The organism is Bradyrhizobium liaoningense (assembly GCF_018130825.1).
Lineage (GTDB): Bacteria > Pseudomonadota > Alphaproteobacteria > Rhizobiales > Xanthobacteraceae > Bradyrhizobium > Bradyrhizobium liaoningense_B.
Genome location: NZ_JAFCJS010000011.1, coordinates 1 through 57,671, shown reverse-complemented (window position 1 = coordinate 57,671; position 57,671 = coordinate 1). Strand labels below are relative to the sequence as shown.

General features: G+C 62.9%; 51 protein-coding genes (1 of these 51 running past the window's edge). 28 read left to right on the top strand and 23 right to left on the bottom strand.

The window, feature by feature from the left end; all coding sequences use genetic code 11:
• Window positions 1-857, top strand: partial view of a 4-hydroxybenzoate 3-monooxygenase gene (pobA, locus tag JQ603_RS34060; RefSeq protein ID WP_212346777.1) — the 3' portion only. Its footprint begins 316 nt before the window's first position; only the last 857 of its 1,173 coding nucleotides appear in the window; its start codon lies off the left edge, out of view; its stop codon occupies window positions 855-857.
• 190 nt (window positions 858-1,047) lie between these two features.
• Here pobA and JQ603_RS34055 read toward each other — a convergent pair whose 3' ends face one another.
• The 3 genes from JQ603_RS34055 to JQ603_RS34045 all read right to left on the bottom strand — a co-directional run bounded on the left by JQ603_RS34055 (window position 1,048) and on the right by JQ603_RS34045 (window position 5,213).
• A complete protein-coding gene (locus JQ603_RS34055; protein ID WP_212346774.1) occupies window positions 1,048-3,198 on the bottom strand; it encodes an adenylate/guanylate cyclase domain-containing protein in 2,151 nt (716 codons plus the stop codon).
• 19 nt (window positions 3,199-3,217) lie between these two features.
• Window positions 3,218-3,886 (bottom strand): hypothetical protein, encoded by a 669-nt coding sequence (locus JQ603_RS34050; RefSeq protein WP_212346771.1) that lies wholly within the window; start codon window positions 3,884-3,886, stop codon window positions 3,218-3,220.
• 187 nt (window positions 3,887-4,073) lie between these two features.
• Complete coding sequence (locus tag JQ603_RS34045; protein ID WP_212346768.1) at window positions 4,074-5,213, bottom strand: HD domain-containing phosphohydrolase; 1,140 nt, start codon at window positions 5,211-5,213, stop codon at window positions 4,074-4,076.
• Window positions 5,214-5,474: 261 nt separating this feature from the next.
• On the opposite strand from JQ603_RS34045, the gene JQ603_RS34040 reads away from it, so the two are divergent.
• The 12 genes from JQ603_RS34040 (at window position 5,475) to JQ603_RS33985 (ending at window position 17,703) form a co-directional block, all read left to right on the top strand.
• Window positions 5,475-5,798, top strand: a complete 324-nt coding sequence (locus JQ603_RS34040) for an STAS domain-containing protein (protein WP_212346766.1) — start codon at window positions 5,475-5,477, stop codon at window positions 5,796-5,798.
• Window positions 5,798-6,163, top strand: coding sequence for a response regulator (locus JQ603_RS34035; protein WP_212346764.1), 366 nt, complete (start codon window positions 5,798-5,800; stop codon window positions 6,161-6,163). The genes JQ603_RS34040 and JQ603_RS34035 overlap by 1 nt, the downstream gene beginning before the upstream one ends.
• Window positions 6,160-8,235: a chemotaxis protein CheA gene (locus JQ603_RS34030; protein WP_212346762.1), complete on the top strand. Its 2,076-nt coding sequence runs from the start codon at window positions 6,160-6,162 to the stop codon at window positions 8,233-8,235. The genes JQ603_RS34035 and JQ603_RS34030 overlap by 4 nt, the downstream gene beginning before the upstream one ends.
• Window positions 8,235-8,696, top strand: a complete 462-nt coding sequence (locus JQ603_RS34025) for a chemotaxis protein CheW (protein WP_212346760.1) — start codon at window positions 8,235-8,237, stop codon at window positions 8,694-8,696. The genes JQ603_RS34030 and JQ603_RS34025 overlap by 1 nt, the downstream gene beginning before the upstream one ends.
• Before the next feature lie 46 nt (window positions 8,697-8,742).
• Window positions 8,743-10,440: a methyl-accepting chemotaxis protein gene (locus JQ603_RS34020; RefSeq protein ID WP_212346758.1), complete on the top strand. Its 1,698-nt coding sequence runs from the start codon at window positions 8,743-8,745 to the stop codon at window positions 10,438-10,440.
• 67 nt (window positions 10,441-10,507) lie between these two features.
• A complete protein-coding gene (locus tag JQ603_RS34015) occupies window positions 10,508-10,996 on the top strand; it encodes a chemotaxis protein CheW (protein WP_212346756.1) in 489 nt (162 codons plus the stop codon).
• Between the two features lie 61 nt (window positions 10,997-11,057).
• Window positions 11,058-12,860: a methyl-accepting chemotaxis protein gene (locus JQ603_RS34010; RefSeq protein WP_212346754.1), complete on the top strand. Its 1,803-nt coding sequence runs from the start codon at window positions 11,058-11,060 to the stop codon at window positions 12,858-12,860.
• A 132-nt stretch (window positions 12,861-12,992) separates the two neighbouring features.
• The gene (locus JQ603_RS34005; protein ID WP_212346750.1) at window positions 12,993-13,847 is read left to right on the top strand and encodes a CheR family methyltransferase; all 855 of its coding nucleotides are present in this window, start codon (window positions 12,993-12,995) and stop codon (window positions 13,845-13,847) included.
• A 16-nt stretch (window positions 13,848-13,863) separates the two neighbouring features.
• A complete protein-coding gene (locus JQ603_RS34000) occupies window positions 13,864-14,955 on the top strand; it encodes a protein-glutamate methylesterase/protein-glutamine glutaminase (protein ID WP_212346747.1) in 1,092 nt (363 codons plus the stop codon).
• A 5-nt stretch (window positions 14,956-14,960) separates the two neighbouring features.
• Window positions 14,961-16,688, top strand: coding sequence for a chemotaxis protein (locus JQ603_RS33995; RefSeq protein ID WP_212346744.1), 1,728 nt, complete (start codon window positions 14,961-14,963; stop codon window positions 16,686-16,688).
• A gap of 155 nt (window positions 16,689-16,843) precedes the next feature.
• The gene (locus JQ603_RS33990) at window positions 16,844-17,293 is read left to right on the top strand and encodes a hypothetical protein (RefSeq protein WP_212346741.1); all 450 of its coding nucleotides are present in this window, start codon (window positions 16,844-16,846) and stop codon (window positions 17,291-17,293) included.
• Between the two features lie 125 nt (window positions 17,294-17,418).
• The gene (locus JQ603_RS33985; RefSeq protein ID WP_212346738.1) at window positions 17,419-17,703 is read left to right on the top strand and encodes a hypothetical protein; all 285 of its coding nucleotides are present in this window, start codon (window positions 17,419-17,421) and stop codon (window positions 17,701-17,703) included.
• A gap of 22 nt (window positions 17,704-17,725) precedes the next feature.
• Here the strand turns inward: JQ603_RS33985 and JQ603_RS33980 are convergent, their stop codons facing one another.
• The 4 genes from JQ603_RS33980 to JQ603_RS33965 form a co-directional block, all read right to left on the bottom strand.
• The gene (locus tag JQ603_RS33980) at window positions 17,726-18,091 is read right to left on the bottom strand and encodes a VanZ family protein (protein ID WP_212346734.1); all 366 of its coding nucleotides are present in this window, start codon (window positions 18,089-18,091) and stop codon (window positions 17,726-17,728) included.
• Window positions 18,092-18,239: 148 nt separating this feature from the next.
• Complete coding sequence (locus JQ603_RS33975; RefSeq protein WP_212346732.1) at window positions 18,240-18,398, bottom strand: hypothetical protein; 159 nt, start codon at window positions 18,396-18,398, stop codon at window positions 18,240-18,242.
• Window positions 18,399-18,571: 173 nt separating this feature from the next.
• Window positions 18,572-18,823 carry a hypothetical protein gene (locus JQ603_RS33970; protein WP_212346729.1) on the bottom strand — a complete coding sequence of 84 codons (252 nt, stop codon included), beginning with the start codon at window positions 18,821-18,823 and terminating at the stop codon, window positions 18,572-18,574.
• Between the two features lie 233 nt (window positions 18,824-19,056).
• Window positions 19,057-19,230 (bottom strand): hypothetical protein, encoded by a 174-nt coding sequence (locus JQ603_RS33965; protein WP_183246004.1) that lies wholly within the window; start codon window positions 19,228-19,230, stop codon window positions 19,057-19,059.
• A gap of 718 nt (window positions 19,231-19,948) precedes the next feature.
• On the opposite strand from JQ603_RS33965, the gene JQ603_RS33960 reads away from it, so the two are divergent.
• The 3 genes from JQ603_RS33960 (at window position 19,949) to JQ603_RS33950 (ending at window position 21,076) form a co-directional block, all read left to right on the top strand.
• Window positions 19,949-20,104, top strand: coding sequence for a hypothetical protein (locus tag JQ603_RS33960; protein WP_212346726.1), 156 nt, complete (start codon window positions 19,949-19,951; stop codon window positions 20,102-20,104).
• Between the two features lie 192 nt (window positions 20,105-20,296).
• Window positions 20,297-20,602, top strand: a complete 306-nt coding sequence (locus tag JQ603_RS33955) for a hypothetical protein (RefSeq protein WP_433996667.1) — start codon at window positions 20,297-20,299, stop codon at window positions 20,600-20,602.
• Between the two features lie 51 nt (window positions 20,603-20,653).
• On the top strand, window positions 20,654-21,076 hold the full coding sequence (locus JQ603_RS33950) for a hypothetical protein (RefSeq protein ID WP_212346723.1): 423 nt from the start codon (window positions 20,654-20,656) through the stop codon (window positions 21,074-21,076).
• An 18-nt stretch (window positions 21,077-21,094) separates the two neighbouring features.
• Here the strand turns inward: JQ603_RS33950 and JQ603_RS33945 are convergent, their stop codons facing one another.
• Window positions 21,095-21,829: a metallophosphoesterase family protein gene (locus JQ603_RS33945; RefSeq protein WP_212346719.1), complete on the bottom strand. Its 735-nt coding sequence runs from the start codon at window positions 21,827-21,829 to the stop codon at window positions 21,095-21,097.
• A gap of 170 nt (window positions 21,830-21,999) precedes the next feature.
• Window positions 22,000-22,278: a hypothetical protein gene (locus JQ603_RS33940; RefSeq protein WP_271582734.1), complete on the bottom strand. Its 279-nt coding sequence runs from the start codon at window positions 22,276-22,278 to the stop codon at window positions 22,000-22,002.
• 341 nt (window positions 22,279-22,619) lie between these two features.
• Here JQ603_RS33940 and JQ603_RS33935 point away from each other — a divergent pair, with 341 nt between their 5' ends.
• The gene (locus tag JQ603_RS33935; protein WP_245004034.1) at window positions 22,620-24,044 is read left to right on the top strand and encodes an undecaprenyl-phosphate glucose phosphotransferase; all 1,425 of its coding nucleotides are present in this window, start codon (window positions 22,620-22,622) and stop codon (window positions 24,042-24,044) included.
• A 133-nt stretch (window positions 24,045-24,177) separates the two neighbouring features.
• On the opposite strand, the gene JQ603_RS33930 is transcribed toward JQ603_RS33935, so the two are convergent.
• The 6 genes from JQ603_RS33930 to JQ603_RS33905 form a co-directional block, all read right to left on the bottom strand.
• The gene (locus JQ603_RS33930) at window positions 24,178-24,978 is read right to left on the bottom strand and encodes a hypothetical protein (RefSeq protein ID WP_212346715.1); all 801 of its coding nucleotides are present in this window, start codon (window positions 24,976-24,978) and stop codon (window positions 24,178-24,180) included.
• Entirely contained in the window at window positions 24,962-27,172 is a 2,211-nt protein-coding gene (locus JQ603_RS33925) for a GNVR domain-containing protein (RefSeq protein ID WP_212346713.1), read from the bottom strand. Before JQ603_RS33925 ends, JQ603_RS33930 begins: the two co-directional genes overlap by 17 nt.
• A 20-nt stretch (window positions 27,173-27,192) precedes the next feature.
• The gene (locus tag JQ603_RS33920; RefSeq protein WP_212346711.1) at window positions 27,193-27,780 is read right to left on the bottom strand and encodes a hypothetical protein; all 588 of its coding nucleotides are present in this window, start codon (window positions 27,778-27,780) and stop codon (window positions 27,193-27,195) included.
• A 322-nt stretch (window positions 27,781-28,102) separates the two neighbouring features.
• Complete coding sequence (locus JQ603_RS33915) at window positions 28,103-28,744, bottom strand: transglutaminase-like cysteine peptidase (protein WP_212346709.1); 642 nt, start codon at window positions 28,742-28,744, stop codon at window positions 28,103-28,105.
• A gap of 158 nt (window positions 28,745-28,902) precedes the next feature.
• Window positions 28,903-29,502 carry a hypothetical protein gene (locus JQ603_RS33910; protein WP_245004033.1) on the bottom strand — a complete coding sequence of 200 codons (600 nt, stop codon included), beginning with the start codon at window positions 29,500-29,502 and terminating at the stop codon, window positions 28,903-28,905.
• 74 nt (window positions 29,503-29,576) lie between these two features.
• Window positions 29,577-30,956, bottom strand: a complete 1,380-nt coding sequence (locus JQ603_RS33905) for an O-antigen ligase family protein (RefSeq protein ID WP_212346707.1) — start codon at window positions 30,954-30,956, stop codon at window positions 29,577-29,579.
• 266 nt (window positions 30,957-31,222) lie between these two features.
• On the opposite strand from JQ603_RS33905, the gene JQ603_RS33900 reads away from it, so the two are divergent.
• The 6 genes from JQ603_RS33900 (at window position 31,223) to JQ603_RS33875 (ending at window position 38,459) form a co-directional block, all read left to right on the top strand.
• The gene (locus tag JQ603_RS33900) at window positions 31,223-32,407 is read left to right on the top strand and encodes an acyltransferase family protein (protein ID WP_212346704.1); all 1,185 of its coding nucleotides are present in this window, start codon (window positions 31,223-31,225) and stop codon (window positions 32,405-32,407) included.
• 4 nt (window positions 32,408-32,411) lie between these two features.
• Complete coding sequence (locus JQ603_RS33895) at window positions 32,412-33,770, top strand: hypothetical protein (RefSeq protein ID WP_212346701.1); 1,359 nt, start codon at window positions 32,412-32,414, stop codon at window positions 33,768-33,770.
• A gap of 88 nt (window positions 33,771-33,858) precedes the next feature.
• Window positions 33,859-34,911 (top strand): acyltransferase family protein, encoded by a 1,053-nt coding sequence (locus JQ603_RS33890; RefSeq protein ID WP_212346698.1) that lies wholly within the window; start codon window positions 33,859-33,861, stop codon window positions 34,909-34,911.
• Between the two features lie 48 nt (window positions 34,912-34,959).
• Window positions 34,960-36,414 (top strand): lipopolysaccharide biosynthesis protein, encoded by a 1,455-nt coding sequence (locus JQ603_RS33885; RefSeq protein WP_212346695.1) that lies wholly within the window; start codon window positions 34,960-34,962, stop codon window positions 36,412-36,414.
• 31 nt (window positions 36,415-36,445) lie between these two features.
• Entirely contained in the window at window positions 36,446-36,997 is a 552-nt protein-coding gene (locus JQ603_RS33880) for a serine O-acetyltransferase (protein ID WP_212346692.1), read from the top strand.
• A 352-nt stretch (window positions 36,998-37,349) separates the two neighbouring features.
• Complete coding sequence (locus tag JQ603_RS33875; RefSeq protein ID WP_212346689.1) at window positions 37,350-38,459, top strand: acyltransferase family protein; 1,110 nt, start codon at window positions 37,350-37,352, stop codon at window positions 38,457-38,459.
• Between the two features lie 438 nt (window positions 38,460-38,897).
• Here JQ603_RS33875 and JQ603_RS33870 read toward each other — a convergent pair whose 3' ends face one another.
• Window positions 38,898-43,259: an RHS repeat protein gene (locus tag JQ603_RS33870; protein WP_212346686.1), complete on the bottom strand. Its 4,362-nt coding sequence runs from the start codon at window positions 43,257-43,259 to the stop codon at window positions 38,898-38,900.
• 490 nt (window positions 43,260-43,749) lie between these two features.
• On the opposite strand from JQ603_RS33870, the gene JQ603_RS33865 reads away from it, so the two are divergent.
• A complete protein-coding gene (locus tag JQ603_RS33865) occupies window positions 43,750-44,844 on the top strand; it encodes a glycosyl hydrolase 53 family protein (RefSeq protein WP_212346683.1) in 1,095 nt (364 codons plus the stop codon).
• Between the two features lie 156 nt (window positions 44,845-45,000).
• Entirely contained in the window at window positions 45,001-46,233 is a 1,233-nt protein-coding gene (locus JQ603_RS33860; RefSeq protein ID WP_212346680.1) for a glycosyltransferase family 4 protein, read from the top strand.
• A gap of 90 nt (window positions 46,234-46,323) precedes the next feature.
• Here JQ603_RS33860 and JQ603_RS33855 read toward each other — a convergent pair whose 3' ends face one another.
• The 5 genes from JQ603_RS33855 to JQ603_RS33835 all read right to left on the bottom strand — a co-directional run bounded on the left by JQ603_RS33855 (window position 46,324) and on the right by JQ603_RS33835 (window position 52,968).
• On the bottom strand, window positions 46,324-47,715 hold the full coding sequence (locus JQ603_RS33855) for a hypothetical protein (RefSeq protein WP_212346677.1): 1,392 nt from the start codon (window positions 47,713-47,715) through the stop codon (window positions 46,324-46,326).
• A gap of 71 nt (window positions 47,716-47,786) precedes the next feature.
• The gene (locus JQ603_RS33850) at window positions 47,787-48,998 is read right to left on the bottom strand and encodes a glycosyltransferase family 4 protein (RefSeq protein ID WP_212346674.1); all 1,212 of its coding nucleotides are present in this window, start codon (window positions 48,996-48,998) and stop codon (window positions 47,787-47,789) included.
• 57 nt (window positions 48,999-49,055) lie between these two features.
• On the bottom strand, window positions 49,056-50,252 hold the full coding sequence (locus tag JQ603_RS33845) for a glycosyltransferase family 4 protein (protein WP_212346672.1): 1,197 nt from the start codon (window positions 50,250-50,252) through the stop codon (window positions 49,056-49,058).
• 33 nt (window positions 50,253-50,285) lie between these two features.
• Window positions 50,286-51,626, bottom strand: a complete 1,341-nt coding sequence (locus tag JQ603_RS33840) for a hypothetical protein (RefSeq protein WP_212346670.1) — start codon at window positions 51,624-51,626, stop codon at window positions 50,286-50,288.
• 112 nt (window positions 51,627-51,738) lie between these two features.
• Window positions 51,739-52,968, bottom strand: coding sequence for a polysaccharide biosynthesis/export family protein (locus JQ603_RS33835; RefSeq protein ID WP_212346668.1), 1,230 nt, complete (start codon window positions 52,966-52,968; stop codon window positions 51,739-51,741).
• 515 nt (window positions 52,969-53,483) lie between these two features.
• Here JQ603_RS33835 and JQ603_RS33830 point away from each other — a divergent pair.
• The gene (locus JQ603_RS33830; RefSeq protein ID WP_212346666.1) at window positions 53,484-53,627 is read left to right on the top strand and encodes a hypothetical protein; all 144 of its coding nucleotides are present in this window, start codon (window positions 53,484-53,486) and stop codon (window positions 53,625-53,627) included.
• An 11-nt stretch (window positions 53,628-53,638) separates the two neighbouring features.
• On the opposite strand, the gene JQ603_RS33825 is transcribed toward JQ603_RS33830, so the two are convergent.
• Both JQ603_RS33825 and JQ603_RS33820 read right to left on the bottom strand, forming a co-directional pair.
• Window positions 53,639-54,799: a glycosyltransferase gene (locus JQ603_RS33825; protein ID WP_212346664.1), complete on the bottom strand. Its 1,161-nt coding sequence runs from the start codon at window positions 54,797-54,799 to the stop codon at window positions 53,639-53,641.
• Between the two features lie 82 nt (window positions 54,800-54,881).
• Complete coding sequence (locus JQ603_RS33820) at window positions 54,882-55,997, bottom strand: glycosyltransferase family 4 protein (protein WP_245004044.1); 1,116 nt, start codon at window positions 55,995-55,997, stop codon at window positions 54,882-54,884.
• 269 nt (window positions 55,998-56,266) lie between these two features.
• Here JQ603_RS33820 and JQ603_RS33815 point away from each other — a divergent pair, with 269 nt between their 5' ends.
• Both JQ603_RS33815 and JQ603_RS33810 read left to right on the top strand, forming a co-directional pair.
• A complete protein-coding gene (locus tag JQ603_RS33815; RefSeq protein ID WP_212346662.1) occupies window positions 56,267-57,295 on the top strand; it encodes an NAD-dependent epimerase/dehydratase family protein in 1,029 nt (342 codons plus the stop codon).
• A gap of 167 nt (window positions 57,296-57,462) precedes the next feature.
• The coding region (locus JQ603_RS33810; RefSeq protein ID WP_212346659.1) for a GDP-mannose 4,6-dehydratase at window positions 57,463-57,671 on the top strand (209 nt) is incomplete at its 3' end.

Here is a 57,671-nt window from a genome sequence, read left to right as displayed (position 1 = left end):
CGCGCGATCTCTACGAGGCGCGCGACCGCTTTGGCGGCAAGGTCGTGCACAATGCCGAGGATGTGACGCCGCACGACCTGACCTCGGACCGGCCCTACGTGACGTACCGCTCGAACGGCGAGACGATCCGCGTCGATTGCGACTACGTCGTCGGCGCCGACGGCTTCCACGGCGTCAGCCGCAAGTCGATCCCGAAGGATGTGCTGCGCGAATACGAGAAGGTTTATCCGTTCGGCTGGCTCGGGGTGCTGTCGCGCACGAAGCCGGTGTCGCCCGAGCTGATCTATGTGAAGCACGAGCGCGGCTTTGCGCTCTGCTCCCTGCGTTCGCAGGTGCTCAGCCGCTACTACATCCAGGTGCCGTTGACCGACAAGGTGGAGGACTGGAGCGACGATGCGTTCTGGGCCGAGCTGAAGCGCCGTCTGCCGGACGACGTCGCAGGCCGCCTGATCACGGGGCCGTCGATCGAGAAGAGCATCGCTCCACTACGCAGCTTCGTCGCCGAGCCGATGAGCTATGGCCGCCTGTTCCTCGCCGGAGATGCCGCGCACATCGTGCCGCCGACCGGCGCGCGCGGACTGAACAGTGCGGCCTCCGACATCTACTACCTCTACCACGCCATGCTCGCGCACTATCAGCGCGGTGACGATTCCGGCCTCAAAGGCTATTCCGCCAAGGCACTGGCGCGGATCTGGAAGGCGCAGCGCTTCTCCTGGTGGATGACGATGATGCTGCATCGTTTCCCCGACCGGATCGAATATGAGGACCGGCTGCAACAGACGGAGCTGGACTATTTGCTCTCGTCGGAGACGGCCCAGCGGTTGCTTGCGGAGAACTATGTGGGCCTGCCGTTTTAGGCAGTCGCACCTTCACCCTCCCCTGGAGGGGAAGGTCGATCGCGCGAAGCGCGAGCGGGGTGATCTCTCCACGCGGGCAGCGTTCGAGGTGGAGAGAGCGTCACCCCACCCCGTCTCACACTTCGCTGCGCTCAATGTGAGCCGACCCTCCCCCTCCAGGGTCCCTCCAGGGGAGGGTAAGAAGAGGGCGCTACTTTCCTTCCAGCGTATTGACCGGTGTCCAGTCCGGCGGCGGCGGATTCTCCGTTAGCACTTTCGCTCGTTTCGCGAACAGGGCCGACGCAGGATCGATCTTCGCTACGCCGTCGAACGCATCGGCCGCCTTCGCAAACTCCCTTGCCCGCCAGCATGTCAGCCCTTCGGCATATGCCGCGGCCACCTTCGCCTGTTCCGCGCTCTCCGCGCCCCTCTCGGCCAGCGGCTCGAACACCCTGATCGCCTCGCCGCGGCCCATCACCCTGATCGCATCCAGCTCGCGCCAGGCGAATATGTCGCCGGTCTGCGCGACCGTCGCTTCCGAGGCCATGATCGCGGTGCCGTAATATTTGTTGGCACCTTCGAGCCTTGAGGCGACGTTCACGGTGTCGCTCATCACGGTGTAGTTGAAACGGCGGCGGGAGCCGATATTGCCGACCACGGCTTCGCCGCTGTTGAGCCCGATGCGGTGCGACAGGCCGTGGCCGGCGAAGGCGGGATTGCCGGCATTGAGCTCCGCCAGCTTCTCATGGCATTTCAGCGCCGCGCGGACGGCGTTGCGGGCGTGGGCAGGATCGTTCGCGGGTGCGCCGAACATGGCGACGATGGAATCGCCGATATATTTGTCGACGTAGCCGCCATGGCCCTCGATGATGTCGGTCATGGCGGAGAGATATTCGTTCATCAGCGTGACCAGCTCGCCCGGCGTCATCGTCTCCGCGATCGAGGAGAAGCCGCTGAGGTCGGAGAAGAACATGGTGACGTTGCGCATCTCGCCGCCGAGCGCCGGCATCTTGCCGGAGGCGACCATGGTCTCGATCACCTCGGGCGCGAGATAGAGCGCAAAACTCTTGCGCAGGAAGCGCTCGTCGCGATCGGCCAGCACGAAGCGATAGCCGATCATCATGGCGAGCGCTGCGAGACCGGCGAGCACGGGTTCGGTCAAGGGAAGCGCGATGGCATGCGCGAATGTGCTGACGGCGACAACAGCGTAGGCGATGGTGAGCGAAAGCCAGGTGATCGCTGCGCCGGTCGGAGCAAGCAGACAGGCGGCAAGAGCAACGATGGCGGCGAACAGAATTGTGAGGATCGGTCGCCACGGAGAGCCGAGCTCGGTGACGGCATCATGCTCGAGCAGATTCCGCACGACTGTGGCGTGGACGAAGACGCCGGCGACCGCGCTGCGGGCTTGTTGCGCGCTGCTCGCAGGCGCGGGCAGGGCGCATCGCGGCCCGGGTGTTCCATCATGTCCGGCAGCCAGGCGCATTGAGGTGAGCTTGCGGTCGTCGAAGGTGAGGATGCTGCCGAGCAGCACGATCTTGCCGTCGAAGGCGCGGCGGAAGAAGTCGGTGTCTCCCTTCTCGACACAGGCGCGCAAATCCGCGAAGGAATAGGTAGGGACGTCGCGGCCCATGCCGCGGAAATTGAGCGTGAGCGTGTTGGGGACCGCGCTCGGGATCGCGTAGCCGGATAGGTTTGTCACCCCGGCCGGCCCGGTCTCAGGCTTGGCGCCGAGTGCGCGCGCGGCGAGTTCGACGGCCATTGCAGGTACCGGTTGGCCCTCGATGGAAAAGCTCAACGGCATCCGCCGGATCACGTCGTCACTGTCGGTGTGGACGTTGAGGGCGCGGATATTGGATTTCACTGCGACCTGCTGTGCGCGATCGGGCCTGTCGGGATGGTCGTTGCTCAGAATTTCGCCGAGCACGAGCTTGCCGCCGTCGGAGAGCCGCCTGAGCGCAATCAGATAGTCCCGGTCAAATCCCCTTACACGGCTGCCGAACGACGCATCGCCAAAGGGAATTTCCGATTGCTCGATCGAGCTCGGAAAGATGACGTCGAATCCGATCACCTTGGCGCCGCCCTCGGTGATGCTGCCGAGCACGCGGCCGATCTCGCGCGTCCAGGTTTGGGTCGGCGATCCCTTGAAGGGCGGGGTGTCGTAGGTCTCCCCGTCGATCGCCACCACCACGACCGGCGACGTCGCGGGATCACGGCGGTCGCCAAGGATCTTGCCGCGCAGCGCCGTGAGGATGTCGAGAGAGAGACCTTGCAGCGTCTGAAGCGGTGGTGACGTGAAGACCGCGCCCGCAAGGAGCGCGATCAGGATCGCCGCAACGATGTCCCGCCTGCCGATCCGCCGCATCGCGCCTTCGCTAGGCCGCCTATTCGAGCCGCAGCAGGCGGCCGACGATCGGCGTCGGCGACGACGTGGCGCTGGCATCGACCTGGAAGGCGTAGCGCTTGGCGCCGAGGATGGCGAGATAGCTGCCGCCGGGGGTCAGCGACTTCCCGGCCTTGGCGAAGTCATAGAACTTGCCGCCAACCATGACCTCATTCTTCAGCGGTACGCTGATCGTGGGTTCCTTGCCATCGGTGCGCTCGATCACCAGCGTGCTGCCGCTCTTGGCCTGCACCAGCGGGGCGGTGCCGTAGAGCGTCGGCAGCTTGGCCGGGGCGCCCTTGCCATCCGATCGCATCGTGCGGAAGGTGGTCGCGGCACTCTGGTTGGCCTCGCGCTCGGACAGTTTTGCCGCATTGGTATCGCAGGGGACCTTTTCCCGCTTGACCTCGCCGAGCTGCACCGTGCTCTGCTCGGCGCCGACCAGCACGACGCCTTCGCTGATGGTTTCGCGCTGGCACGACTTGAGATAGCTGAGCGTGATGCTCGCCTTGGGCCCGAGCTTGATGATCTTACCGGGCGCCACGTAGTCCATGAACGCGATGCCGTCGACTTTGCCCTGGACGTCCTCGACGATCGCGGCCGGGGTCTCCGCCAGCGCGGGGGTCGCAACACAGAACGCGCCGACAACGGCGCCGATCAGACTTCTCATGGGTATTCTCATCCAATTCGACCGATGCTGTGCCGGTCCTGCCCTGATCCGATGCTTAGCAGCGGCGCGCCCAGGCAAATGTGACCGGAATCACTCTTTATTGTTGGTGCCACTCTAGCAGGAACAGGTTCAACCCGGCGACCGGAGAAAGCAGAGCCGCGGCAAGCTGTTGCCGGGATGGATAACGTCAGCCGGCCGGGACGGCCTCGGCCGAACGGTCTTCAGTGTGACGGCTCTCCGCTGGGCTCTCTTTCATGGGAACGAGCGGGGCCTCGGTCTTCTGGAATGGCGTCGCGTGCTGCCCGGCGGCGATCTTCACGACCTCGTCCCAGCGCGACAGAAAGGCCTCGACGCAGGCGGGATCGAACTGCCGTCCCGCGTTCTCGATCAGGTAGTTGCGCGCCATCTCGAGCGGCATCGGCTCCTTATATGGCCGCCGCGTCGTCAGCGCGTCGAACACGTCGGCGACCGCGACCACGCGTGCGGGAACCGGGATCTCGTCCGTCTTGAGGCCGTTCGGATAGCCCGCGCCGTCCCAGCGCTCGTGATGGCCTGCGGCAATTTGTGCGCCGAGCTGGATCAGCTCGCAGCTGGAGTCCGCCAGGATCCGTTCGCCGATCCTGGCGTGGGTGCGGATCACCGCCATCTCCTCGTCGGTCAGCTTGCCGGCCTTGAGCAGGATCTTGTCGGGAATGGCGACCTTGCCGACGTCATGCAGGGGCGCGGCAAGATAGATGTCGCGGCAGAGCCGGGCCGGCAGGCCGAGCTGCTCGGCGATGATGCGGCTGTAGCGGGCGACCCGCAGCGTGTGCTCGCCGGTATCGTTGTCGCGATATTCGACCGCGAGCGCGAGCCGCAGAATGATCTCCTCCTCGCGCTCGCCGAGCTTTTGTGTCGCGGCTGCGACTTCGCTGGCCAGATGCGCGGCGCGGTCATTGAGCTTGCGCACGGCTGCACCAAGCTGAATCAAATTCCGCAGGCGAACCGTCATCTCGACGCTCTGCGGCGCCTTGGGCAGGAAATCGGTTGCACCCGCCTGCAGCGCTTCCATCTTCACGTCGTCGGTCTGCCGCGACGTGATCATCGCGATCGGAATGTCGGCGCAGCCGGGGAGAGTGCGGAGCGTGCGGATGAAGCTGATGCCGTCCATGTGCGGCATCTCGTAATCGACCAGCACGAGGTCGAACACGCGCTCCCGCGCGCAGACCAGCGCGTCCACGGGATCGAGGAAGGTGGTGGCCTCGACCAGACCTTCGGCCTCGATGTGCCGTTTCAGGAAGTTGAGGACGGAGCGACTGTCGTCAACCAGAAGCGCTTGGGTCAGCATCGGCGGCCGGGCTTGTTCGGATGGCGAGGCATGACCTCAACAACTAGCCTTTGCGATTTAACGCGAAGCAAACGTTTCGCCGGCGGCAAGCTGCCTCATGACTGCGCGCGGCGCATGAGATTTGAGCGGGCCATGCACGTCTGCATGCATGCGCGAAGTTCTTCGAATTGTGACCCGTAGTTGTACGGAGTCCTTCGTTAGGGGTTTGCTCATTCGATTCACGTCAAACGTGTATCGGAATTTTGCAAAGGCGGGGTAGCGATGGCGCTCAATCCGACGGAGCCGAAATGGTCGCTGCGGTTGCCCGCCGATTGCAGCATCGCGGCCATTCGTAACGTCTATGACCTCATTCGCGAGGCGTTCGGCCGCCAGGAGCGGCTCGAGATCGATTGTTCCAGCGTCGACAAGGCTGACGTGACCTCGATCCAGCTTCTGCTGTCCACCGCCAAGACAGGCGAGGCCCAGGGCCGCCCGGTGGTGCTCACCTCATTCTCCCAGTCTCTGCGCAATACCTTGCGCCGCGCCGGCTTCGCCAGCGAGGCGATGATCGATCAGCATTTCCCGCAAAAGAAAGATGGCGCCTGATGGCCACGATTCTCACGGTCGACGATTCCCCCAGCATTCGGCAGATGATCAAGGTCGTGCTCGAGCCGGCCGGTCACAGCGTCATCGAAGCCGGTGACGGCGCGCAAGGGCTCGCCAAGGCCCAGGCCAGCAAGCTCGATCTCGTCATCACCGACCTCAACATGCCCGTCATGAACGGGCTCGAGCTGATCCGGGCGCTGCGCAAGCTGCCGAGCGCCGTCGGCATGCCCATCGTGTTCCTGACCACCGAATCCAACGATGCGGTGAAGCAGGAAGCCAAGAGCGCCGGCGCCACCGGCTGGATCACCAAACCTTTCAAGCCGGAGCAGTTGCTCGCCGTCGTCGGCAAGCTGGTGCGCGCATGAGCGCGATGGACCCGACCGAGGTCTTCCGCCAGGAAGCCAGCGAGCTGTTCGAGGTCCTGGAAGGGGCCCTGCTCGATCTCGGTCAGCGTCCCGACGACCGCGAGTTGGTCGATTCCGCCTTCCGCGCCCTGCATACGATCAAGGGTTCGGGCGCCATGTTCGGCTTCGACAAGGTCGCCTCCTTCACCCACGAATTCGAGACCGCCTTCGATCGCGTCCGCAAGGGCGAGATCAAGCCGACGCAGGAGCTGATCTCGGTCGCGCTCGCCGCCAAGGATTACATCCGCGCGCTGATCGAGGATCCCCAGTCGACCGACGATATCATAGGCGAAGCCATCCTCGACGACCTCAGGCGCTTCGTGTCGGCGGATCAGCCCGCAGCTCCGGTTGCCGCGATCGCGGAAGCGCCACCGCTGGCGCCGGCCGAGAGCAAGCAGGCCGGCTGGCATCTTTATCTGGAATTCGAATCGCACATCCTGCGCAACGGCTCGAACCCGCTCGATCTGCTGGAAGATCTCTGCAAGCTCGGCCCCTGCTTCGTCGTGCCTGTTACCGACGGCATCCCGTTCCTCGACGAGATGGAGCCGGAAGACTGCTATCTGAAATGGGACGTCAAGCTGCACGCGGCCTGCGACAAGGACGCGATCGACGACGTCTTCATGTTCGTCCAGGACGAGATGAAGCTGACGCTTTCGCCGCTCGAGCAGGTCGAAGCGCTCGCGCCGTTACCGCTATTCCAGCTGCTCGACGAGGAGCCGGCCCCGGTGGCCGAGATGCCTGTGCCCGCGATCGAGGTTGTTGCGGCGCCGGTCGCCGAACAGCCGGTCGCGAAGGCGGAGCCGAAACCCGAAGCCAGGCCGGAGCCGAAGCCCGAGGCCAAGCGCGAAGAGCGCGGCATCGCCACCGTCCGCGTCCAGGCCGAGCGCCTCGACGAGCTGATGGACCGGGTCGGCGAGCTCGTCATTGCCCAGGCGCGGCTGAGCCAGCTCGCCGCCTCCGGCTCCGATCTCTCGATCAAGATGATCGCCGAGGAGATCGAGCGCCTCGCTTCTTCTTTGCGCGACACCACGATGGGCGCCCGCATGGTGCCGATCGGCTCGCTGTTCGGCCGCTTCCGTCGCCTCGTGCACGACCTGTCGCGCGATCTGTCGAAGCCGGTCGAGTTCGTCACCTCGGGCGAGGATACCGAGCTCGACAAGACCATGATCGAGTGCCTCGCCGATCCCCTGGTGCATTTGATCCGCAACGCCATCGACCACGGCATCGAGGACACCGCAACCCGCGCTGCCAACGGCAAGACCGAGCAGGGCCGGATCGAGCTCGCCGCCGTTCATTCCGGCGCGCAGGTGCTCGTCACCGTGAAGGACAATGGCGGCGGCCTCAACACTGCGCGCATCCGTGCCAAGGCGGAAGAGCAGGGCCTGATCGCCGCCGGTGCCGTGCTGAGCGATCACGAGATCCACCAGTTCCTGTTCCACCCGGGCTTCTCGACCGCGCAGACGATCTCGGCGCTGTCGGGCCGGGGCGTCGGCATGGACGTGGTCAAGCGCACCATCGAGAACATGCGCGGCTCGATCGACCTGTCGACCAGGCCGGGCCAGGGCACGACCGTGACGCTACGCCTGCCGTTGACGCTCGCGATCATCGAAGGCCTCCTGATCCGCGTCGGCGAGGGCCGCTACATCATTCCGCTGTCGGCGGTGGAGGAATGCGTCGAGCTGACGGCCGAGGACGAGCGCTCGCGCGGCCGCAACTTCCTCAATGTTCGCGGCAACCTCGTGCCGTTCCTGCGCCTGCGTGAGCTTCTGACGGCCTCCGGTTCGCCCGACAAGCACCAGAAGACGATCATCATCTCGACCGGCGAGACCCGCGTCGGTCTCGTCGCCGACCAGATCATCGGCAACCACCAGACCGTGATCAAGTCGCTCTCCAAGCTGCATTCCGACGTCACGATCTTCTCCGGCGCGACGATCCTCGGTGACGGCACGGCGGCCTTGATCCTCGACGTCGCCCAGCTCGTCACGCTGGCGCAGTCGAAGGTCGAGAAGCAGCACATCAGCGAGGCGGCGTGATGAACGATAGCTTGGCCGGAGAGCATCGGACGGGTGCGATGCAGGTCGTGATGATCGGGCTCGGCGAGGAGAAGTTCGCGCTCGACGCCGGCCTCGTGCGCGAGATCATCGATCCCGTCCCCGTGACCAAGGTCGCCGGCGCCCGGGCCTTCGTTCCCAGCGTGATCAACGTGCGTGGCAACGTCATTCCGCTGGCGGATTTGCGCATCCGCTTCGGCATGCCGCAGCTCGACGACTCCGCCGACACGCGCATTGTCGTCATCGAGCTCGAGCTCGACGGCGAGCCTGTTCTGGTCGGCGTCACCGCCGACAAGGTCTACGAGGTCACCGAGATTTCGCAGACCGACGTGCAGCAGACACCGCGCGTCGGCATGCACTGGAAGCCGGAGTTCATTCGCTGCATCGCCAAATGGCGTGAAGAGTTCGTCATCGTTCCGAACATGGAACGCATTCTGAATTGAAATGAGGTCCCGTGGGCGGGACTTGGACTGGGGTCAGGGGCTGGAAATGAGATTTACGGTCAAAGCAAAGCTTGCCAGTGCGTTCGGCCTGGTCATTGTTCTGTCCATGGTCGCCGGCGGCGTCGCCTACATGAAGCTCGGCGACATGATGGCGACCGCTGACAGCATGGTACTGCGCTCAACTCGGATGGAGAAGGCGACGCAGATCGAGAAGAACATTCTGCTTCAGCTCCGGGCGGAGAAGAACTCAATTCTCGGAACGGAAGCCCAAGCCGAACAGTTTGCCGCCGATGCCGCCAAGCTTCGCGAGGAAGCAACGAAGACCAAGGATGAGGTCTACGCGTTGGCGAGCGAAGCCGGCAGGAAGCTGCTCGACGGCTTCGCGGTGGCATACGCAAAGATGAATGCGTACCAGGAAGAGACGTTCAGGCTGGCAAAAACCGACAAGGCGAAGGCTGTTGAACGCTCGATGGGCGACGGCCGTAAGGTCGTTGCGGATGCGATGGAATCCATGGGCGCCTACGTCACCAACACCAAGAAACAGCTCGCAGAGCAGGCCGTCCAATCCAAGCAAGAGGGACACCAGGCGCAGTTCCTGCTGATGACGCTTCTCGGTGTGTCGCTGATGGTCGCGATCGGTGCCGCGTTATGGATTTCGATCTCGATCAGCCGTTCGCTCGGCCGCGCCGTCGGGCTTGCCGGCGCAGTGGCCACCGGCGATCTCAGCCAGACCATCCCCTCAGCGAGCAATGACGAGATCGGCGATCTCATCAAATCGCTGAACATGATGGTCGAAAGGCTCCAGCAGATCGTTCAGGAGGCCTTGACCGCGGCGCAGAACGTCTCCGCCGGCAGCCAGGAACTCTCCGCCAGCGCCGAGCAGCTCTCGCAGGGCGCGACCGAGCAGGCTTCGTCCGCCGAGGAAGCCTCCTCCTCGATGGAGGAGATGGCGTCGAACGTGAAGCAGAACGCCGACAACGCCAACCAGACCGAAAAGATCGCGGCGCAGTCGGCCAAGGATGCCGAGGCCAGCGGCCTCGCCGTCGGCCGCGCCGTCGAGGCGATGCAGACCATCGCGGAGAAGATCACCATCGTGCAGGAGATCGCGCGCCAGACCGATCTGCTCGCGCTCAACGCGGCGGTCGAGGCCGCGCGCGCCGGCGAGCACGGCAAGGGGTTTGCGGTGGTCGCTTCCGAAGTGCGCAAGCTCGCCGAGCGCAGCCAGGCCGCGGCTGCCGACATCGGCACGCTGTCGACGGAGAGCGTGAAGGTCGCGCAGGAAGCAGGCCACATGCTGTCCAAGCTGGTGCCCGACATCAAGAAGACCGCCGCACTGGTCCAGGAGATCACTGCGGCCTGCCGCGAGCAGGATGTCGGCTCGGCGCAGATCAACCAGGCGATCCAGCAGCTCGACAAGGTCGGCCAGCAGAACGCCAGCGCCTCCGAGCAGGTGTCGTCGACCTCGGAGGAGCTCGCTTCGCAGGCCGAGCAGCTCCAATCGACCATCTCGTTCTTCCGCATCGAGCATGCCGGGCGTAGCGAGAGCGCCGCACCCGCGCCGATCGATCGCGCCGTCACCCAGCTGCGCGCCAAGGCGGCGCACATGGCGGCAGCGGATCGCGGTGCGAAGAAGCCCGCGCCCGTCCGCAAACCGGCCCGTGCGATGAAAGTCGCGGGCGGCGGCGGTTTCGCCTTCGATATGCATGACGGCGAAGACGACCGCGACGCCGAGTTCCAACGCTGATCAACCGGTCCGGCTCGCGCCGGACCGTACTCGTTTTTAAAACCTTCGGACCCCTGGACTGCATCATATGGCCGCAACCTCGCAATATCTGACGCTCGGGCTCGCCGGCGAGACGTTCGGCATCAGCATCCGCAACGTCCGCGAAATCCTGGACATGCGGCCAATCTCGCGGCTTCCGCATGCGCCGAACTTCCTGCTCGGCATGATCGACGTGCGCGGCAGTGGCTATCCCATCGTCGACCTCCGGACCAAGCTCGGCCTGCCCAGTGTCGGGGCCACTGAAGCCACCCGCATCATCATCCTCGACGTGCCGATGAAGGACCGCCTGGTCGGCGTCGGCTTCGTCGCCGACTGCGTGTTCGAGGTGACCGATATCGACGAGCAGGCGATCGAGCCGATCCCCGAGGTCGGCGGGACGTGGCAGTCCGACTACGCCGCCGGCATTGGCCGCAAGGGCGAAAAATTCGTCGTCATCTTCGACCTCGCCAAGCTGATGGCGAATGACAGGATCCCGGATGGGCGCGATGCCGGCGCCGATGCGCCTCGCGCCGCCTGAGTTTGCAAGAGTGAAGCGTGGTCAAGCGTAAGCACCTCAATTCGAACCAACGAGCCTAACAATGAGATTCACCGTCAAAGCCAAGCTTGCCAGCGCCTTCGGCATCGTCATCCTGCTCTCCATGATCGCCGGTGCGGTCGGCTACCTGAAGCTGGCCGACATGGTCGGCACCACCGAGGTTCTGGTCGCCCGCGCGGGCCGCATGGAGAAGGCTGCCGAGCTGAAGGAAGGCATTCTCTTCCTGGTGCGCGCCGAGAAGAACTCGATCCTCGCGGTGTCCGACGCAGAGCACGAGCAGTTCCGGCTCGACCTGATCAAGAACCGCGAAGCGGTCGCCAAGTCGAAGGACGAGATCTACGCCGCGGCCAGCGAAGGCGGAAAGAAGCTGATGGAGGCCTTCAACGTCGCGTTCGCCAAGCTGAACGCCTATCAGGACGAGACGGTCCAGCTTGCGAAGACCGACAAGCCGAAGGCGCTTGACCGGTCCATGCATGACGGCCGCAAGGTCGTTGCGGACACGCTGGAAGCGGCCGACGCCTATATCAAGAACGTCAAGAAGAACATGGCCGAGCAGGCCGAACAGGCCAAGCAGGACGGCGCCCGCGCCGAACTGATACTGATGAGCCTGGTCATCGCCTCGCTGCTGATTGCTGCCGTCGCCGCGACCTGGATTGCGATGAACATCAGCCGGGCGCTGGCGCAAGCCGTTGGACTTGCCGACGCGGTCGCGATCGGCGATCTCAGCCACAAGATCGAGTCCTCCAGTAACGACGAGATCGGCGACCTCATCAAGTCGCTGAACGCGATGACGGTGAACCTGAATGCGACGGCCGCGCTCGCCAACGAGATCGCGCAGGGCAACCTCATGGTCGAAGCGAAGCCCCTGTCGGACAAGGACACGCTCGGCCTCGCGCTCGAGCGCATGGTGGAGAAGCTCCGGCAGATCGTGTCGGAAGCCCTCACCGCGGCGCAGAACGTCTCCGCCGGCAGCCAGGAGCTCTCCGCCAGCGCCGAGCAGCTCTCGCAGGGTGCGACCGAGCAGGCCTCGTCCGCGGAGGAGGCCTCGTCCTCGATGGAGGAGATGGCCTCGAACGTGAAGCAGAACGCCGACAACGCCAACCAGACCGAGAAGATCGCCGCACAGTCCGCCAAGGACGCCGAGGCCAGCGGCGCAGCCGTCGGCCGCGCCGTGAATGCGATGCAGACCATTGCCGAGAAGATCACGATCGTTCAGGAGATCGCGCGCCAGACCGATCTGCTCGCGCTCAACGCGGCAGTCGAGGCCGCGCGCGCCGGCGAGCACGGCAAGGGCTTTGCGGTGGTCGCGTCCGAAGTGCGCAAGCTTGCCGAGCGCAGCCAGGCGGCCGCGGCCGAGATCGGCACGCTCTCGACCGACACGGTCAAGGTGGCGCAGGAGGCTGGCGCCATGCTCGCCAAGCTCGTTCCTGACATCAAGAAGACCGCGGAGCTGGTCGAGGAAATCACGGCGGCCTGCCGCGAGCAGGACGTCGGCTCGGCGCAGATCAATCAGGCGATCCAGCAGCTCGACAAGGTCGGCCAGCAGAATGCCAGCGCCTCCGAGCAGGTGTCCTCGACTTCGGAGGAGCTTGCCTCCCAGGCCGAGCAGCTGCAGTCCACCATCGCCTATTTCCGGATCGAGCAGGGCGGAAAGGGCCATGCCGCGCCGATCGACCGGGCGGTGACCCAGTTGCGCGCCAAGGCGGCGACCATGGCGGCGGCCGAGCGTCCGGCCAAGAAGCCGATGGCGAGGCCCGCGCGCGCCGTGAAGGCTGCCGGTGGCGGCGGCTTCGCCTTCGACATGAACGACGGCGAGGACGACCGCGACGCCGAATTCCAGCGCTGAGTTTCTTCGTGGGATCGGCCCCCAATGGGGGCCGATCTGTCGTCAGTCATTGCGTAGACGTGTAGGATTCGAGATGGCCCGTTCGGCCCGACATTCAGTGCAGGCGGCCATCCTGGACCGGGGCATGCGGCCATGATGCCCGCCGTGCAGGACACGGCCGTGCATCTGTCGGACCGCCACTTCCGGACCATCGCCGAATTGATCGAGGGCCAGGTCGGCATCAAGCTGCCGCAGGGCAAGCGGCTGATGCTGGAGGGACGGCTGCACAAGCGCGTGCGCGCGCTGAACTTCTCCGACCTCAACGAATATGTCGACAACCTGTTCGAGGCCGACCATTTCGACACCGAGCTCACCCATCTGATCGATGTGGTGACGACCAACAAGACCGACTTCTTCCGCGAGCCCCAGCACTTCACCTTCATGCGGGACGTCGCCGTTCCCGCTTTGCTCAAATCGCATGGCCGCAGGAACGCGAACCTGAAGATCTGGAGCTCGGCGAGCTCCACCGGCATGGAAGCCTACACGACCGCGATGGTGCTGGACGACATGACGCGGAACGGCTCGCGCTTCCAGTATCGCATCCTCGGGACCGACATATCGACCGCGGTGCTGCGCCTCGCCAAGACCGCGATCTACACCCGGGACGTGCTCGCGCCGGTGCCTGAGAACTTCGTGAAACGATATTTCCTCTCGTCGCGGGACAAGTCGCGCGGCGAGGTGCGGGTGGTGCCGGAGCTCAGGCGCATGACGCATTTCATGCGGATGAACCTCATGGATGCGTCCTATCCCGTCGATCGCGATGTCGACATCATCTTCTGCCGCAACGTCCTGATCTATTTCGAGCGCGAGACGCAGCGCAAGGTGATCGAGCAATTGTGCAACCATTTGCGGCCGGGCGGCTATCTGCTGGTCGGACATTCGGAATCGATGATTCACAGTGCAGTGCCGGGCTTGAAGCAAGTTCAGCCAACCATTTTCCAAGTCTAGCCGGAGCGCAACCACAATGCCGAGGGAGAAAGTTCGCGTTCTGATCGTGGACGATTCGGCGTCGGTGCGCCAAATCCTTCAGACGATCCTCTGTGAAGATCCCGATATCGAGGTGATGGCGACCGCCTCCGATCCCTTCGTCGCGGCCCGGCGCCTCGAGAAGGAGCTGCCCCATGTCATCATTCTCGATCTCGAAATGCCGCGCATGGACGGTATGACGTTCCTGCGCAAGATCATGGCGCAACGCCCGATCCCGGTGATCATCTGCTCCTCGCTCACCGAGGAAGGCTCCAACGTGATGTTCGAGGCGTTCGAGGCGGGCGCGGTCGACATCGTGCCGAAGCCGAAGATCGACACGCGCCAGGCGCTGCTCGAATGCTCGACGCGGCTGCGAGAGGCAGTGAAGTCGGCGGCTCGCGCGCGGGTCCGTCCGCGCTCGGAGCGCCGCGTGGTCGAGAAGAAGCTGACGGCCGACGCCATCATCCCGCCGCCGGTGCAGGGCAAGGTCCGGCCGACGACGGAACGCATCGTGTGCATCGGCGCGTCGACGGGCGGGACCGAAGCGCTCAACGACGTCCTCGAGATGCTGCCGCCGCATTGCCCTCCCATCGTGATCGTCCAGCACATGCCGGCGGGCTTTACCGCGGCCTTTGCCAGGCGTCTCGACAGCGTCTGCCAGATCCGGGTCAAGGAAGCCGAGGACGGCGAGCCGGTGCTGCCGGGTTGTGCCTATATCGCGCCGGGTGCCCGCCACATGCTGCTCCAGCGCATCGGCCTGCGCTACCAGATCGCGATCAAGGACGGCCCGCCGGTGTCGCGGCATCGCCCGTCCGTCGACGTGCTGTTCCGCTCCGCGGCCCAGCATGCCGGCGCCAATGCCCTCGGCGTCATCATGACCGGAATGGGCGACGACGGCGCGCGCGGCATGCTGGAGATGCGCAAGCTCGGCGCCTCGACACGGGCGCAGGACGAAGAGAGCTGCGTGGTGTTCGGCATGCCCAAGGAAGCCATCGCGCATGGCGGCGTCGAGAAGGTCGTGTCGCTGCACAATATCCCGCGCGAGATCATGGCCTGGTACCAGGCCGGACATGCCGTGATGGCAGGTTGACCGCAATGTCCGCCATTCCACCCCACACGCTCACGGAAGCGATCGCCGCGATCGAGGACGTCTCGTCGCGCATCGAGGACGTCTTCGCGCGGGTCGGTCACGAGCTCGGCCGCGGCCACATCATCTTCAAGGAGCTGAACCAGGGTCTCGCGACACTGTCCGGGGAACTCTCCGGCGCCGAGATCGAGGGTGCCGCGACGGCATTGCAGGAGATCGCCGCCCGGCTCAGCGAGCTGGCGCAGGCGCTGCCGGCCGAGAGCGCCCTGCTCGCGACGATCGGCGCGAGTACGGCAGAGGCGTCCTCGCTGTTGAAGCCGTTGTTCAAGCACATCCAGATGATCACCATCATCGCGCGGAGTGCGCGGATCGAGGCGGCTTCGCTCGATGGTGACCGCGAGGGCTTTCTCGCCTTCACGCAGGAAGCCTATGACCTCGGAAAGGCCGTGCAGCGCTCGCTCGAGGAGTGCGGAAAAGACCAGCAACGTCTGTCGGAAGCCGTCGCCACCGCCTCCACCCGGCAGAAGGAGTTCGAGAGCCGGTACCGGAATCAACTCGTATCGGAGAGCGCCGAGCTCGGCGCGGCCTATGGCGGGCTACGGGACCAGCGCAGCAAGAGCAGCCAACTCGCCGACCTCGCGGGCACCAGCACCAAAAAGATCGCCGAGGCGGTCGGCAGCGCGATCATCTCGCTGCAGGCCGGCGACAGCACGCGCCAACGCCTCGAGCACGTCTGTCACGGCCTCGGCCTTGCGTCCGGGTCATCGCCGAGCCTCGTTCCCGAACCGGTCGCCAGCGACGACGGCATGCGCGCGATCTGCCAGTTGCAGGCGGCCCTGCTCAGGGACGCCCAGCGCGAGTTCGGTGGCGATATCGGACAGATCGTCCGGGCGCTGACGGCCATCCTGCACGATGCCGGCAGCGTCGTCGGCCATGGCCGCACGCTGTACGGCGGTGAGGATGGCGGCTCGTCGTCGTTCCTGGCGCGCATCAAGCAGACGCTGGCGCATGCCTCGACATTGATCTCCACTTGCGAGGGCGCGGGCCGCTCCGTGGACGAGGCGCTCGCGATCGTCGAGGACACGCTGGCGAAGTTTCGCCAGGCGATATCGGGCCTTGCCGAGGCCACCGTCGACATCACCCTGATCGGAATGAATGCCGGCTTGAAGGCCAGCCATCTCGGCAGCCGCGGCAGCGCCTTCGTCGTGATCGCCAACGAGCTCAAGGCGACCGCGGACCAGGTCTCGGCGGGGGCGGCGCGGTTGCGACCCGTGCTCGACGGTATCGAACGTTCGGCCAGGGAGCTGAAGGAGCTGCGCGTGCAGGGCGATCCCACGCAGCTTGCCAAGCTCGAGCCGCAGATCCTCCAGGCGCTGCGCGAGGTCGAGGCGGGCAACGAACGGCTCGACAAGCTGATGAGCCGGCTCGTCGACGAGGGCGCCGAATTCGAAGGCCTGATGAATTCGGCACAAGGCCTGATGATCACGCTGGGCGAAGGCTCTGCGGCCCTGCCTGCTGTTGCGGCGCGCCTCGAGACCGCGAGCGCGGGCGTACAGCGGCCGCAGCCGCAAGCGCAGGACGAGGCCATGCTCGACGATCTCTTCACGCGCTACACGATGGAGCGCGAGCGGGACGTCCACCGCGAATTCCTGCAGACGCTCGGACTTGCATCGATCGCCGCCACGCGGCGCGTCGAGGCGGTCGAGGCCGCCGATGACGGCATAGAATTGTTTTGACGTCCGCGCCCGCGTCACCGCGCGCGCCTCTACCGCAATTCGATGGATCGGGTTTTCGGGACGTTAACCTTGCCGACAGCGCTGGTGGGTTGGCCATTGTCGCGCCCCAGAGTTGGTCGCAAATAGTCCGTCAACTTCGCGTCGAGAAATTTCGTATGTTGAAAGACGGCAAATACGCTGCCTGGTTCAGGACCGCGCGTGGCCAGGGCACTGGCGTGGTGGATCTCGCCGGGGGCCGGATTTCGGGCAGCGACAGCTTCTTCACCTATGGCGGCTCGTATCGTGTCGAGGAGAAGCACTTCTCGGCGGTCTTGACCGTGAACCGGCACTCCGATGGTCCGCCGAACGTGTTCGGGCCGGACCGGGTCGAGGTCGACCTCTCGGGCGTATGCAACGGCCTGCTGGCGACCTGCACGGGAACGGCCAGGGAAGCACCCGACGTGAAGTTCGAGGCGACGCTGATCTACAGCCAGGAGGATGCGCCGGCCTCCGACGGGCGCTGTGCGGTGGTCAGGCTCAACGCCGACAAATTGCCGAAGGGCCTCGACAGCCGGACCCGGCCGCGCCATCCGTTCACACCGACCAAGGCTCCTCCGCTGTCCTGAGGCGCCGGCGTCTTAGCTTTGCATTGACGCTGTTGTCGCGAAAACATCGCGGGACTGCACTGCAGCAACCCTGCTTTTAGAGGTGACCTCTAGGTTGAGGCCCATAACAAAAGGCGGACAGGGACATGCCTCAAATCTGGATGACATACGACGAGCTCGCGACACTCAACGGCTGCAGCGCTGCCGAAGCACGGCTGCAGGCGCTGCATCTGTCGCTCGATCGCCGCAAGAGCCGTGATGGGAACACGCGCGTCAAGCTGAGCCCGGCATTGATGGGCCGGTTCTTCGAGACCATTCGCGAAGCCGACGTCGCGCTCGACGATGCGATCGCAGCGCTGCGCGAGACCCATCGGCAGATGTCCGGCGTTCTCGCGACCGAGCACGAGAGCCTCAGGCGCGGCGTGGCGTAACTCCGCTGCGCCACCTGCACGACTAGGATGGCGGCCGCGGCAGGAAAGCCAGGATGGTTTGGGCCAGAAGGACGCCGACGGTGCCGCCGGCGGCCTTCTGCAGCACATCTGTGAGCCGCGGATCGCGATCCGGCGTTACCGCCTGCAGCACCTCGAGTCCAATCGCGACGGCCACCACGAACATGCAAGCCAGCTTGAACCGCCCGGGCAACAGGAAGGACAGAAGGAAGCCCAACAGGCCATAGGCGCTGAAGCGCTCGATGACGACGACCCAATAGGCCTCCGCGTGGCCCATGAGCACCGGCCTGCCTGCGAGCTTGGCGAGAGTGGCGTAGATGATGAGTGCGAGGCAGATTCCCGCGGCTGCGATGAGATGGTTGCGGCGCATGGCGCCAGCATAACGGCTCCGCCGGCCAGCCGCTTTCGAAAGCCAAGAACATCGTTAAAGTTCACGAACCTTCAGCGCATGGACCGGGGTTCACGGGCAAATCGCCGATCGGCGATGACGATCCATTGCGACGACGGTCTGGATCACATCACGCGTGCTGCCGCGATTTCACGCAGGCTGTTCTGAGTTGGCCGGAGCGGGCGTCGATCCGCCGGTTCTTCGGCCTGGTGACCCACAGCCGAACTGCCGCGAACAAGATGTTGATGCCGAACCAGATCGACATCACAACAAGGAAGGAGTTTGCCACGACGGCCTCCGCTTCCCGCATTTCTCATGGAAACAATGCAGGGCGCGGCCGAGAGTTCCGCCTTTGCGGAGCGGGCAGGCGATCGTCCCACCTTGACAGGAGTCACCGATGAGCAGGCTCAGGCGCAAAGCTATGCGCCCGAGCGTGACAAAGTCGTTCGCGGGACGTGACGTTCAGCGTCGATTGTAGGACCAGCCCTTGTCGACATTGGTCGGGTAGTGGGCCGCGAAGTACGGATTCTTGAGGCAGTTCCGCGCCGGATCATAGATCCAGTCCGCGCATTCCCGGTAGTTCAGGAATCTGCAATCGAAGCCAAAGGCGCACCACGGCGCACCGTTCGGAAATCCGAACCGCACGGGGACTTGCGCCGACGCCATGGAAGGCAGAGCCAGGAGCAGGGCGACGGCGAGTGCGCGGGACAACATGGTGCATTCCTCCAACAAACGATCGAGCGGATATCGCAGCCGGTCGCGCGATCATTCTCCGCCGAAAAAAGGACGACGCTCAATTGTCGTCGCTGGGCAGCTTAACATCCCGGCGCGGAGAGATCGAGTGTGCTGAAGGTATTTGGGCTTGCGTCGTTTGGCGGCCTTCCGTCGCTTGATGCGGGGAGGCGCGCACGTCCATGAGCTGTCGCGCGCGACCGGCGCGGCGGGCGTCAGTTCTTCTTGGTGCTCTTGGATTTCAGCGACAAGCCGAGACGCAAGGCCATGCGCTTGATCGCGTCGGGCGAGCGACCGAGAAGTTTCGCCGCCTCTTCCAGCGATGTCGAAGACTTGGCCAATTCCATCAGCCGGCGGTCTTCCTTGAACGACCAGGGCCTGCGCGCCATAACCGAATTCATCCTCTCGTCGACACAACGACAAAGCCGCCAAGCGGACCCACGTTCGCTCGACGGCTTTGCTTGGGTGGGGCCGGGCTTGGGGGAGCCCGGTGCGAAGATGGATATGCGATCCTTCGGCATTCGCAACAAACACCGCGGATTAAGCTAACCGCTCAACCTTACCAGGACGAAATCGGCGCGCGGCGCTCCGTAGTACCACGGGGTTTTCGCCCGCCGAGGTTGATCCGAGGCGGCAACGGAGCTCGAACCTCGGCGAGGATGCCGGGCGGGGATCGCGTTCGATATCGCCGCGATTCATGGCGTGAGGTCACGGCGGCGCCGATCCGCGACGAAGCCGATCGGGCCGCGAGCCCTTGTGCGAAGCCGGGGCCGTCGAAGCCGGCGCGCCAACCGCCGCATCTGTGAATGACGGACGACAAATCCGTGGACATCGCCTCGCCACGATCACTTGGGCGCGATTGCAGAATCGTTGTCGGGCCGGCGGCGCTTGCGGGGCGCGGAGTCGATTTGAATTGAATCATCGCGCCGGGCTGATCGCAACCGTGCCGAACCAGAATCGATCCAATCGCGGCGGCATGCCTCCCGCACTCAATCTCGACGAGCAGCATTGCGCGTCGCTCAGACGAGACGTCACGAGATCGTCGAATTCGTTCGGCTATGGTCGCGCCAACGACCGCGAACAAATCAAACAAATCAGAAGACCGAGATGCTTCAGAAAGCGCGAGCGGCACTTCCCCTCACGAAGATCAGAGAGTGGGCATTCGAAGGCGCATTTTTCAGCGTTGCGCTGATTGCGATGGCGGGATGGGTGTATTTCATCACGCTGTTGCTGGTGAGGTTGTTCCTCTGGTTCTTCAGCTGAGCGCGCGACGGATCGCTTCGCAAGCACGGTGCTGCCCAAAAAATCTCGGGCGTGGCAAGAAAATCAGCGCCGCTCATCATGATCTCGACACAACTCGAAGACGAGACTGGCGCATCACGTCGGCGAGGGGCGCTGCGTGCATTTCGATGGTTTGCAACCGGCGCGCCGGCTTGTATCGCGGCAGGGGAGTGGATGATGACGGGAACGCGGCTAGACGCCTTCACCGGTTCGACGGACACCGCGCCGCGGCGGTATTTCGTCGATGCGGGAGGCCGGCGCGTCCTGATTGGCCTGACGCCCGAGGAGACGTTCGAGTTCGAGCGGCTCGACAGCGGACAGGCGCCGGGCCGGGTGCAGCTGGCGTCCGGTGGCGGTGATATGTGGCCGGATGCCGGTGAGCGGCGCCGGCTCGAGCTCTATGAGAAGCACGAGGGCGCCTGGAAGGCCTGGATGGCGCAAAGCCGCACCGAACGGCGCGAAGGATTCAACCTTTATTAACCATCCCGGACCCATTTTCTGGTCTGGCGCCTCGAACCGGAAAATGCACGCATGTTTCAGCTCTTCTTGCGGGCCCGCACCCATAACTTCCTGAAGGACCGTTTCGGAGGAGAGCAGACCTTCCGGGCGCGCTCGCCCGAGCGAGACGCCGAAACCGACCGCACGCGGATCGAAGCCATCATGACCGCGATCGAGGATGCGCTCCACGCGGCGGAGCGGGAACAGTCGGGCTTGAACCGCCGGGTCGAGGACGTGCTGGCGCGTGCGGCGGTGACCATCGGCAACGGCGACGACGAATATCTCGAGCGCGAGGCGCTCGACAACCATCACCAGGATTTGTTCGACAAGGAAATCCTGAACGGCCAGCGCCGGCTCAAGGAGCTCGGCGCTTCGATCGCGCATTTCAAGTTCCTGAAGGCGGCGGTGCTGAGCCGCTTTCCGGAACACAAGCCTCCCGCAAGCTCCACCAATTAGAGTGCCGGGCGCAGGCTGCTAGATTGCGAGCATGCTGTTGCCCTGGATGGACAGCAGCGTCAGATTTCCGGTGGCATACGCGCCGGTGTCGATGTTGGCGCGATTCTCCAGCAGCTCGGCCTGCTTCACCGGCGTGTGACCGTGCACGACGTACTTGCCGAACCGCCGCTTGCTCTGCAGGAATTCGTCCCTGATCCACAACAGATCTGACTCGCGCTGTTCGGAGAGCGGAATGCCCGGGCGCACCCCCGCATGGACGAAGAAGAAGTCGCCGCATGTGAATGTCGGCCGCAGCTGGCGCAGGAATGCGATGTGCTCCGGCGGCATCGCGGAGGTGAGCTCGCGCACGAGATCTGACTGTTCGTCCTTGCTGAGGCCGGGCGCCGCGGACACGCCGTAGGACATCATGGTCTGGAGCCCGCCGAACTGAAACCATTCGGTGGTGCGCGAGGGGTCCTCCAGCACCGAGGTGAAATAGGCTTCGTGATTGCCCTTGAGAAACACCGTGTTGCGGCGGCGGCTGCGCTGGATCAGGAGGTCGAGGGTGTGGCGCGAATCCGGCCCGCGGTCGATGTAGTCGCCCAGGAAGACCTCGATGGCGCGATAGGGCCGGCTGTTCGCCATATCCGCGTCGATGACGGCAAACATCTGCTCGAGCAGATGCGCGCAGCCGTGGATGTCGCTCATCGCATAGATGCGCACGCCATTCGGTAGCTTCGGCCGGGGCGAATTTTTGGGCGCGGTCGTGGACATGGGGTGCAACTCTTTCAGAGAGCTTCGCCCGGGATGTCAATATCCTATCGACCAAAACCGGGCGCCACGAGCCGCTTTTTCCCTACCTTCCGCGCGTAAAGGTTGATTTCTGCGGGCTGATCGATATCCCGCCGCTTGGCGAGCCGTCGATCCCCAGCGTGTCCAGCCGACTAGCCGAAGCTCGGGCCGTCGAACGAGGGCGCGGCCTTGCCGCGATAGGCAGACGCCCGCGCGCGGACCACAGCCGCGCCGCAGAAATAGCCAAGCTGGAGCACCGCCGCAAAAACAAGAATCGTGACAACGATGTGTGCCGAATCATGTCCTTGCCAGGTCAAGCCCGCACCGAGGATCGCCGCACCGACGAGGATGACGGGCGGCAGGATGAAGACTCGGAATCGGCCTCCCAGCAACGATCCGATCAACAGGCTGAAAACGGCAACCGTACTCACGACACAACTCCCTGAATTGGTCACGAGTGTTAATGGCCGCGAGCTAATAACGGCTTAAGCGGCATGGTTGAACAGCTGTTCAAATGCGCGCGACATGTTGCGCTCAAATGACGCGATTTGACGGAAATCGTGGCGTGATGCCCGCATAATTGTCACATGCGTGACAGTAGTTTGTGCATTCACTTGCAACGACGCTGCGTTGCAGAAAAATCGGTTTGATTTTTTCGGTGCACTGCCGCAATGTCGCTTTGTTTAGTTAAGATATACTTGGCGCGCATCGAGAATTTTGGCGGATTGCTCGCATCCATTGCGAGAGAGCGTGACGAGGCAGCGAGGTTCGGATGGCTGTAGCAACTTACGGTTCGGAAAACTATTATTCGGGAATATCGAACCGACGCGGTGCCCTCCAGAGACCCCTCCAGGTGGCTTTGATCGCAGGTGACTTCGTCGCGGTGCTGCTCAGCTATTTCGCGGCGAGCGGCCTGTATCGCGTGCTCGTGGTCGAGCAGGATTCATCCGTCGGAGCCGGTCTCGTCGTCGCCGCGGTGTTCGTGATGATCTCCTACTTCCAGGGCGTCTACGATCACCATCGCCTGCTGAACACGATGTGGCAGCTGCGCAAGAGCCTGGCGGTCTGGCTGATCTCGCTGACCATTCTCGCCGTCGAGGCGTTCCTGCTCAAATCGTCTGCGGATCTGTCGCGCGGAACCACGCTGTTGTTCGCCGCGACCGGCGGCATTGCCTTGGGCGGACTGCGCGTGTTGTGGCGCCTGGGTCTCACCTCGAGCTATGCCAAGGGCCGTCTCGTCGACCGCAAGGTCGTGCTGCTCAGCCTCAAGCCCCTCGATTTCACCTCGACCCGATTCAAGGACCTGCGCAAGCACGGCTTCAATGTCGTGCGGCATTTCGTGCTCGAGCCGTCCGAGGAGGGCGCGGGCTGGGATCGCGAGATCCGCGACATCATTCGTCAGGCCCGGACGGCGGACGTGGAAGAATATCTCCTGGTCATCGACTGGGACGAGATGCCGCTTCTCCAGAAGCTGAGCCAGCACCTGCGCGTCGTTCCCCAGCCGATCCGCCTGCTGCCGGATTTTCCGATCGCCGATCTGGTCTCGCGTCCGTTCCAGCCCGTCAGCGGCACGGTCGCGATCGAGATCCAGCGTGCGCCGCTCAGCGTGTTCGAGCAGGCGCAGAAGCGCTGCCTCGACATCGGCATTGCTTCCTTCGCGCTTTTGTTGCTGGCGCCGCTGCTGGTGACGGCTGCGATCATGATCAAGCTCGATTCCAAGGGCACCGTGATCTTCAAACAGTTCCGGCGCGGCTTCAACGGCAAGCAGTTCGAGATCTGGAAGTTCCGCTCGATGACCGTGGCGGAGAACGGTCATGTCGTCACGCAGGCGACCAAGAGCGACGCGCGGGTCACCCGGGTCGGCCGCGTGCTGCGGCGGACCAGCATCGACGAGCTGCCGCAGCTCTGGAACGTTTTGCGCGGCGAGATGTCGCTGGTCGGGCCGCGCCCGCATGCGCTCGCGCATGACAATTACTACGACCAGCTCATCAGCAATTACGTCTACCGGCATCACATGAAGCCGGGCTTGACCGGTTGGGCCCAGGTCAACGGCTTCCGCGGCGAGACGCCGACCATCGATCTGATGGAAAAGCGGGTCGAGTACGATGTCTGGTACGTCAGCAACTGGAGCATCTGGCTCGACATCAGGATCATCCTGAAGACCGCACTGGCGCTGATCCACCAGGAAGCCTACTGAGCCGGGCCGCATTCGTCGCGCTGGATGTGCGCGACTGCCCGTATCACGCTTGAGGTTGCTGTTGACGCATGATCTTTCCGGAAAACCGCTTCGCACTCTGCGCTAACGCGGCCCTCCGGGTCCGGATCATGCTCTAGCGGCTCACACGAAAGCCGTCGCCGTCGGCCGGATAGCAGCGGTGACGAATCCGCAGACCCTTCTCCGCGACGAAATGCGAGAACAAGTCGCGATCGGCTTCGGGCGCCGTGCAAGTGCGGTCGAGCAGCGCGAGCCGCGCCTCCGTTCCTGCCGCCTGGTAGAGCGTGGCGGCGCTGGGAAACAGGCGGGCCTGGAAGATGTCGGCGAAGTCCTGGGCGGCGTAATCCCTGAGCGCGGGCGAGGCCGCGTGGAAGACGCGAAGCGCCAGCGGGGCGCGGATGAGCTGGAGCCAGGCCTCGTGCGGCGCGAAGCGATAGGACAGGTCGAGCAGCTCCGCCGTTCGCGGTCCAAAGCCAACCTGGCGAATTTCGGCCCAGTAGCTGCCGAACCAGCCCAGCCCTTCGGTCGGGGCGCACGCCAGCAGGGCCCGGCTCGTGGACGCGACGGCGTCAGCGTCGACGTCGATCTGCTTCAGGTCGCCTGAGCGCGTCGATTCGTCGGCGATCGCGAGCTGGAGCAGCAGCAGCTCGCGCAGCGTCTTGGCGCTGCACAGCCGGCGCGCGGCCGGCAGATTGTCCGCGACGATCCATCTCAGTCGATCGACATCATAGCGCTCGCCGCGCGCGACGCGGCCGGCGATCTGCGGAACCGCGGGGTTGGTCACATCGGGGACGACGGCAGCGATCCAGGCCAGCGTGACCGCAGCGAGTGCGACGGTCGAACCGCGCAGAAGCCAGCGAAACGCCTCGCCCCCCGCCTGCGCTGCCCGTTCGCTGGCGCTAGGCTCCCTCGACATAATAGCTGTTGTAGTGCGAGCCTTTGTACGCCTCGATCCGCTTCAGCATCTTCGGATTGGCGCGATTGAGCACGGCGCCCAGGAGCTTCTTCTGGATGCCCTCGGAGCTCGCCATCGACTCCTGCAGCGCGTTGCGGCTCGTGCGGCCCCACTCGATGACGTAGACCATGGCGTCGACGAGATGGCTGACGGCCTTGGCATCCGTCACCGGCATCACCGGCGCCAGATCGATGACGATGTACTCATACTCCTCGCGCACGACCGCGAGCAGGTCGGCCATCGCCTTGGAGGCAATCACGTCCGCCGAGTTGACCATGCGCGAGGCGACGACGGAGGGCAGGAAGTCGAGCCCGCTCTCCTTGCTGCGCTGGATGTGATAGCCGAACGAGCGCGGATCCTTGAGCGCCTCGACGAGGCCGGTCTTGGAATGCGGCGCCAGCGCCCGCGTCAGCGAGCGCGTATGGAGGTCGCCGTCGATCAGCAGCGTGCGGTGGCCGGTCAACGCGGTCAGATGACCGAAATTGGCGGCGACCGTGGTTTTTCCTTCCTTCGGCAGCGACGACAGGATGCCGATCACCTTGACCTCGCGCGAGAGCCGCGCGACGTCGATCGACACCTTGATGTTTCGTAGCGTCTCGGCAAATCGCGAGAACGGGTGCTCTACGACGTAACTGGATACATTCGCTTCCGGATGCTCCGCCGACGCTCTTGCCGGACGAATGTCGGGGAGGACACCGAGGCATTTCACCCCGAGCTGGTCCTCGACGTCGCTCGGAGAGCGCAGCACGTCGCTCATCAGCTCCTTGGTGAAGGCGGCACCGAAGCCGAAGCAGAGGCCACCGAGGAGGCCGCCGGCCAGCGCCAGCAGCGTCTTGGGCGAGCTCTTCTTGTCCGGCTTGACCGCCGTGCTGATGATGCGTGCTTCACTGATCGGGAAGCTCTGATTCTGCGTCGCGTTCTGGAGCTTTTCGAGGAAGTTGTTGTAGAGGTTGCGATAGGTGTCCGCCGCGCTCTCGAGGTCGCGCAGCTTGACCTGGGCCTGGCTGGTGCTGCTGGCCTGGGACACCAGATTCTTGAGATTTTCGTCCAGCGACGTCTCGCGGCTCTTGGCAATCTCGTATTCGCTGCGATAGGCGTCCGCGATACGGCGGACTTCGTCCGCGATCGCCTTGCGCAGCTCGTCCATGCGGTTGGCGAGGTTGATGGCTGCCTGGTGCGTCTTGCCGTAGCGGCTGGACCAGTCGGCATACTGGGCCGCGAGGTCGAGATATTGGGCGCGAAGTCGCGTGATGACGGTGTTGTTGAGGGCGTCCGTGACCGTCGGCTGGACCAGATCCTTGTCGAGCAGGGCCTCGATCCGGTCGAGGCGCGCCTTGGCTTCTGCCGTTGCCGCGCGCGCAGTGACGAGCTGCGAGTTGGCGTCGGCGAGCTGTTGTTCGCTCATCAGGCCGCGGCTGGTGCCGACGATGTTGTTCTCGGCTTTGAAGGTCTGCACGGCGCGGTCGCTGGCCGTCGCCTGCTCGCGCAGCTCGGCGCTGCGCTGCTGAAGCCATTCGCCGGCGCGCTTGGTCGACTGATACTTCGCCTCCAGGGCACCCACGATATAGGCGTCGGCGATCGCGTTGGCGATCTTCGCAGCCTTGTTCGGATCGATCGAGCGGTAATTCATGGAGAGAACATAGGTCGTCAGCACGCGCTCGACCTTGAGATTCTTCTGGAGCAGCTCGACCGCGCCCCGCTCGACCCGCTCTTTGCTGGGGGGGCCGTCCGATCCGAACAGCCCGATGACCTTGCCGATGACCAGCGGAATCAATCCGGGCTCCGAGCCGTTGAATTCGGCGTCTTCGGTAAGCTTCAGGCGCCGGACGATCGACAGCAGCAAGTCGTCGGACTGGAGAATTTCGACCTGGCTGTCGACGAAGCCCGGGTCGATCAGCGCGTTGGATGTTCCGCTGTCCTTGTCCAGCACCTGGGTTTGGCGCGTGTCCATCAGGATACGCGCATTCGCCGTGTACATCGGCGTTGCGACGACAAGGTAGAAGAGTACGAGTGCGAACGCGCCGGCCACGACGGCCGCGATCAGCGGCCACTGGCGACGCACGATATCCAGAGCGCGCTCGGCGCTGAGCGTCGTGCCACCGACCTCGATGGCATATCTCGGGCGGTGCGGAAACTGATCTCGAGGCTGAAACATTTCTGGAAATCTTGAGGTTGTCACTCGGGAAGGGGGACGGGTTTGAACGGATCGGCGAGTTCGGTCTTCCATTCACCCGACATCAGGCCGGCGCTCGAGCTTGCGCCCGTCGGCACTGCAGGTGGAGTGGGGCTGCCCGGCGCGGGCGCCGCCGCCGCATCCAGGTCCCCGAAATATCCCTTGAGCACGGCACCGTCGTGCAGCTTGGCGACGAACTCGCTGATCCTGCGTGCAACGTCGGGCTTGGTGGACACGCAACGGTCTTCAGCACGATGGAGTCCGGCGCCGATGGCAATGCGATCGGCCTGGCTGGCCTCGCGCAGCATCTCACGGACCGAATCGAGTGCAGCGATATCGGTCACCAGCACCCCGGTCAGCCGGCCCGTCAGCTTGTCCCTGTCGTTCTTCGACGATCGAAGAATCACCGTCGGGTCCGCGATGAAGGCGCTGACTGCGGCCGGAGGTGCGCGCTCGGTGCGGTCGACGCATTGAGCGCGCGCCGGCGCTGCGAAGGTTGCGCACAGCGCGACGACGACAGCCGCAGCGATCCGTGAGGCCGCAGCATGGCCACGCAACAAGCTATCGAGTTTGAGGAGGATCGCGCTCATATCTCGTTGCGAAGGATTGATGGTGTGTGGGGATTTAGGCCGTAGGTCCTTGATGGCCCAAAACTATGTCAAATTCTTGTGCGGCGCAAAATATAAACCAGCGCGGACCGAATTGCCATCCTTGCCTGGCCTCGCACCGCGATTCAACATGAACGAAACTCGTGCTGCAATCAGGCGCAGATTCAGCGAATGTTTGCACATGTTCGCATGCGTGAAGCACGTTTCTTAGGCAAACGCCACTACCCAAGACAAAGGCGCGAGGGACGGTCCATCGACCATCTCCTCGCGCCTGTCGGAACTAGTGACTTGAGAGGCGGTGCGGTTATTGGGCGGTGCGCAGCATCGCGAGACGGGTGGCGCGAAGGCGCTCGCCATGCTCGCCGATCGCGACCCAGAACCGCGGATTGCCGGCGGACTGCATCGAGATCCACTCGTATTCCGCTGCATTCCAGGGGCGCACCGAAGCGGACAGATTGTCCAGGACGAAGTCGCCATCGGCGAGCCGCGCAACCAGCACGAGATGGCCCTGGCCGCCATTGGTCAGCACAACTGCAAGTCGCAGCGCCGATGTCGGCCAGCCCATCTCGATCAGCTGATGACGCTTGGTGACTGCGTAGTCGTTGCAGTCGCCGGCGGACGGCGCAATCGTCCAGCGTGCCTGCATCGGATTGGTCGATTTCTGCATCGGCGTGATCGACGCATTGACCGAGCTGTTCACCTCGCGCAGCATGCTCATGGCCTGCTCGCCCGAGGGCAGGGTCCGCTCTGCGGTGTCGGAAGCGCATTCGCTGCCGTTGTTCATGCAGAACTTGACGAACTGCAGCGGCGCGAGCGCATTGTCGTACTCGCGGATGAACGTACCCTTCGCCTGATTGAGCGAACCGTCGTTCACGATTTCGGCCTTGGCGGCAGCACCGGTCGACGCGATCCCGATCGCGACCAGCGATTTGATGATCCAGCTCATGACATCCCCGTTTCGTCTTTTTTGTTGACGCTACGGGTATCTCACAAACGATTTGAACTTTGGTTCCGCGGAAATTTACAATTCTAACGAAATCGGCCGGTCGCTGGACCGGCCGGAGAGGGGTGGTTAATGCGCTGCCAACGCAGCGATTCCCGTCGTCAGCGCGACGGGCTTACCGAGGTCAGCACCGAAGTCGTCGTGGCCGCAAACAGTGTCTGCGTCTGCGACGCCGCGCTGGGGCCGGCTTGATTCAGGGCCGTGGGCGTGGTCGAGCTGGCCGCGCCAGCGCGGGCTTCGGCGGCGGTCGAGCCCGGTCCGCCACCGGCCGTCGTCTCGCCGGTCGGATCGGCGCCGTTCGTCGCTTCGGTCGGGATATCGCCGGTGATGCTGGTGAATGAGGTGATGAGGTCGGGATTCTCGGTCCTGAGGACCGCTTCCTGGATCAACTGTGCAACTTGAGGCTGCGACAGGACACAGGTTGAGGCGGCCGTGCCGAGACCGGCACCGATGGCGCGGCTTTGATCCGCGCTGCTGGCTTTCGCCAGCGAGACAATGCCCTCGACGGTCTCGGGGCGAGCGGTGAGGAGGTCGCGGACAGCCGAGGCAAGACCGCCTTGTCCGTCCTTGAACTGGTCGAGAAGGCCGCTCGGATTGGCGAGAAAATCGGTCGCACGTTCCGCCGAAACGATCCCGGTGTTGGCGACACAGCCCGCGCTGACACCCGTTGCGCCGAATGCCGCCGGCGATCCGGCGACCATCGCCAGTGCTCCGACGATCAAGCCGAAGCGGCTACCAAAATTCCAAATCATAACCCTGCCCATTTCCAATAGTTTTAGCTTAACTCGATTTGCACCAATTTGCCACGTTCTTTTCGAAATTGTGATGATCGCGATTGCGCGAGGCCGCATCCGACAATGGCCGCGAAAAACACGCCGTAGCCGGGGATTTGGAGCGAGAAATCGATGCAGCTATGTGCAACTCCCAACACGGCGACGCTTGCGCCGATCACGGGTATGTAGCGATCGCGCTTTCGGCGCAAGCTGCCGGTGAACAAATGGTAAAAGCACCAGAGGCAGACGAACGCGATCACGGCGAAGGCGGGAATGCCTAATTCGACGGCAATTTCCAGCGGTGTGCTGTGAGCGCGATCCCAGATGCCGAGACTACCGAGTGCTGCGGGTCGAATGGCGGGAAAAACCGCCTCGAAATTGCCCAGCCCGATGCCAAGCAGCGGGTGATCGGCGATGATTCCCGCTGATGCCTGATAGGCGGCAAGCCGATGAGGATCGATCAGCCCGTATTCGATGATTCGATCGGCCACGAGGCCGCCGATGAGTTGCAACAGCACCAGCCCCGCCGCCGCCGAACCGCCGAGGACCAACCATTTCCTCGATCGGCCGAGTTCGAGCGGCATGAGATAAAGGACGATCGCCAGCACGAACGCGCCCACCGACAGCAGCAGCCCTGCGCGCGATCCGGTCATGGCGAGAGCGATCGTGCAGATTGCGAAGCCTGCGCCGAGCGCCACCGGCGTGGAAAGAGCCTGCTCCAGCCGCGATCGCCAATTCGGTTGTGCTGGCGCCCCGCCTTCCTGGCGATGCATGGTGCGCAGGAGCGGCACCAGAAACAGCAGTGCGCAGGTGCCCCAGAACGTCGCTGCCGTATTTCGGTTGACGAACGTTCCGGTGGCGAAGCCCAGATAGGCTTCCTTCTGCCTGAACAGGACGATGTCAGGTGCGATCAGCTCGGCGAGAATTCCGTAGAGTGCATACAGGCAGCCCGCCCATGCCATTATTCGTACCAGCGAGCGCGCAGCTCCCGCATCGCTTGCAAGAATGACGGCGCGGGTGAAGGCGAGCGCCAGCAGCAGGACCGAACCAAATGCCAGCCACGGGCCGCGCGCGGTCGCGGAGAGGCGGTCCGGCAATGCGAGGCCGAATAGCCGTCGCGGCAGTTCCCAGATGGCTGCGGATTGTGCAGTGGGGTCGCTCCACATTTGTAACGCAATCATGACGCCCACCGTTGCGACGGCGACTGCCACAGGAATCAGCAGCATGGCGTTGCGACGACTCACGACTGAGAGATCAGCCGTCAGCAGGCTGCAAACGAGCAGCAAATTCCAGACACAAATCCACGCGAGGTCGAGGGATCCGAGCGGAAGTGGCGCCAGCACGAACACGGCTGCGGCGAAAAATCGCGATATCGCGCCCAAAGGCCCCTCTGTCGTTCAGCTCAGCGACGACGGAGCTATCAGAACTTCGCGCGAGATCAAGTTAATGCGCATCCCGTCACGATTTCAGCACGATCGGCGCGTTTACCATCGATGGATGCAACGGCCGAACATCAAGCGACGATGAGCGCTAAGCATCTCGATAAATCTCGGTTCAATTTGAGTGTTGCCAGTTGAACCGCAGGTCGAAGGAAGGCATTATGTTGCGACGCAGCATTTTGCTCTAGCTCATTGTCAGGTGCTCTGCCTTGCCGGTTCATAAGCCGAAAGCCCACTACGTGCCGCTCGACAGCGTTCGAGGTATCGCGGCCTTGTGCGTCGTCGTTCACCATTTTGTCGGCTCGGAGTTGCTCAAGACGACCCTGCCGCATCGGGCGTGGATCGACGTCGCGTTCTTTCACAATTCGTGGCTCTGCGTCGACCTGTTCTTCGTGCTCAGCGGCATCGTCATTTCGATGAGCTACATGAAGTCGGAATTCGGCGGGTTCGACTTCCGTGACTTCGTCTCGCGGCGCATTGCGCGAATCTATCCGCTTCACCTCGCGACGTTGCTCGCCTTCCTGTCGTTTCGATTGATGAAGATGGGCCTGGTGGCGGTCGGCGTCCTGCACTTCGCGGCACCCGAGATGGTGGTCAACAACTACGTCTCCTTCGTGGTGAACCTGCTGCTGCTGCAGGCGTCCGGCATCATTGGCTATCTGAGCTGGAATGGGCCGAGCTGGAGCATCAGTTCCGAGTTCTACACCTACCTCGTATTCGCAGCCGTGATGCTCGCGGCGCAGGCCGCGAGGAATGTCCGCATGGTCTACGCCCTCTCGATCCTGCTGGTCGTGGGCAGCCTCGGAATCATCCTGTTCGTGCTGCGGATGGAAAGCCTGGATTTTCATTATCAGTTCGGCATCGTTCGCTGCATTCTCAGCTTCTTCCTCGGGGTGCTGACGGTTCGTGCGGCGGCGATGGTGCGGCCGGGCGTGAGCCCTGTGCTTCAGTCGGCCGTGCAGATCGGCGCGGCGGTCACGGCGATCGTGATCATCTCCGTGGTCGGGTGGCTGCCGGCCATCAGCTTCGTCGCGCCGGTTGTCTTTGCGATCCTGCTCGGGTCGCTGATGGTGTTCCCCAATCGTCCCCTGCCCGAACTGCTGACGGCGAAGCCGCTGGTGTGGCTGGGCAAGCGATCCTATTCGATCTACATGGTCCACGCGCTGGTGCTCGTCCTGCTCGAATATTTTGCGCGCGGCGTTGGAACGGCCCGTTTCCAGTCGTTGGATGGTCTGCTGCCCGGCCTGCCTGCCTCGGTGCTGCTCGTCGCTTTCGTTGGCGCGGTGCTCGCGCTTTCGAACCTGACCTACGCCACCATCGAAATGCCGGGGTCGCGGCTGGTTCTCGGGCTGCTGAGGCCCCGTCCAGCCAATTCGCTCGCCGCAGCCGAGTGAATCGATGGCCGCTTATCCATCATCTTCAACGCTTGTTGCTCCGGGCTTCCGCTTCGCGGAACCGCCTATCGACGATGGCGTGCAGGCGAGCGGTTCGACCTTCAATCTTGAGGCGATCGCGCTGGTTCTCTACTTCTATCGCGACGCGCTCGCCGGCGCATTGCGATATTACCTGGCGGTCGCCAAGATCGATCCCATCTGGTTCCTGCCTGACATCTTCGCGATGGTTTGCATCCTCGCGTTCATCCAGCGCTACATCCTGGTGGGGAGAAGCCTGGTTGCGATCCTCACGCTGTTCTATATCGCGTTCGCACTTTATCTTGGATACGTTTTCCTCGGCTACTTCACCGGCATGATATCGTCGTTCAAGATGATCGCGCCGGTGTTCGTGGGGTTCTGCTTCTGCGGCCGCGATTTCGGCCAGTACCGGCGATTGCTGGCCTGGATTCATCCCCTCTTTTATCTGACGATTTTCGGCATCTTCCTGTCCTCCCGTATTCAGCTGCCGTGGGTCGGTTTTGCCTACGAGACGTTCGGGGGGACGCGACAGGCGAGCCGGCTCTGGTGGGCGGCGTCGGAGACGCGGCTGGCTGGCCTTGCGGCCGACAGCACCATGGCCGCCTTCTTCGTGTTCATCACCTACGTGGTGACGTCCGTGCGCCGCAGCCTGCTGTGGTGCCTGCTTTGGGCGCCGGTCGGCCTCTATGCGATCAAGCTGACGACCAGCAAGACCTCGCTGGGCGTGATGGTGATCTACGTCGTTTGTCTGGTCATTGTCCGGCTTCTGCCCGAGCGCGAGAAGTTTCCCATGCTGCGCCGAATGGCGCTGCTGTCGTTCCTGTCGATCCTGGTACCCGCGCTGCTGATGGCCCTGTTCTCCGGGAGCTCGCTCGTCAGCATATCGCGCAGCTTGTACAGCCTGCAGGACCGCGTCAACAACAGCTGGCAACTGCCGTTCGTCTACATGGCCGATCTCATGCCGGTGGGTTTCTTCTTCGGCTGCGGCCTCGGATGCTTCAACTATCCGCAGCTGCTGTTCTCGAACAAGCTCAGCTATTACGTGCCGGTGGATAATTTCTACCTCGGCACGTATCTGATGTTCGGGCCGATCTTCGTGGTGTTCGTGATCCTGGTCATCCTCGCGGTCGCGAGGACCAGGGACATCTACAAGCTCTCTTTCGCGATCGCGATGAATCTCTTCACCATCACGGTTCTGGCCTATGGTCCGGCAAGCGGCTTGATCATGCTGAGTGTGGTATTCAGCGAGGTCTTCGCGCGGGAAAAGGGGAGGGCTGACAGGATCGCCTCGAGTGCGGCGCCGCTGGCGCCTGACGTCGATGACCTGGTTTCGCGGCCGGCGTGAGGGCCATGTTGCCCCATGCAATGAGCTGCGTCGTGCGGCACGGGCTCCGGTCCGTAACTTTCCTTTATCTTGGGATCGGATCGCAGCAGTGAGCGGAGACAGCAAGAATTTCGTGGAGGCGATCCAGGGGCTGCGCGGCATCGCGGCGCTCAGCGTTCTGATCGTGCATCTGCAGGACATGCCGCTTCTGGCGGGCTTCCTGCCTCCGATCTGGCCGTGGCTCGAAGCCACGGTCAATATGGGCGGGCACGGCGTCGAGCTGTTCTTCATGATCAGCGGCTTTCTGATCCCGGCGAGCCTCATGCGTCACCGCAGTGTCGGAAAGTTTTTTCTCGATCGCGCTTTGCGAATCCTGCCCGTGTTCGTGATCCTGCATCTGATCCTGTTCACGGCGGGGCCCCTGGTCGGCTACAAGTTCTTCAAGGGCATCGATCTGCCGACATATCTCAAGCTGTTCTTCGTCAATCTCGCGTTCCTGCCGGACGCGCTGGGATTGCCGATCGGCCAGCAGAACGCCTGGACACTGAGCTATGAATGGGCGTTCTACATCCTGTTCGCGCTGGCCTTCATGATGGTGGTGCAGCGGAGGAACTGGCTGCTGGCGGCGCCGTTCATCCTGCTCGGTGTTGCAGGCATCGCGTTCCGGCCGATCGCCGCCTTCTTCCTGGTCGGATTGCTGTTCAGTCTCATCGACCTGCGGATCCGGATCGGCGGCTGGCTCGGGTTGCTGGCCGGCATCGTCTGCGGCGCCGCCATGTATGTGTCGATCGAATATGTGCATCCGCTGGTCGGGCTGCTGCCGGGAGCGCTGCTGTTTGGAATGGTCCTTGCTCCGGACTCCGGTGTTGCCGTCGCGCTGAGCGGCAAGTTCCTGCAGTTCCTCGGAAAGATCAGTTACAGCCTCTATTTGGTCCATCCTTTTGCGCTATTTCCGTTGCAGGTCATCGGCGTGAAGCTGGCGGCGCATGGCGTCAATCTGTGGCTGATCTGGGCCGCCTTTGCGGGCCTCGGTCTGGTTGCTTCGCTGATCGCGGGTGCGGTCAGCTACGAGCTGATCGAGGTGAGACTCCGCCGCTTGCTCGATCCGGCGCTGCGGGGCCTGTTTTTCGGAGTGCGTCGTGAAGCCCGTTATGTCGCCTGAGCGCGTCCCCATGCCATCGTTTCAGCCGGATCACGTACGGGTGACGTCATGATCATCAAGAATCTGCTCTCGATGTCGAGCGTGAACGTCGTGAAGTCGGCGGTTCAGTTCCTCATCACGCTGCTCATCACCTATTTCGTGACGCCGACGGAATTCGGGCTCGTGGCGTTTTCGCTGCCGTTCATCGCCTTCATCTCCATGCTGACCGATCTCGGGCTCTCGAGCGCGATGATCCAGAGGAGCTCGCTGACGAAGGAGGAGGCCGGTGCGGCGACGACCCTGATGGTTGCGATCGGGATCGGCTGCGCCCTGGTGCTGGCCGCAGCCTCGAAGCCGCTCGGTGCCTCGGTCAATATGCCAGGCCTGCCGGCGGTGCTGGCTGCGCTCTCCGGTTCGGTCGTCCTGTCGATCTCCGCGATGGGACCGCGCGCGGTTCTGGAGCGATCCCTGCGCTATCAGACGATCGCGCTGATCGAGGCTGGAGCGGCCCTCATTGCTGCGATCGTCGGCGTGGTCGGCGCCGTGTTGGGCTGGGGAATCTGGGCGCTGATCGCGTATTACGTCCTGATGCAGGCGGTGCGTGCCGTCGCGTTCTATGTGAACACCAGGCGCCACATTCACCTGTCCTTCAAATGGCGCAGCGTCGCCCTGATGCTGTCGTTCGGCGGCTGGGTGCTGGCTTCGAACGTCCTCAACTTCGCGGCGAGAAACGTCGGCAATCTCATGATCGGCGCCAAACTCGGCGCGGCGGCGGTCGGCCTGTTCGGTCTCGCCTTCCAGTTCATGACGCTGCCGCTGATGATCCTGTCATGGCCGGGCGGCGGAGTTCTGATGGCCACCTTGAGCCGGATGAACGGCGAGCAAGAACGGGAACGGCGCAAGGCGGCGATTTGCGCGGTTCTCGGCATGACGGCGATGATCACGTTCCCGGCGATGATCTATCTGACATTCGGGCTGAAATACCCCGTTGCGACATTCCTGTCGGCCCACTGGCAGGAAGTATTGCCGCTGATTGCGATTCTCGCGCCGGCCGGCGCCGCGCAGTCGATCGCGGCCTATGCCGGCCCGATTCTTCTGGCTCACGACAAGGCGCGACTTCAGTTCTGGGTCAGCACCGCCAACAGCGCCAGCATGATTCTCGCCTTCCTCATCGCATTGCCGTTTGGGCTCACGGCCGTGGCCGTCGTGTATCTGGTCGTATCGATCCTCGTTTGCGCGTTCATGCTGATCATCGGAGCCCGGAACTGCGCGGTGCCCTATGCATTGTTGCTTGGAGCCCTGATGCCGGCCACGGTCGCCACGACGCTCGGCGCCCTGTGCGCGCTCGTCGTGACGAAGGGGGATGTCGCAAGCCTGTCGCATTGGCTGATCGCGACGGCGGTCTATGCGCTGATCGTGCTCGGCAGCTATGTGGTATTCAGGCGGCGGATCTGGAGCAGCGTGCAGTCGCTGCTCGGCGGATCGGCTCCGCCGATTCAGGCAAATCTTCCCTCGGCAAGTTAGTAGAGATTGGTTGATGTCTTCAGGAGCGGGAATGGGGAGCGAGCCTCAGGCGGGAATTCCGTGGCGCGAGGACCTGATGGCGAATACCGGCAAGTCCGGTGTCGGAGCAGCCTTCATCGCCTTGCTCACGAGCCCGGGCTTTGCGGTGATCACGACCTGGCGGATAGCCAAGATGCTGCGCTTCCAGACACGCTGGGGGCACCAGATCACCTGGCTCTTGGTGCGGGCGCTGATGCGCCGCGGCTGCTACATCTCCGTTCTCGCGGAGATCGGCCCGGGGCTGATCCTGCCGCATCCGACCGGCGTCGTGATCGGCGAGGGCTCGCGAATCGGCCGTTCCGTGATGCTGTATCACAACGTCACGCTCGGACGGCGCGCCTGGGATGAACCGGGTTGCCCGACCATCGGCGACAACGTCGTCATCTACACCGGGGCCGTCATTGTCGGCCCGACTTCGGTTGGCGAGGGCGCCAACGTTGCGGCCAATGCGGTCGTGACGCGTGATGTTCCGCCGCATTCCGTCGCTGCGGGAGCACCCGCGCGCATCGTGCGCTCGGAAGCACCGGACCGCAAGCGCGCCTGAAACAGCGCGACGGGACCATCCTGCCGTTTGATCGTTCGTCGACGGCAAGAGGCGATCGCTCGCGCCTGAGCGCGAGCACAGCAATCTCTGGCGGGGCGAATGTTGTGGCGCTCCGAGGATGACGAACAGTTTTCTCCCGACGTTTCACGAGAGACGGTCAGCGCTTCGCGGTTCAATCCGCGGAGCAGGCGCGGGCTGCAGCAACGTATCTCAGCCGGATCCGTCGTCGATCTCAATGCGTGCGTGAAACCCTCGCATGAACATGCATTGCTGATCGTCTCTAATGATGTTGCATTGCTTCTCATCTGTAATCATTATGCGTTTAGGCAAATGCAATTCCCGGAACAATTCGATGATGCTTGAGGACAAGATTGCAGCGGCCAATGGTCGGCCGACTGGATTCGACTATCTCAGACTTGCTCTCGCCTTAAGCGTAGTCGCGGTGCATATTTTCCAGACCGGTTTAGGCGACGAGGCAGCAAGCGCCTATCTCACGCCCGTTGTTCGCCCGCTGGTGGCCTGCATATTGCCTATGTTTTTCGCACTGAGCGGCTTTTTGGTCGCCGGCAGTCTGGTGCGGACGCAAACCTTGCCGGAATTCTTTGCACTTCGCGTCATCAGGCTTGCGCCTGCGCTGATTGCGGAAGTTGTCCTGAGCGCGTTTGTGATTGGCGCCTTGTTCACGGCGCTACCGCTCTCCGAGTATTTTTCGCACCCCAAGTTCTGGGCTTACCTCCTGAACATCATTGGATATATCCATTTCACGCTGCCCGGCGTGTTTCTGGACAATCCGCGGCCGAACATGGTCAATCAGCAGCTCTGGACAATCCCGTGGGAACTGGATTGCTACATTGTGCTCGGGGCACTTGCGTTTGCAGGTTTGAAGAAGAGCAGGACGCTGTTGATCGTCGCAATTGTCGCAGCTCATCTCTTCGCGATGTATTGGTACAGCGTTCATGAGGCGAAGTCGCCATTGACTGCCAAGGCCGCGTTGCTGCCGATATCGTTTCTGGTTGGCGTGCTGTTCTACTTTTACGCGAGCAAGATCAGGTGGTCTTTTGCGCTGTTCGGCATCGCCCTGGCGGTTTCGTATTTCTTGCTCCGCCTTCCCAATGGCGACCTTGTCGTCGCAGTCCCGCTGACATACGTGACGGTGTTCCTGGGGGTTGCCAATCCCGCTCGAAACAAGGTCATGCTCAGCGGAGACTATTCTTACGGCATCTATCTGTACGGGTTCCCGCTTCAGCAGGCCGCTGCTCATCTGTGGCCGGGTCTGAACCTGGGATCGGCAGCGGCTGTCGTCGCAACTGTTTGCTTTGCAGCCTTTTCATGGTGGTGTGTCGAACGCCCGGCGCTGGGCGCTAGGAAGCTTCTCAAGAAAATCAAATGGCCTGCACGACTGCGCTTGTCAGCGCCCGATCGTACAGTCATGGAGATTGAGGACGCAGCCGTACGGAAATGACTGCCGGCCGGGAGTTCGACATCTGCGCGGCCACAGCGCTTCGGCCCTACTGAAGTCGCCCTTCCTGTTGTCAAAGAGATTGCGCCGGCAGGCTCACCTGCCGGCGCTTGTCTTTGTGCCAGACGAACAGGAAATTGCCCTGATCTAGCGTCGCGACCGTTATCTAGCGTCGCGACCGTTTGTTTCGCAGCTTTGTCGTGGTGGTTTGTCGAACGTCCGGCATTGGCCGCCGGGAAGCTCATCAAGAAAATCAAATGGCCTGCACGACTGCGCGTGTCAGCGGCTGATGGTCCGGTCATTGAGGACACGGCCGTCCGGCAAGGTCGGCGGGAAATTCGACACCGGCTCGGCCGCAGCTTCCCGGTCACACTGAAGTCGCTCTTCCTCTTGTCCCGGAGACTGCGCCGGCAGGCGAACCTGCCGGCGCATGCCTCTGTGTCAGACGAACAGGAAGTTGCCGTGATCGAGCGTCGCCGAATTGACGTTCTTCAGCAGGATGCTGTCGTTCGTCGACATCTGGATCAGCGTATCCGAGCCCGACTGCGAAATCTGCAAATGGCTGTAGTCGGCCACCAGTGATTTCAGGATTTCGATCGTGTCGTGGTTGGATGCTGTTCCGGCGTGGAAGCTCTTGATCTGATCGTTGCCGCCGTCGAACATGATGGTCGTGGTGCCCGGCGCCGCGGAGAAGACGTCGTTGCCGCTTCCGCCGGCCAGCGTCAGTCCCGCGCTCACCGCGGTGACGGCGTGGGTGCCGTCGCTGTTGGTCACGTCGATCGCGAGCAGCGAGCCACTGGAATTGTAGCTGTCGTGCTCGACGGCGCCCGGTTGGCCCGAGAGCTGGAACTTGAAGATGTCGGAGCTGCCGTCGGCGTTGTTGATGGTCTCCGTCGTCTTGACCCCGGTGCTGTCGTAAACATCCGTGATCTTGCTGCCGTCCGACTTGAGAACCTGCGTGTAGTCGAGCGTGCCGTCCGCGTGGGAGCGTTCGAGTAGCGTCACCTTGTTCGAAGAATCGAGGTGCTGGTGCTCCGTCACGTAGCTCTTGCCGGTGATGTTGTACGCGTAGTTGTCGTGGCTGCCATCGGCATTGTTGATGTAGGCCTTGGTCTTGACGCCTGACGTGTAGATGGTCGTCGAATTCGACCCGTCCTTGTTCAGCACGTAGTCGCTGGTCAGGCTGCCGCTGCTGTCGAACAGCTTGGTCTCCTTCGTGCCGTCGGCGTTGACGACGTAGATCGACGTCGGCAGTTCGTTCGCGTAGTTCGTCGTCGTCACGTCGCCGCCGGCGGTCTTGACGACATGCTGGGTGACGTCACCAGACGTATTGTAGGTGTCCGTCGTGGTCGACCCATCGGTGCCGTTGAGGATCTCGCTCGTCTTGTGACCGGTGCTGTCGTAGAGATCGGTGACCTTGCTGCCGTCGCTGTTGATCACCTGCTTGTAGGCAAGCGTGTCATCGGCATGAAGCCGGGTCAGGGTCGTCAGCGTGCCGGCCGCGGTGAGGTGCTGGATCTCGGTCGTATAGCTCTGGCCCGTGATGTTGTAGAAGGTATTGTCGTGGCTGCCGTCGGCGTTGGTGACGTAGAGCTTCATCTTGACGCCGGCCGAATAGACCGTGTTCGAGGACGAACCGTCCTTGTTCAGCACCAGGTCGCTGGCGATGATGCCGTTGGAGTCGTACAGCTTGGTGTCCTTTGACCCGTCGGCGTTGACCACGTAGACCGATGCCAGCACCGTGCCATTGTAGTTCGTCGTGGTGGTGTCGCCGGAGCTCGTCTTGACGATCTCCTGCTTCAGCGCGCCGGACGACGGGTCGTAAGTGTCGGTCGTCGTTGCCGACGAGGTGACGGTGACGACCGAGGTCTTGTGACCCGTGGAGTCGTACTGGGTCGTGACCTTGCTGCCGTCGCTGTTCAGCACCTGGCTGTAGGCCATCGAGCCGTCGGCATGGGTGCGGCTGACCAGCAGCAGCTTCCCGCTGGGATCGATGTGGTCGTGCTCGGTCGTGTAGGACTGGCCGGTGATGTTGTAGTAGTAATTGTCGCGGCTGCCGTCGGCGTTGGTGACATAGGCCTTGGTCTTGACGCCTGCCGTGTACAGCGTGTTCGAGGACGAGCCGTCCTTGTTCTGCACGAGGTCGCTCGCGATGATGCCGTTGGAGTCGTAGAGCTTCGAGTCCTTCGAGCCGTCGGCGTTCACCACGTAGACCGACACCAGCAGCGAGCCGTTGTAGTTGGTCGTTGTCACGTTGCCGGAGGCCGTCTGCACGACCGTCTGCTTGAGGACGCCGGCGGCGGTGTAGACGTCGGTCGTGGTGGCCGTCGACGTCGTGGTGACGACCGAGGTCTTGTGGCCCGTGGAGTCGTACTGCGTCGTGACCTTGCTGCCGTCGCCGTTCAACACCTCGCTGTAGGCCATCGTACCGTCGGCATGCGTTCGGCTCACCGACAGCACCTTGCCGCTTGCATCGAGATGGTCGTGCTCGCTGGTGTAGGACTGGCCGGTGATGTTGTAATAGTAGTTGTCGCGGCTGCCGTCGGCGTTGGTGACATAGGTCTTGGTCTTGACGCCCGCCGTATAGAGCGTGTTCGACGACGAGCCGTCGGCGTTCTGGATCAGGTCGCTCGCGATGATGCCCTTGGCGTCATACAATTTCGAATCTTTGGACCCGTCGGCATTGACCACGTAGACGGACGCCAGCAGCGCGCCATTGTAGTTGGTCGTCGTCACGTTGCCGGAGGTCGTCTGCACGATCGTCTGCTTGAGCACGCCGGCCGTGGTGTAGAGGTCGGTCGTGGTCGCCGTCGACGTGACGGTGATCACCGAGGTCTTGTGACCCGTGGAGTCGTACTGGGTCGTGACCTTGCTGCCGTCGCTGTTGAAGACCTGGCTGTAGGCCATGGAGTCGTCGGCATGCGTGCGGACGACGGACAGCAGCCTTCCGCTGGCGTCGAGCTGGTCATGCTCGCTGGTATAAGACTGGCCGGTGATGTTGTAATAGTAGTTGTCGTGAGTGCGGTCGGCGTTGGTGACGTACATCTTGGTCTTGACGCCGGCCGAGTAGAGCGTGTTCGAGGAGGATCCGTCCTTGTTCTGGACGAGGTCCGCGATCAAATTGCCGCTCGCATCGTAGGTCTTGGTGTCCTTGTCGCCGATCGCCGTGACCGTGACGTCACGCACCATCTTGCCGTCGGTGTAGGCGATGCTCTCCGTCGAGCCGTCGGTATTGATCGTGGCCTTGCTGGTGATGACGCCGTTCGTGAAGTTCGACGTGCTGGTCGATAGAAGCGTCGCCGAGGAGTCGTAGACCTTGGTCACGCTCCAGGTGTCGGTCGAATTGGTGACCGAGAACTGGTAGCCGCCCTGGATCGCCGCCAGCGCCTTCGTATAGTGCGAGATCATGTACTCCATGGTCGAGGTCGAGGCGACCGGAAGTACATGCGTGTCGGTGAGCGTGATGGTCTGAAGCGAATTCGAGGAGTTCAGCTCGGACATCTGTGACACGATGTCCTCAGCGGTTCCGCTGACATCGGTCACGGCGGGCGGTGTCGTGCCGCCTCCCGTCGGGGCGTCGATCTCGATGATCAGGGGATGATCCGTGATCGGAACCACGATCTGACTGACGTCGGTGTAGGTGGCAATCGGCGAGGAGCCCTGCAGCGGATCGTAAACGCTGATCAGATGATGGACGCTGCCCAAATTGACGGTGACCGAGGTGGTCGGGTTCGAGATCTCGGTGTCGGTCGCGTCGTTCCAGATCTTGGGTTCCGCCCAGACCACCAGCTCATAGGCGCCGTTGCTCTTGCCGAGAACCATGCTGTTCCCGCTCGCAGGCAGACCGTCGAGCGTATAGTTCAGCGAAGCGGTCGGCGTATGGCCGCCCGTGCCGTCGTCTGCCAGGATTGTCGTCAGGTTGTGGATCGCGGTCGCTGCGAGCTTCGGGGTTCCATCGCTGTTGAACAGGCCCCAGTGCGATTCGGAGTCCGTGGTGTCGTTGCTCGCCGAAGCGTCGAGCAGCTGATAGAGATAAGTTGTGCTGACGCCGTCCTTGTAGGCATCGACCAACGTGTTCAGGATCGACTTCGCCTGCACATTCTCGTTGGCGCCAATATAAGGTGTGTCGCTCTTGGTCGTGTAGCCGGTCTCGGTGATCACGACCGGATCGGTGCCGGTCACCGACGTAGCATTGCCGAGCAGGGCCTCAAGGGCGGCCGCAGGCGTCAGGCTCGTGCTGACATATGCGTGGGAGTTTGCGTAATCCGTCGAGCCCGAGAGGTCTCCGAGCTTTGCGTAGTCGGTGGTGTCGTTATAGCCCAGCGACAGGTTGTAGACCGAAATCTTGCTGAGCGTGCCGTCGGCCTTGATGGCGTTGTAGTAGGCGGTCTGGAACTGTGCCGCGGCCTCAATGGTCAAGGTTCCGTCGTAGTTGAATTCGTCGAGGTTGACCTCGTTGAGGCCCTCGAGCGCGATGACGCTGCCCGGATGGCTGGTCTCGAACGCCTTGACTGCATCGAGATAATCTTGAAGCGCGGATGTGCCGCCGATCGCGACCTTCGACTGAACCACGAGGTCAAACGTGTACCCGTCCTTGGCGAGGCCATCGAGGACCGGTTGGGCGGCCGGGCTCGTCGCAAGTCCGTCGCGCAGCTTCGTAACGCCGAGATATTTGAGGTCGTCCTCTACGAGTGCGAGGTTGTTGTAGCCTCCCCACCCATAACCAACGTGGGTATTGACGCCGATGGAACTAATGAAGGTGCTCGCCGACAGGATCGTCTGATCTGGTGATGCGGTAGTCATCGGTCTTCCAAAGCCTTTCTGGAGCGCGAGAGTCCGTTGCCGCTTGCGTCTGTCGTATCGACCAATCTCTGTTTTTCAAGTTGGTGAGATTGGTAAAAATGGAAGCACCCGGGAGATTCTCTCGCCGAGATTGTCCTGCGCGACGCTCGCAGCGCACGAATCTGCCTGCACTGATTTGCTTACACTGAGCTTCATCTGTGAAGACCACGCTAATGTGCTTGCAGCATGACGTCGCGATGGCGATGCAACGTCGATGTTGCATCGATGTTGTGCCGCTGCTCAATCAAGGCGCATCTGCTTGTCGCGTAGGCAGCATCGAGCTCGATTGTGTTAAGCGCCATTAAGCTATGGCCAGAGCAGATCGAATTGCCTAGAAGCGGATTGCCGTAAATGCACGGGCCGAACTTCGCATGTGACAATTGTTCTGACGTCGAAGGCTCGACTGGAGTCGCCCGAAGTTTCCCGAGAGCAGCGAGGAGCCAGGAATCGGATGCGATGGAACTTTCTAGCAAAGATCAGCGCGCTTCTTTTTGTCGCGGTGACGAGCGCGTCGGTGTCGTCGTCTGCCGAGGCGCTGGAGTGGGGCGTGAACGGACCCGCAGCGATGCGAAAGGATCCCGAGCCGTTCTTTCGCGTGATGAAGGAGCGCGGCTTCACCGTGATCAGGTGGGGCGTGAACCTGACGAAGGACAACGAGCAGACGGGAGGTCCGGCGTTCGCGAAGACACTCCAGCTGGCGAAGGCTTACGGGATAAGATTGCAACCGATCTTCGGCTTCCCGTTCCGTTGGGGAGACCGCACCGATGCAGGCCTGTATCCTGCCGGTGATCGCGAGGCGTTGTACCAGCAGGGATACAACCGGACGTATGCGTTCGTGAAACAGTTCAAGAATGAGATCGATCAGTGGGAGCTGGAGAACGAGATCAATCTCGTTGCCCGCGACCGCAACGACAAGCGCCTTTTCGGCCATGGGATGACCGCCGCCGAGTTCGAGATGCCGGCCATGGAGGATTGGGCCGCCGTTCTGCGCGGGGCGTCTGACGCGATCGACCGGATCAACCAGGAGAGCGGGTTGCACCTGAAGAAGATCCTGAACACCACCTCCACCATGTTCGGCTTTCTAGACTTCATGGAGTCGCGCGGCGTCCACTACGACCTGATTTCCTACCATTACTATGAAGTGCTGGGACAGGATATGCGCCATGCCTGGAACGGCTGGAACCCGCGTTTCGACCTGTTCAAGAAGCTCGCCTCCTATCGCCGGCACGTTCTCTTCAACGAGGTCAATTGCGGCGAGATCTACAAGCCCGATTACGGCAACGCTCCCGGGGACGCTGCAACCGAGCGTTGTCTACAGAATTTGAACGGTATGTTGACGGCGATTAGAGATCAGAAGGACGTCGTGGTCGATGCCGTCAACATCTACCAAATCGTCGACGAACCGGCCAAGAAGCCTCCGGAAAACCGCTTTGGCCTGATGTACGATTTGGACCGACCGAAGGTCGCGCTCTACCTCGTGTCGCGCTTTGCGGGGGGCAAGCTCACTCCGGAGGAAGCCGCCGAACTCAAGAAACGCGGCTTCTGAAGCCGCTTTTGCCGGCCTGTCGAGCGTCGCAGATCCGCAACGTCAATATGTTAGGCGCGCAAAGCTATGGCGGGCAAACCGCTGGCACGGCACGAAATTTGCCGCTAAGCACTGGTTAACGTCTCGTCTGATCGAACGGAGTAGAAGGCCATTCCCATGAAGGATCCCATGTCGGGCGCCCCGAATGTCATGTTTCTGGTTGAGGTCGTGAACTGCAATGACGGGATTGCATCCTATTGCGAGACCTTGGCCACGGGGCTGCATGCCCGCGGCGTGCAGATTCACCTCGTCTCCGGCGCCGTGCGGTCGGACGAGAAGTCGGAATACAAGCGCCAGAAGCTGGCCGCGGCCGTCAAGCAGTGGCACGTCGTTCCCGGACTTCGCAAGCTGCCCGCGCTGTCGATCTTCATGCAGCTTCTGAAGGTGATCCGGGAGAGCGACATCTCCGTGATCAACGTCCATGGGCTCGGCATGCTGATGTGGGGGCGGCTGCTGTCGCTGCTGACCGGCGCGCGCTGCGTGGCGACGTACCATCCTTCGGTGCTCGGCAACATCGACAAGGTGCAGAATGCGCCGCAATCGACGTTCAGCCTGGTCCAGATCCTGTTCTTCAACCTGTTCTTTCCGCACACCCTCATTCTGATGTCGGAGGAATCGCTCCGGCATCTCAGGCGCTACGTGCTGTTCGGGAAGAATCGGATCGCCAAGGTGTATGGCGGCGTCGATACCGTGCATTTCCGTCCGCCCTCGGATGCCGAGCGCCGCGATGCCCGCGCCAAATTCGGCGTCGCCGAGGGCGAGTTCATGTGCCTGCTCGCAGCCCGTCTCGCCTGGGTGAAGGGCCACGACCTGCTCATCAAGGCGGCGCGCAAGATCCGTGACAGCGCCACGTCTTCGCCCATCGACATCAAGTGCTACTTCGTCGGCAGCGGCGGCGCCGAGCGCGAGAAGGAAATCAAGTCGTTTGCCTTTGCCGGCGAGAAGGACAAGGACACCTTCAAGTTCCTCGGCTTCATGGGCGACGTCCGCGAAATTCTCTGGGCCGCCGACGTGTTCGCGCTGCCGAGCCGGTTCGAGGGATTCCCGCTCGGCGTTGCCGAGGCCATGGCGACGGGATTGGTTCCGGTGCGGACCCCGGCCGGGGGCGCTTCGGACCAGATCATCGAAGGCCAGACCGGCTACATCGTGCCGTTCGAGGACGTCGATGCGCTCGTCGGGGCGCTCGAAAAAGTGGCAGATCCCGCAACGCGCGCTGCGCTGTCGCGCAATGCCCTTGCGCGCGCCCAGCAATATTTCGGTGTCGGGCCGATGGTCGACGAGACCTTGAGGATCTACGGCTTGACCGGCGACATCAGCGGCAATGCGCTGGCTCACGCGGTGAAGGCCTGATCCAAAGCGCGATGGGATCCATCGCGCTTTGGATTATTGTTTGAGCATGATCTTTTCGGAAAACCGCTGCACACTTTTCCGGATCATGCTCTAGCTGCGGGCCGAGGCCAGCAGGTCGCCTCGCCACGTCACCAGGACGACGGCGAGGCCGGCAACGGCAATCTTTCCCGCAAGCCAGAGCAGGGAATCCGACGGGGCTGTCGCGAGCATGGCGACCGCCGCGGCCGCGACGGTTGCCTCCACGATCAGCAGCGCTCGCGGTGCCGCGCGAAACCGGATCAGCGGCCCGCTGGCGAAGAGGATGACGAGCGCGGTGGCGAGTGACGCGCTCGCGATTTGTCCCGCGACCGATATGTGCAGCAGCGCGCCGAACGAAGCTGCCGCCGAGACCAGCACGAGCTGGCACACCGCGACGACCACCAGCCGCGTTGCCGATTTGGTCAGATGCGGCACGATCGCGAGCGTGGCCTGAAGGTGGGTGTGGAGAAAATAGAAGATCGCCGCGGCCGGCGCGGCACCGAGAAAATCGACCAGCAGATCGGCCGGAACGAACAGGTGCGCCGCGTCCGGCAGAAGGCCGATCAGCCCGCCCAGCATGACGATCGTCGCACACAGGATGAAGTCGAGCATGCGGGCGGTCGTCCTGCGAGCTTCACCGTCGACGCTGCGCTCGAACTGGACGACGACGTTGGGATAGCAGACGGTGTGAATGGCAGCCACGAGAACGGAGAACGGCCGTTGCAAGAGGTCGATCGCCATCGAGAAGCCGGCGGCTCCCGTCGAGGCCCGGCCAAGCGTGGCGATCACGATCAGGCGCAACGTGACGGGGACAGAGAGATGGATGACGGAGGCAGCCGCGGCCATGATGCCATAGCGGCAGAAATTGCCCCAATCCGCCAGCATGGCTTGCCGCGACGGCCGCTGGAGCGAGGTGCGATGCACGATCAGGCTCACCAGGAGCACGGCGCCGTAGCCCGCGGCGATGCCGCACAGCGTTGCCGCCGCGGTGCCGTGGAGGTGCGCGGCCGCGACGGCGCCGGCCAGAAGGACGCTGGCGCGCAGGATCAGCAGGGCTGATGCCGTCGCCAGCCGATCGGACACGCGCACGATCATGAAATACAGGTCGGTGCCGCCTTGCAGCACGGCCAGCGCCAGCGCCAGGGCGACGACGCCTGTCTCCAGCGTGCTCAACAGCCCCGCCATGCTGCCGACCAGCAGCAGAACCAGCGCACTGAGCCCTCCGGCGGCGAACAGCGAGAATCGCAGGCGCGCCGCCTCTGCTCCGGAAGCGGCGGCGAGGAAGCGGACGCCGGCCAGTTGCAGCCATTCAAAGACGAAGACGCAGAACAGCTGGCTCGTGGCCAGCGCCAGCGAGAACGAGGTGTACTGGGCCGGAGAGAGGATATGGCTGACGGCGAAGATCAGAATGATCGCGGACGCACTCTGGTAGATGTAGCTGCCGAATGCGAGCAGGCTGGTCATGTCTGACGATGCGTGAGAGAGAATGTGGGGGAGTGGTCGAGGGGCGTCAGCGGCATTTCAGTCCGCCTGTCTCAGGTGCAAGCCATGCTGCGGCTGCGCATGATCTGGTCGAAGGCGGTGCGATAGCCGGTGACCACGTCGTCAAAGGCCCATTTGTCGATGCCGGACTTCAATCGGTCGCTCATCTCCCGAATCTGCTCGGGAGAGTCGACGATCGCCAGAAGGCTCTTGGCGATCGAGGCCGGATCGGGTGACGTCAGCCAGCCGGTCAAGCCGGGCTTGATCGCTTCCTGGATGCCGCCGAAGGGGGTGCCGAGCAGGGGCTTGCAGGCGGCTTGCGCGTCGGCGACGACGAGCGGACTTGGATCTTCCCAGACCGAGGGCACCACCACGACGTTCACCTGTTCGTAAAACTGCTTCGGCTGCACGAAGCCGAGAAACTCGATCCGTGCGTTCGGGGCGAGCTCCTTGATCTGCTTGCGCTGGCTCTCGGATGCGTGCCCCGCGATGACGAGCCGGATCCGCTCGGGCGGAATCGTCGCGATCGCGCGAACGAGATTGTAGATGCCTTTTTCTTCGGTCAGCCGGCCGATGAAGCCGAACGTGACGGTGCCGTCGACCAGGGCCGTCTCTTCGCTGCCGACGTCGGCCGTCGAGGCGTTTCGAATGACGATCTTCAGCGGTGTCTGCGTGAAGAGACCGAGCCGGGTATGGATGTCGAGAATGCGCTGGCTGACGCCGACCACGGCGTCCAGATGTCTCGTCGCCCCGCGGCGGCGATAGGTCAGCAGCTGGCAGCTCATGCAGCTCGCCTCGCAGGCGTGTCCGTCCGAGAAGCGCGAGCAGCGGGGGCAGGTGAGATAGTAATCGTGAAGCGTATGCAGGACCGGAATGCCGAGCTCTGCCGCGGTCCGCCACACGGCCGTGGTCAGCCCGGAGAGATTGTTGGAGTGCAGGATATCGGGCTTGAAGGCCTTGATCCGGGCGGCGACGATCTCCGACGCCTGTTGCCAGTCCTCGATCGCGTGCCAGATGCCGCGCACGGGCGCGCTGTGCTGCTTGGCGAAGGGGAAATAGATGTTGTGCACGGGCGCCGAATACACGTCGATGCCGTTGCAGGTCTCCATTGGCTGGTTCGACGCAGACGCGGCACGTATCACTTCCACGCTGTCGTTCTGCCCCACCAGGGTCTCGGCGAGGCGGCGGACGAAAGTTTCCGCGCCACCGACCACCTTCGGAGCCAACGGCGTCGGATAGAGGGATGACGTGATAAGGATCTTCATCGGAAAAGGTCTGTCCAGCTTTCCAGCCAAATGGCTTTCTGAAATCTCCGTTTCGGCTTACTGCCGGTTGGTGCGATTGTTGTTCAAATACACGTCCAAATATTGACCTGTTACTGAATCCGCCGAGAACCTTTCGGCAAATCCCGGCTGTGGAGGTCGCGCGACCTTCCAGTGCGATCTCTCGTTGAGGGCCTTCAGCATCAATTCTCCCAATCGCTTATGGTCGTTGGGCTCGTAGGACCCAACCATATTGGAGAACCCCGCGATCTCGGGAATCCCTCCCGCGGTTGAACAAATCGTCGCCCGGCCCGCGTTGATGCTTTCGATCAGCGTCCGCGGCAACGGCTCCGGCCAGACCGAGCTCACCAGGCAGACGTCGATGCCGGCATAGAATTCGGCCGCCCTGGCAAAGCCGAGCCATTCGATGTTGCCCCTGCTGCGGCTTTTGAGCCCCCGCACGTAGTCCTCAAGTCCCTTTCCGGCAATTTTCAGTTGCCACCCCTCGTTGGGAAGCAGCTCGGCGGCCTTGAGGACTACTTCAATACCTTTTTCGGCCTCGATCCGGCCGATAAACCCGAAGATCAGGTCATTCGAGCTCGAGGGCGGTGAGGGCACCACGGAGCTCGGATCGGCGATGTTGAAGATGACGCGACCGTCGGTTCCAGGGAAATATTTCAGCCTGGTGTGCTGGTCGAGCACGAACTGGCTGTTCGAGACCACCGCATCGACCATGCGCGAAGCCAGCAGATAGGGCGAGGTCATGGCCGCGCACAGCGTGCAGCGCTGCGTGCATGTCGCGTCTCCGCGAAACAAGGTCGAGCGCTTGCAGAGCAGGGAATAGTCGCGCAGCGTATGCACGATCCGGATGTTGCGCCGCTTGGCTTCCGACCACAACGAGACCGAAAATCCGGTGATGTTGTTGGTGTGGACGACCTCCGGCTTCTCGATGTCGAGAATTTCGGCGAAACGCGCCGCGGATTTGCGATTCCAGGTGTCCTGAAGATGCCACTTCAGGCGCTGGACCGAGGAGGGCTTCCTGTCGCTGCCGAACGGCCAGTAGTCGTTGTCCAGCGGCACACGATACACCCGCACGCCCTTGCGATCGTCGATGCTGCGATCCTGCTTGTTTTGAAGGCAGACCACCGAAACCTGATGTCCGCGCTGGACCAGCGCCTCCGCCAGCAGCGACACGGACACTTCGGCACCGCCGATGATTTCTGGCGGATAGAGCGTGTTAACGATCAGTATCTTCAAGGGGAGCCCCGGATTCAGCAGCCAGCTGCAGCGTCAGTTCGATGGCCGAATCTCGAAATCCGGCACGGCCGAGCCCTTGACGCTGACAAGCAGCGGCGTCGTCGATAACGCCGCCCAGGCGCCGGGCGCAGAACTCGGCGCTTGCCGACATACATAGCCGATCTCGATATTCGGTTCTGGATTTTTTAATCGAACCTCGAAGCGCTTCGACGAGTTCTCCGACCAGAGCGCCACCTTCGTGTCCGATCCGCTCTCGCTGCGAATCTGCACGACACCCGGCACGGGTATGGTTCGCGTTGCCTTCAGGCTGCTGCGTATGAAGGCCCAGCTTTCGCGAATGGAGCACACCGCGGGCTTCGGCGAATTGTCGAAATGATAGATCCCGAAATTGTCCTCGAGCTCGCCGCCCTTCGTCCCGCTGTCCTTCAGCTCGTAGAGCCATATCCCCTTCAGCCAGGGACCTGCGGTCGACGACCAGAGGATCATCTGGGCCATGTTGTCGGCGGAGAGCTGCTCGTTGACGCCGCATTTCGCGTTTGGCGTCGGCCATCCCGTCTCGGTCAGATAGATCGGATAGTTGGGATTGCCGGTCGCCTGTGCGACGCGCTGATGAAAGTTTTCCAGCCGTTCGATCGCTTCGGTCGCGCTGCGTCCGACCGGCGGCAGGCAATGGTTGTAGATGTGGATCGACATGCCGTCCGCGATGCGGGCGACGTCGGTCTTCAGAAGCGCGTCGGTGAATTTCCAGCCCGGATCGTCGCCGAGGGCGCCGATCACGAAGGGCGCGGAAGGCGCCGCCTGCTTGACCGCGGGCTGCACCAGACGGGCAAGCGCCACGTAATTTTCGACCGTGAATTGCGGCTCTGCGCGCGCCCGCAGATTGTACTCGTTCCACAATTCGAAGATCGGCTGACGCATCGCGACCGCTTGCGCGGCCGTCGCCGCATAGGTGACGAATCTCTGGCGCGCCTCGTCGGTCGTCGGCGGATCGGAGTTCGGGACGAGATGATGACCGGCGCCGAGGATGAGCAGCGGGATGCCGCCGCTGGTCCTGATCTGGGTCTCTAAGCGGCCGTTCAGGGCATTGAAGCCGAGCCGCTTGCCGGGCAGCTCGAAATCCGACCAGGGGAAGTCGTCCCGGAACGATGTGACCCCGAGTTCCTTCATCTGCTTGATGGCGGTCGCGGGCACGTAGCCGCGCTCGCTGGTGACGCCGCCGAGGCCCTGATGCGTGCCGACGCCCAGCAGCAGCCGCTGATCGAGTGGTTGCGCATTCTGCGCGTTCGCAGGATAGACGAGGCCAGCCGCGGCGCAGAGCCCACATATCAGCGTCCGGAAACGACGCGTCGCGCGTTTCCTCTTTTGCTCCGTCACGCTCGTATCCACTCCTGCTCGCGTCAACCCGACAAGGCTAGTCCTCTTCTGTGGCCCCAATTGGGTGAGGCGACCTTGTCTGCGCGCTCGTCATTGAGCGCGCTGAGTTGGGCTATTTGGAGTTCACGACCACGCTGCTGATGTTGTCGGCGTTGACGCTCGCCGCGTTCAGCGGGTTCATGAGCTTGACGAATTCGGTCGACGGCGATTCGGCCACCGAGATCACGTCATGATCGCGCATCCTGAACGTATCCGCCTGGAACCAGCCGTCGGGCTTGCTCATGTCGAACTTGTACACGGCAGGCACCGTCTTGGTCGGGAACTGCGTGACATCGACGCCGATCCTCTCCAGCAGCGGCTTCGGCTCGAACCGGTAGACGTAGATGGACTTGGAGTCCGCGCGGTTGCCGTCGAGGCCGCCCGCCTTCGCGATGGCTTCGGCCAGCGACATGTTGTCGTTCTCGAAAGTGAAGCGGCGGTTATTGGTGCCACCGATCGATCCCGGCGACGGCGTCGAACCAAAGGCCATATAGACGCGCGGAATGCGGGTCAGGAAGACGACGTCGCCCGGCGCGAGCAGGACGTCCTGGTCGGGGTGGTGCACCACCGACGACATCGACTCGCTGTAGGTGCGGCCCTCGCGCTTGATCGTGATCGTGCTCTCATAGGAGGGATATTTGGGGCCGCCCGCACGCGCGATCGCGCCCATCAGGCGAATGCCGCCCGGATCGACCGGAAAGCGCAGCGGCGAGTTGACTTCGCCGAGCACGCTGATCTGGTTGCCGCGCTGTTCGGCGACGCTGACGACGGCCTGCGGGTCGATGGCGCGGTCCTTGAGGCGCTCGCGGATGATGTTCGAAACCGCGCGCGGCGTCAGCCCGGCGACCTTGATCGATCCGGCGTAGGGAATGTTGATGTTGCCGGACTGGTCGACCTGCTGCCTGGGAATGTCGACGAAATTGCCCGGTCTCACGCCCGCTTCGCGCGGAATGAACAGGCCGCCCGCCTGGGCTTCGTACACGGTCACCGTGACGATGTCGCCGATGCCGATCGTGACGTCGCGATAATTGCCGCCGGGAAGACGCGAGAACACCATTCCGGAGGAATCCGTGAACGCATTCGTCGCCTGAAGGATCGCCGGATTGACCGGCATCAGGGCATAGGCCAGCGGCGCCGACGGTTCGGTGATGAGCGCGGCATTCGTCTGCGTGGCGACGGCATCCGGAGAGTCCAGGGGAATGAAGCCTGCGCAACCCGCCAGGGATACGCTGATCGCAGCAGCTGCCAGGATTCGGCTAATCCCGAAATCAAAAGAAAAACGTTCGGTCTTAGCCACCGCCATTCCCTCGTACTCATTTAAAATCGGAAACACCGTACAAATCCCGTGCTGCGGAGTCACTGCTACGTCTTCGACTTTATGGTAAAGCACTCATGGCTGTGACCTTATTGCCACTTGTGAACTGCGATTCACGTAAGAATGACTGTTCAAAATCTGTGCGACGGGTTCCTGTTTTATAAGCAGTTTGCAAACTAGACATACACATGTCGGATCAATGTCACGATTGGGGCTTGTTCCGAACTTGTTAGTCGCACGCGATGATGGTCCGAGCCTGCTTGGGTGCTGTTGCCAGGCCTCACCGCAATAGAGTTCGAATGTCGGGTCAAAGCTGCGCGCACCATCCGTTGTGTTTCCTGCGATTGGCCAGGCTCTGCGAGGCGTCGATCGAAATTTCCGCGACGGGATTCCGCCTCCGTTAACGCTTAGAAACGGAAGCTGGCGTCACGCTGGCGTCCGTAAGGTCTTCCTAATCCTGATCCGGCTAGTTGCACGGTCAAACAACAGGGAAGGCGAAGACAATGTTGCAGACCGGATCACTGCTGTTCGCGGCCGGCTTTCTCACCTGCGCGATGATGGTTGCCTCCGCAATTGCGTGGTCGTTCTCCGATAGCCGGGTGACCGGCCGCGAGTTCGCGCGGGAAGATGCCCGCCGGATGGCCTGATCCGCCAATCGTTAGGGGCGCAGATTGTTCGGAAGGTCGGACTGCAGCTTCGCCTGCTGCCCGGATTCGCTCCGGCGCATGTGCAGGATGTCGGCGTAGACCTGACTCAAGGTCCGGTGCGTCTGCTCGATGTCGTAGAGGCGGGTGAAGCGCTCATATCCGGCCTGGCCGACCGCAGCCAGGTCCATTCGGGTTGCGCGCTGAAAACCTTCAGCCAGCTTTTCCGCCGAGACTTCGTCGCAGAGCACGCCCGTCGCGTTGTCTTCGACGATTTCCGGCAGGGCGCCGATACGGAAGGCGATGATCGGTTTTGCGGCACGCATTGCCTCGATCGCGACCAGGCCGAACGCCTCCCAGCGTGACGGAATCGCGACCATGTCGGCCTGGTCGAGCTCGGCCTCGATCTGGTTGCGATTCATCCAGCCCAGCAGCGAGACGTTGGCCGGCAGGTCGCTCTGGCGGAATTTGCTGACGACCGAAGCGCCGATCAGGCGCACGTCGAGCGTGTCGCGAAGCGCATGGGCCGCATCGATCAGGAGGTCATACCCCTTCTGGCGATCGAGGCGTCCGATGAAGAGGACCTTGATCTTCTCCGACCGCCACGGCGCCGCGCTCTGGTCGAGCACGGGACGCTGCCTGGAAATCCCGTTGTGCACAAGAGCGAGGCGATTCGCCGCGATTCCGACCTGCGTGGCGTCGGTCCGCTCGCTCTCCGAGATGCACACGATGCGATGGGTGAATTTCGACAGCACCAGCTCGGTGAATTTGGTGACCTCGCGGCTGAGGCGGCCGGTCTCGCGGCCGAACGCCCATCCGTGCGGGCAATAGACGATGCGCGAACGCCGATAGGTCAGCCAGAGCACCGGGCGCACCACGAGCCCGGCGAACGAGGAGTGAAGATGGATGATGTCGGGCCGCAGCTGCCGCACCGCGCGCATCGTCGCGAACAGCATGCGAAACAGGCCGAGCGCGTTGCGGCCCTCGCGCGGAAACGTGGTGACGGCGTCATCCTCGATGTTCACCAGATCGCCGCGATGGTCGGACGGAACGACATAGTTGACGTTTCCGCGGCCGAAGCTGGCGCACTGATGCGGATGCAACTCGTTGAGATAGGTCGCGATGCCGCCTCTGACCGTCTCGGCGACATGCAGAACTTTCAGGCCGCTGGACAACGGTCATTCCTTCCTTGACTTGCAGGCACCGGATCTTGCGGACGCACGTCTAGTGCCGCCAAGCAGCAATATTTGGGCCGCTTCATTGTACGAGGCGCCCCGATGCGGTTTGCGGAGCCGGTTTGGCGAGGAATTCGAGCATTGCTGCGGCCGACTTGGCCCAGGAATATGTCGCAAGGCGCTTTTGCTGCCTCTCCTGTTCCGCAGGCGAAATCCTGCCGAGTTCAATTCTTTCGTGCATCCGTGCCGACAACCCGTCCGCATCGAGTGGTTCGAAATAGACGGCGGCATCGTCGCAGGTCTCGCGCACCGCCGCGGCGGAACTCGCAATGACCGGGCAGGCGAAGTACATCGCTTCCAGGGGAGGGATGCCGAAGCCCTCGTAGAGGCTCGGAAAAACGAACGCCGCGGCCCGGGAGAACAATGCCGCGATTTCCTCGTCCTTCAGGCGGCCTGCGACAACGATGCCGGCTCGCGATTCGGTGGCGCTGCCGCCAAAGACCTTGCTGTTGTCGCCTCCGACCACGACCAGTGGAAAATCGGCGCGGCCGAGCCGCTCGGCGGCGCGAACGGCGGTGTCGACGTTCTTGTTCTTCGTCATCGAGCCGACGAACAGGAAGAACTGGTGGGGCGCAATGCGCAGTTGATCGATGATCGAAAAATCCGGCGCGACGGTCGCGAAGTGCTCCGCGCTGTTCGGAATGACGGGCATCGAGGCGGGATCCAGCGACAGCACCTCGGCAAGTTCGTTGCGCGAAAACGCCGAAACTGTTGCGATCGTTGCGGCGCGCGCCAGCAAATGGCCGAGCGTCCGATGCAAGGCGAGGTAGCGCCAGCTGAAGAAGTCCGGCCGCCTGAAAACCTGCGCGTCGTGGATCACGACCAGATGGTCGCGATGGAGCACCGGGCCCGAATTGGCGAGGCTGATGAGGCGCGTGCCGGCGGCTGCGCGCGCCAGGTCGATCTGGTCCCACGCGTGGCCCTGCAACGATCCGACCTGCTTGACGTTGATGCGGCGAAGACCGGGAAGGGCTTGCGCATTTGGCGGCGCGAGAATCTGCCACTCTGCGTCCACCAGTTGTCGTGGAGCCTCTCCACTCGCGAGCAAGCCGTCCATCGCCTTGACGATCTCGGCGGCGTAGCGTTGCACGCCCGTAAGCGATTGTGACAGGAACCTGCCGTTGATGGAAAGTTTCAAAGCCGATCTTTTCTTGGTGGGTTTGTTGAGCGTCTGACGCGAACGTTGCCTCAAGACTAAGCATTCGCGCTGAAGATGCGATCTATGACGTGTAGCACAGTTGGCGCTATCGTCCGAGCATCTTCGCGAGGCCGATAGCATGCGACGATGCATGGCGCCATCATGTTTCCTACACATTTCGATGCGCTTACATGGACGTCTGATTTGATGACTGTCGCAATCGTCCAAACCTTGCCTCTCATGTCCTGGTCTGGCATTGCATTCGCGGAATGAACGAGGTGACAACTTTGCGGCCAGTGATCGTGACCGGTGCTGCCGGCTTTATCGGAATGCACGTTTGTGAACGGCTGTTGGCACGCGGCGAGCAGGTCGTTGGCATCGATTCAGTCACACCGTATTACGATCCGGCGCTGAAGCGTGCGCGTCTTGCAACGCTCGAGAACCGTCCGGGTTTCAAATTTGACGAGATCGATCTTGCTGATTTCGCCGCGGTGACGCGCGTGTTCGACGAGGTCGCGCCCGACCGCGTCGTGCATCTGGCGGCGCAGCCCGGCGTGCGCGCCTCGATCGACGACCCCATCACCAGCATCCGCGCCAATTGCGACGGCTTCGTCACCGTGCTCGAGGCGGGCCGTCGCCATGCTCTCAAGCATCTCGTCTACGCCTCGTCGAGCTCGGTCTACGGCGCCAACCGCACCTTGCCGTATTCGACCGAGCATTCGGTGAACCATCCGGTCAGCCTTTACGCCGCGAGCAAGAAGGCGAACGAGCTGATGGCGCACACCTTTGCGCATGTTCACAAGCTGCCGGTGACCGGCCTTCGCTTCTTCACCGTCTACGGTCCGTGGGGCCGGCCCGACATGGCCGCCTGGCTGTTCACGCGCGCGATCTTCGCCAATGAGCCGATCAAGATTTTCAACAATGGCGACATGTGGCGCGACTTCACCTATGTCGACGACATCGTCGAAGGCGTGATCCGCACGCTCGATCGGCCCGCGGCGCCGAATCCCGATTGGAACGCGGAGCGGCCCGAAAATTCGTCGAGCTATGCGCCGTATCGCGTCTACAACATCGGCAACAACCGCTCGGTCAATCTGATCGAGTTCGTCGAGACGCTGGAGAAGATCATCGGCAAGCCCGCGATCCGCCAGTTGCTGCCGATGCAGGCCGGCGACGTCCTGGAGACCCGCGCCGACATTTCCGCCCTCCAGCGCGACGTCGGCTTTTCGCCGTCGACCTCGATTGCGGATGGCCTCGGCCGCTTCGTCGCATGGTATCGCCGGTATCACGGCGTCTGATGGCCGCGATCGGCGGCACCCTGCGTGCCGCCCGAAATGCCCGATCTTGCAGTGGTTCTTGCGCTTTTGGCCGCCGGCGACCTTGTCAGCGGGCGCGAACGGTGGTTATCCGTCCTCTGAACCCCTTTTGACCCGAAACAAGTCGCAGGACCAAAGCTGAGCGGATCATGGCTGAGCGGATCGCTCTCATCACCGGCGTGACTGGCCAGGACGGCGCCTATCTCGCCGATTATCTGCTGTCGCTCGGCTATGTCGTGCACGGCATCAAGCGACGCTCGTCCTCGTTCAACACCGCGCGCGTCGACCATCTCTACCAGGACCGGCATGTCGGCAACGTGCCGTTCCTGATGCACTATGGCGACATGACGGATTCGAC

Bases quoted from the DNA above. Each gene is read 5' to 3' on its own strand.
- JQ603_RS33830 (WP_212346666.1), top strand. From the start codon at position 53,484: ATGTTGCAGACCGGATCACTGCTGTTCGCGGCCGGCTTTCTCACCTGC.
- JQ603_RS34015 (WP_212346756.1), top strand. From the start codon at position 10,508: ATGGCCGCAACCTCGCAATATCTGACGCTCGGGCTCGCCGGCGAGACG.
- JQ603_RS34010 (WP_212346754.1), top strand. From the start codon at position 11,058: ATGAGATTCACCGTCAAAGCCAAGCTTGCCAGCGCCTTCGGCATCGTC.
- JQ603_RS33895 (WP_212346701.1), top strand. From the start codon at position 32,412: ATGGCCGCTTATCCATCATCTTCAACGCTTGTTGCTCCGGGCTTCCGC.
- JQ603_RS33875 (WP_212346689.1), top strand. From the start codon at position 37,350: ATGATGCTTGAGGACAAGATTGCAGCGGCCAATGGTCGGCCGACTGGA.
- JQ603_RS33920 (WP_212346711.1), bottom strand. From the start codon at position 27,780: ATGAGCGCGATCCTCCTCAAACTCGATAGCTTGTTGCGTGGCCATGCT.
- JQ603_RS33850 (WP_212346674.1), bottom strand. From the start codon at position 48,998: ATGAAGATCCTTATCACGTCATCCCTCTATCCGACGCCGTTGGCTCCG.
- JQ603_RS33870 (WP_212346686.1), bottom strand. From the start codon at position 43,259: ATGACTACCGCATCACCAGATCAGACGATCCTGTCGGCGAGCACCTTC.
- JQ603_RS34030 (WP_212346762.1), top strand. From the start codon at position 6,160: ATGAGCGCGATGGACCCGACCGAGGTCTTCCGCCAGGAAGCCAGCGAG.
- JQ603_RS34020 (WP_212346758.1), top strand. From the start codon at position 8,743: ATGAGATTTACGGTCAAAGCAAAGCTTGCCAGTGCGTTCGGCCTGGTC.
- JQ603_RS34055 (WP_212346774.1), bottom strand. From the start codon at position 3,198: ATGCGGCGGATCGGCAGGCGGGACATCGTTGCGGCGATCCTGATCGCG.
- JQ603_RS33985 (WP_212346738.1), top strand. From the start codon at position 17,419: ATGCCTCAAATCTGGATGACATACGACGAGCTCGCGACACTCAACGGC.
- JQ603_RS34040 (WP_212346766.1), top strand. From the start codon at position 5,475: ATGGCGCTCAATCCGACGGAGCCGAAATGGTCGCTGCGGTTGCCCGCC.
- JQ603_RS34000 (WP_212346747.1), top strand. From the start codon at position 13,864: ATGCCGAGGGAGAAAGTTCGCGTTCTGATCGTGGACGATTCGGCGTCG.
- JQ603_RS33815 (WP_212346662.1), top strand. From the start codon at position 56,267: ATGAACGAGGTGACAACTTTGCGGCCAGTGATCGTGACCGGTGCTGCC.
- JQ603_RS33935 (WP_245004034.1), top strand. From the start codon at position 22,620: ATGGCTGTAGCAACTTACGGTTCGGAAAACTATTATTCGGGAATATCG.
- JQ603_RS33835 (WP_212346668.1), bottom strand. From the start codon at position 52,968: ATGGCGGTGGCTAAGACCGAACGTTTTTCTTTTGATTTCGGGATTAGC.
- JQ603_RS33885 (WP_212346695.1), top strand. From the start codon at position 34,960: ATGATCATCAAGAATCTGCTCTCGATGTCGAGCGTGAACGTCGTGAAG.
- JQ603_RS34050 (WP_212346771.1), bottom strand. From the start codon at position 3,886: ATGAGAAGTCTGATCGGCGCCGTTGTCGGCGCGTTCTGTGTTGCGACC.
- JQ603_RS33960 (WP_212346726.1), top strand. From the start codon at position 19,949: ATGCTTCAGAAAGCGCGAGCGGCACTTCCCCTCACGAAGATCAGAGAG.
- JQ603_RS33950 (WP_212346723.1), top strand. From the start codon at position 20,654: ATGTTTCAGCTCTTCTTGCGGGCCCGCACCCATAACTTCCTGAAGGAC.
- JQ603_RS33880 (WP_212346692.1), top strand. From the start codon at position 36,446: ATGGGGAGCGAGCCTCAGGCGGGAATTCCGTGGCGCGAGGACCTGATG.
- JQ603_RS33930 (WP_212346715.1), bottom strand. From the start codon at position 24,978: ATGTCGAGGGAGCCTAGCGCCAGCGAACGGGCAGCGCAGGCGGGGGGC.
- JQ603_RS33995 (WP_212346744.1), top strand. From the start codon at position 14,961: ATGTCCGCCATTCCACCCCACACGCTCACGGAAGCGATCGCCGCGATC.
- JQ603_RS33990 (WP_212346741.1), top strand. From the start codon at position 16,844: ATGTTGAAAGACGGCAAATACGCTGCCTGGTTCAGGACCGCGCGTGGC.
- JQ603_RS33915 (WP_212346709.1), bottom strand. From the start codon at position 28,744: ATGAGCTGGATCATCAAATCGCTGGTCGCGATCGGGATCGCGTCGACC.
- JQ603_RS33855 (WP_212346677.1), bottom strand. From the start codon at position 47,715: ATGACCAGCCTGCTCGCATTCGGCAGCTACATCTACCAGAGTGCGTCC.
- JQ603_RS34005 (WP_212346750.1), top strand. From the start codon at position 12,993: ATGATGCCCGCCGTGCAGGACACGGCCGTGCATCTGTCGGACCGCCAC.
- JQ603_RS33970 (WP_212346729.1), bottom strand. From the start codon at position 18,823: ATGTTGTCCCGCGCACTCGCCGTCGCCCTGCTCCTGGCTCTGCCTTCC.
- JQ603_RS33925 (WP_212346713.1), bottom strand. From the start codon at position 27,172: ATGTTTCAGCCTCGAGATCAGTTTCCGCACCGCCCGAGATATGCCATC.
- JQ603_RS33865 (WP_212346683.1), top strand. From the start codon at position 43,750: ATGCGATGGAACTTTCTAGCAAAGATCAGCGCGCTTCTTTTTGTCGCG.
- JQ603_RS33980 (WP_212346734.1), bottom strand. From the start codon at position 18,091: ATGCGCCGCAACCATCTCATCGCAGCCGCGGGAATCTGCCTCGCACTC.
- JQ603_RS33910 (WP_245004033.1), bottom strand. From the start codon at position 29,502: ATGGTCGCCGGATCGCCGGCGGCATTCGGCGCAACGGGTGTCAGCGCG.
- JQ603_RS34045 (WP_212346768.1), bottom strand. From the start codon at position 5,213: ATGCTGACCCAAGCGCTTCTGGTTGACGACAGTCGCTCCGTCCTCAAC.
- JQ603_RS34025 (WP_212346760.1), top strand. From the start codon at position 8,235: ATGAACGATAGCTTGGCCGGAGAGCATCGGACGGGTGCGATGCAGGTC.
- JQ603_RS33860 (WP_212346680.1), top strand. From the start codon at position 45,001: ATGAAGGATCCCATGTCGGGCGCCCCGAATGTCATGTTTCTGGTTGAG.
- JQ603_RS33955 (WP_433996667.1), top strand. From the start codon at position 20,297: ATGATGACGGGAACGCGGCTAGACGCCTTCACCGGTTCGACGGACACC.
- JQ603_RS34035 (WP_212346764.1), top strand. From the start codon at position 5,798: ATGGCCACGATTCTCACGGTCGACGATTCCCCCAGCATTCGGCAGATG.
- JQ603_RS33965 (WP_183246004.1), bottom strand. From the start codon at position 19,230: ATGGCGCGCAGGCCCTGGTCGTTCAAGGAAGACCGCCGGCTGATGGAA.
- JQ603_RS33945 (WP_212346719.1), bottom strand. From the start codon at position 21,829: ATGTCCACGACCGCGCCCAAAAATTCGCCCCGGCCGAAGCTACCGAAT.